Raw genomic sequence first — 57,671 nt, 5'->3', positions numbered from 1 at the left:
ATAATAAAGAGACCTCATCCCCCAGATGCTCACGCAGCTGCCTGACAAGCTCTGTTCCAATCCCGCTCTTCTGATACTCCTGACTTACTGCCAGATCGGACAAATAGCAGCAGTAAGAGAAATCGGTAATCGCTCTGGCCAATCCGATGAGCTTGTCCCCGTCCCAGGCCGATACATTAATGTCGGCGTTGTCAATCATCCGCTGGATACGGTCAAGGTCATCTGCCGGACGTTTGATGCCCGAGCTTTTGAATACATCGGAAACGTCCCCTGAGAGAAGCGGAGCATTAATCTTGTACGCTATCGCCATTTGCCCACCTCTTATTCTAGTTTAGTTTCCAGCTAGTATAGCATATATTTGTCCTGGCTAAAGAAGCTGTTCCACTATTTTTTCCTCCAAATCGCGCCTATGCACCGATCCAGACATGGAAAATCCCCACCTTGTAATAAGGTGAGGACACCATAGATTTGCCGCTCTATCTCCATCTATGCAACTTGCGTAATAATAAGATGTGCTGATACAGGCCTTGTTCCTCCTGCCAGAGGAGTAAGGGTTAGTGCCGTGGAATTGCCCGCTGGATTTCGTACAGTGAGTACCGAATTGATGACCGTCGTCTGCACAAGAGCCATTCCTGCTATTTCAGAAGTACCTGTAGCCCGCCCAACTGCCGTATAAGCCAAATCAGCGCCGTTGAGCGTTAACATCAATTGTCCCGCTTCGGTCACGCTCACCTGAAACAAGACCTGATATGTGCCAATTGCGGGCAAGTTGAACATACTGGGACCAGTACGGATAATAGTTCCGTTACTAGGTCCGTCTTGCGGAAAATTTACGTCTGTACCCGGAGCAACTGTTGCTGCATTATCAGGAGGCATCAAGGCAAAAAAGTCTGCAAAGCTTACCACACCTGCCGGTCCTGGTGGCCCTGCTGCTCCGTCGGCTCCATCTGCTCCTGCTGGCCCTGCTGCTCCATCTGCTCCGTCGGCTCCTGCTGCTCCATCTGCTCCTGCCGGCCCCACCGGTCCTACAGCTCCTGCCGGCCCCGTCGGTCCCGCCGGCCCTACTGCTCCTGCCGGTCCTGCCGGTCCTACTGCTCCATTTATCCCATCTGCCCCATTTACCCCATCAGTTCCTGCCGGTCCTGCTGGCCCTACTGCTCCTGCCGGCCCCACTGGTCCCGTTGCTCCTGCCGGCCCCGCTGGTCCCGTTGCTCCTGACGGCCCTGCTGGTCCTGCGGATCCGGTTGATCCTTCGGGTCCGGTTGATCCTGCGGGTCCTGCTGGTCCAGCCGGCCCAACTGATCCAGCTGATCCAGTTGGCGCTTTGTATGAAATAATGCGATCCAATGTTACGACCGCTTCTGCACGAGTAATTGGGCTGGTTGGCTTAAAGCTGCCGTCTTCTTTATATCCTACTAAAATATTACTGGCAGCAGCCCGGCCCACTGCATCTTTGGCCCATTCAGCGATCAGGCCTGCATCCTGAAATGACGCTCCTGCACTAACAGCAGGCAGGTTTAGCAATCTGCCAATAATAACAGCAACCTCCTGTCTGCTTATCGGCTTGCTGACCCCGAATGTTCCATCCTCATAACCTTTTATGTATCCTGCTTTGACAGCTTTTGCCGCTTCGGAGTAGGCCCAGTAGCTTGAGGCCACATCTCCAAATGAAATTGCTGCTGTTTCCGAAAATCCAAAAGAACGGTTAATCAGTGTACTAAATTCTGCTCTGGTTATTGTCTTATTGGGTTTGAAGCTCCCATCCTCGTAACCTTTAATATAGCCTTTATCGATCCAGCCGCTGATTTGGCTTTCCGCCCAATGCCCTTTAATATCCGATGCTGCTGATGCAGTGTCGCCGAATGCCACGCCAAACGATGAAAATAACAAACATACAGAAACCAAGGAAAGAGCAAACATCCTGATCGTCTTGTTCTTCATGTTTTTCCTCCAATTTATACCTTTTTTTATATCCCCCTCCTATTCTATCAGATTATTTTTTAGTCTAATATGAGGAATTAATATTTTTTCAATACCAAGAATAAACATCGTTCTGTTTTTTCTTTCGTCCGCTTCATTCGCTTCTTTATCACTCGGCGCGCATCGCCGCGTTCAGCAGGAACTGGCCTTCTTTCTGCATGACTTGAATGGCTGCATCCAGTGTTTTCTCTTTCTTGACTACAGCCGTGATTTCCCGGTTTTCCAGCTCCGCGAGCTGATTAAAAAATTTCATTTCCACATCGAGAGACATAGGAGGAACATCTGTCGGCAGTGGAACGGAATGGAGCTCATAGAGCTCGTCCACGACCGGCTCGCGATCATACTGCTGATAGGTTTTAAGGCTTGAGAAGCCATCATCCTTCAGATTGGCCCGGACTTTCGCCATATGGTCACTGTTCATAAACCGGATAACCTCCCAGGCCTCATCCGCGTTTGGTGATCCTGAGCGAATGCTCATAATATTGGGCACGTAGATATGATACGTACGGCTTCGATCGGAGGAGGTAACGGGCGGCGTCGCCTCTCCGGTCCTGAATCCGGTCTGCGCATACTGGCCATGATCCGCCAGCGTCATGGCCGACTTGGCCTGCTTGAACAAATCTGCTTCAGCCACCGCTTCCGGTCCATATACCTCCATCGCGCCTATCCTGTCGGTCTTAACATCCTGCATCATAAGCGTTCCGGCCCGATACATATCGACAACCGTTTGAAAGACTATTTTCCAGGACGGCGTATCGATTGTCATCTTGCCTTTGTCCAGATTGTAGGCCTGAATGCCTTCACTCAGGGCCAAATTATTCAGCTGATCTGCCGGCATACTGCTTAACGATTGATGAAATCCGACCACCCCGTCCCCAGCGCTGCCCGCCCGGGCGAATGAATTGGCCAGCTCGAAGATTTCCGGGAGCGTCATATCATTATGGGGAAGCTCGACGGCATATTTTGCAAACAAATCCTGATTATAAACAAGCACAGGAGCGTCAAACTCCCCTGCCAAGCCGTACAGCTCCCCATCCGCCGTCTGCTTAAGCCGTTCGATAACGCCAGGCTGAAAATCATCCGCTGATATTCCGCTGCCCTTCAGACGTACCGACAGATTCTCAAGCAATCCGCTGTTGGCCAGCGACACGTAATAACCAAATACGCCGATAATTAAATCCGGCTGCTCCCGCTGCATAAACTGCTTTAATTGCCCGGTCATCTCCTTGGCAGGCTCAATCTTCATCTCAAACAGCCGGAATTTCAAATCCGGAAAAGCTGCCTCCAGGTAATCCCGATAATCCGAATCGTAAGCAATCTCGGAGTTGACAGCAATCACTAGAGAGTTAGCCGTCTTTTCGTTTGAGGGCCCATCCATGCACCCTCCCATCAATGACAAGCCAATCATCAACAGGGCTATGATGGCGGCCCCGCTCTACTTCCGGCGGGGAATCCGCCAGTCACCCTGTTCTCCGGCATTGTCAGCAGCCTTCATGTCCTCAACGGCCGGAAAAGCCGCGGCACAGCGCATCCGATGATCTCTTTTCCCACTCCCGCTCACGGTTCCGTCTTCTCCTCATCCGCTTTGTTCTTCTTCACGAAGGCATCAACAAACGCCTGTCCCTGCTTCTGCATGCTTTGAATCGCGGCGTCCAGGCTTTGCTTACCCTGAAGCACAATCTGCAGCTCCTTCTGAACCATGGCATTCTCATTCAAATAGAAATCTCTTCGGTCAGTGAAGTCAATCGCATTAAGAGTCGGCTTCTGCTCGAAGGCAATAGCCGCAAGCGGATTGGCGTTGAATTGAAGTCCTGAGCGGCGGATCGACAATCCGCCATCGGTTTTGGAAATCACCTTGGCAGCACGCTCGCCGCCAATGAACTGGATTATTTTCCAGGCCTCCTCCTTGAACGCGGAGCTTGCGGATATGCTGAAAACCCCATCCATCCGCATGAAGCCGCCCGACTCCCGGGTAGCGCTGTTCACCGGAGGCAGGACCGCGCTCCAGGCAAACTTGGATTGATCAAATCGGCTCCTGTTGCCATACATATCGATGGTCATCGCAGCTTTTCCCTTGGCGAAGAGATCCTGCTTCTCTATCGCCCCCTCGTCGATCCAGCTGCCGCCGTCCTCCACGCGAACCTCCACACCCTTAATGACGATGGACCCGTTGCGAACCGCTTCAACGGCTGTCTGCAGCAGATCATGCCAGGCGGGCGTATCCATCAGATGCTGGCCGCGCTTCCAATCTACAAGCTGCAGGCCTTCGGTGCCATTCAGCGTATCGAATATAAGGGCATTCAGGTCCTGCATCCATGGATCATGATAGCCGACAATGCCGCCTCCCGCTTGCTTGAAGCGGTAAGACAGCTGAAGCAGCTCTTTCCAGGTCATCCCGCTTGTCGGGGGATCAATACCGTACTGCTTGAACAAATCGGCGTTATAATACAGCAGCGAAGAATCGTATGAGGGAGCCAGGCCATATATTTTGTTCTCTTCATTATCCTTCAGCATCGCTATAACTCCCGGCTGATAATCCGTCTCCGCCATGTCCGAGCGGCTCATCCAGCCGGTCAAATCCTCCAATAGGCCTTGATCTGCGAGCGGGCTGTAATAAGCCGACGGCAAAATAACAATGTCCGGCTTCTCCTTTTCAATCAGCTGCCTGTAGGCCTCTATGGGGTCTTTATCCTGATAAATATCTCCCATGGCAACCAATTCAACCGGAAGGTCAGGGTAAACCAGATCAAAATAATCCTGATAATAGAATTCAAATGTCGTTTCGTCTATCCCGGCCACCTTGAGCACACTTGCAGTCTTCTGCGTAGAGGAACTATCCGTACAGCCCGATATCAGCAGGAGAAGGATCAAGCCTGCAAAGACGGGCAGCCAGCTGCCCGTCATATTCATCAGGAATCGCTTGTTCCGGCGGGCTGCGAATATGGTAATCAAGCAGCTGCTAATCATGGAGAAGTCCCCTTTCGAAGATCGGGATTCGCGCTCTGCAGCTTCTCCTCCATGCTGGCCAGCGCTTTGTCTGCCTGCAGCTTGCCGTCCAGCACCGTCTTCATCGTCTCAGAGCCGATCTGATAGATTTGCCCCTGCGCCTTTGCCTGCTCCTCATTGCCGGAGCGCTTGATGGAAGCCGTAATTTGCTCCGGATCCAGCCCAGGCGGGTAAAAGGCTTTCCACTGCTCGGCGGGCATGGAGGCTAACTGCCTGGAATCCATATAAACAGGCAAAGAGCCTGTCTGAGTGAGCAGTTTTTTGGCGTACTCCGGCCCTCCTGCGAATTTCACCAGCTCCCATGCCGCTTTCTCTTGAGTCGTCTGCGCATTGACCGCATAGATCATATCCAGATAAAAACCAGCCGATGCGTCAACCACAGCCGGGGCAACCGCCATCCACTCGACGTCCGACGGCTTTACCTTATACTGGGCCAGCTGATTCCCGTAAGAATAGGTATTAATGGACATCGCCGCCTTGCCATTGGCGAAGGCATCAAGCTTTCTCAATTGCTCCATCGATAGTCCGCCCGGATGTTCTGCCCAATTAATCACATTGTCTAAGATCCAGCCAGCCTTCAGCCCCTCCGTCACTTTGCTCCAAAGGCTGTTCCATGCCGGAGTATCCAGCGTCAATTGGCTGCCGTCGGGACTTAGCGAACGCAGTCCCGAGATGCTCCCTAACTGGCTGAACAAACTGAATCCGTTTCTGCCTGTTGAGGTGGATAGTCCGGCAGCTCCGGTGCCATTGAATTTCATGGCAATCTGCAGCAGCTCATCGGTCGTTACTCCGTCTTTTGGCAGCTCAATTTTGTATTTCTCAAATAATTTCTTGTTGACATATACGGCTTCCGTGCTGAAGATTGGCGCAAAACCATACAGTTCCCCTCCGCCAAGCTGACGGATAGTCTTGACTACCGGATCGTACATAGAATCCAGCTTTACACCATCCTTGTCCGCCAGAATATCTAGAGACTTCAATTTCCCTTGTCCCGCAAGGTCCTGGAACTGAGTCGGCGTCAAACGGAGCACATCGGGCATTTCATGATCGACCCATTCCGCAAGATTCTTCAGTGAAGCGTCCGAAGGCAATGACAAACGGAACTCCACCGATGGATGACGCAGAACAAACGGCCGTCCGATATCATTCATAAAATTGCTGTATTTGGAGTCCTGGACTTTAAGGATAAGATCCCCTTCATCCTCCAGGGAGTCGTTCAAAAGCGCAGACATGTCGTCTTCGGCATGGCCTGGCTGTAGAATTTGCATCAAATCGTCGCGGAACCACCAGCCGCAGCCAAGCAGCACAACCACGCTCATCAGAGCCGCAGCAGCCCGAAACGGCGATTTTCGTTTCTTCTCTCTCATGCGGATGCGTTCCCTCACTTTGCGTTCAAGATCTGAGGTGAACCCATTTCGGATTGGAGGCTTCTCCGCCAGCCGGCGCTCCCATTGATTTACCGGATCCTTCATGTCCACTTTTCCTCCCCGGTCAGCATGGCATCATCGGACAGCTTGCGGTTAACCGCCGCCCTTGCCCGGTGAAGTCTTGATTTCACGGTGCCCGTCGATACTCCAAGCATGTCCGCCATTTCATTCATCGACAGTCCGTAATGACTGCTCAGCAGCATTACCTCACGCAGCTTGGCAGGCAGCTTCAATACGACACCCCAGACCTGCTCGGTCATGAGCTTGTCGATTGTCTCCTGTTCCGCTGAAGCATGAGTCTGCTGCTGCGCATGACGGCTGGGCATGAGCGTCACACGGCGAATCCAGGCCGACCGCAGCACGTCGCGCGCCGTATTGCGGGTAATGGCCAGCAGCCATGTTTTCACCGACGATTGACCCCGGAAATTATACAGATGCTCGAACACCTTGATGAATACATCCTGGGTAATATCGTCGGCCAGCTCTCTTCGATGCGTCATGAAGAAGGCGAAGTTCCAGACGTCTTTGCCGTAAGCCTGCATCAGTTCGTCGAGCACGGCATGACGGTCCAAGCCGCCTTTAACATGTTTCAAGTAATCGAACTGCAACTGTGTTCACCTCGCAAAAGTAGACGAATCGGAAAGGAGAATGGTTCCCTATCTATTTCCACGATTATACAATGAAAGAAATATCGGCGGGGATTAAAACAGAAAGAACCGGCAATCGGGACCGACTGCCGGCATGGTATTGCTCCTTGAAAAGTCATTCCACCTGAAAGACTACCTCAATACCTGTCGGTTTGTTCTTAAAAGGAGCACTATATTCACTGAACTTTAATTCAATTCCTGAAATATCGTCCGGTAAAGGCGGAGTTATTACGTAGCTATAGGAAGAATGCCCTGATGAATGTCCACCATTAGTCATTCGACTGTCGTATTCTTCTCCTAAATAGAGCTCAAAATAACTGTGTTTATATTGGTTTTCCGGAAGGTCAATGATAATGTCCTGATCTATACTAAACGTTATTACACTTGCATTGTTATATTGCCGTATGGAAGTTAACGAATAAAAAAGCTCTCCCTGTTCAATCGATTTCAGAATCGGGATATGCTTTCGGAATCCAGATGGATCTGCTATAGGTTTAAAATATTCTTCATTCCTCAAAACGCCAAATACCGCTTTCAAGAAATCTTCGTAAAGTTCAAAAGAATCGGCCCATCCAGAGATATGCTCAAATGGCGGAAAACCTGGATTATGGTCCGAAGATTCCTTTCGCTGCTTTAGCAGTGCGCAAATTTGCTCATCGATATTAAAAATTCGTTCATCATAATGCCCGGTTGGACGTTCAAGTGGCATCCGTTTCATCATGATCCTCCTTTAGGCGGTTTGTGATAGCCATGCGGATCGTAGGGCATAAGCTGATCCATCCATTTCTTCTCCAACTTCTTCAGTTCATCCCTGTAAGCCATGACGACATTCCGCTGTACGCCCCCGCCGGGAACTTTGATATCCTTATAATCGTTTCTGACCTCATCGCCCAGCTTGAGCGACTCCAGCACCTCGAACTCAAACTGTTTTTCGCCGTCTTGCTTCCAGTCCGCCTGCAGCAGGGAATTGATATGGGAGCCCATGTTCAGCATAAAGCGTTCACGATGCCAGGCCGAATCGAGCGTCGATGTCGAGGCGATATAGCGTTTTCCATTGCCGAGACTCCTGATTTGAAAAACACCCATCGTTCTCTTCTTCATAGCAAATTCATTTTGCAATTCTTTTCTTCGATCCATGTCTGAAATCCTCCTGAATGATTCCTATATTAAACCGTCAGCCAATATGCGCTGCCATCGCTCTCACGGCTCAGAAAACGATAATCGATGAGCTGTCTGCGGAGCGTGGCGTAGTCTTTGCTTAGAAAGCGCCGTAAAATGTCATTAACCGCCGCCTCCGAATACTTGCTGCCTTTCTGGAAGTTTGTGGAAATATGGCGCAGCAGTGCGGCTCTTTGCTTCTCTTTGCGCGGCATCCCCGTGAGCGGCCCATTCAGTCCATCCGGCAAATACTTGGCCAAAAGCTTCGTATACTCCTCCTGGGTCAAGGCATACCGCTCATCGACCTGCGGCGCAGCGCGGTGAACCGGCATGAACTTCGCCCCGCCGGGGAGCGCAGCTTCCATCAGCTCCATCGTGGCCAGAAATAATTTGGCCTGCCTGGCCTTCTCCTTAAGGGCGAATCGGTGATTCCGGATCGTCGAAGCGCTGCCTGCTCCTGTCAGCTTGACCGTCTCCGCGTCCGTCTGACCTGAAGCGAAGGCGCCGATCAGCTGCTTTTGCAAATCGGTCAGGCCCGTTGCTTTCTTATCCAGTCCGAGCAAATATTCCAGCATGGAACCATGCGCCTGCCCGATATGGTAAAGGACATATTTGCGCGCTTCCATGAAGCGGTTCCCGGCAGGGTATACATCGCCGTCTTCGAACCCCTCGCCGCAGATCAAGCAATAATAGCTTGCCGCAGCCGGATCGAACACATAACCGTTCTTCAAATCCTGCAGTGATGCGCTGTAAAAATACTCCGACACATTCATATTAAACATCTCCACATGTTGTTTGTCTTATTTATAGATATACTATCATTATGTTTGGTTTATATCAATATGCGTATCGATATGGCTCTCACGCACGCGTCTTCGGAACCAGGCAGCTGGGCCTTCCGGATGAAGCGGTGCAGAAGAAAGAGAGTTTGTTTGTATCCCCATCACACTTTATAATGGAAGCGTGGAAGTGAATATCGAGCAAGAGGAGGAATTTATCGGATGAGTCAATCATTGTACATATTTGCAGGTTCCTATGCGGAACCGGAGAACAGCGGGGTCTATGTTTACCGCTTTGCGGAAAATACGGGATCGCTGACGCTTGCCTATGAATACCAGGGACTTAAGAATCCGACTTTTCTGAATGTCGATGCTGCCAAACACAGATTGTACGCAATCTCGGAGGGTACCGATGCCTCGGGCAAAAAAATCGGGGAAGCGGCCGCTTTTGCCATCGATGCCGCGACCGGAGCTTTGAACTTATTGAACAAAGCGGCTACCGTTGAAGCGCCAACCTGCCATATCCAGAGGGATCCCAGCGGTAAATACCTGATCGTGGCGAGCTATCATGGAGGCATGATTGGTTTGGTCGAATTAACAGCTGAAGGCCATGTCGGAAAGCTTGCCGATGTCAAGCAGTATGAAGGCCATGGACTGCATCCGGAACGTCAGAATCAGCCCCATCCCCACTCCGCCATCTTCAGCCCGGACGGCAGGTTCCTGTTTGTGCAGGATCTGGGTCTTGACCGCATCAGCAGCTATGTCATTGAGGAAGACGCAGGCCGGCTGGTGCTCCATGAGGAGACTAGCCTCCATCCGGGCGCGGGTCCGAGGCATTTTACTTTCCGCCCTGACGGAAAATATGCCTATGTCATCAATGAAGTGGATTCAACGATAACTGGCTTTGCCTATGATGCGGAAAAAGGGCGGTTAACCTCCATTGAAACGGTCCCCACTTTGCCGGATGGCTTTCAAGGAGAAAATACATGCGCCGAAATCGCCGTTTCGGAGGATGGACGGTTTCTTTACGGCTCCAACCGCGGGCATGACAGCATCGTTGTTTATGCCATTGATGAAGAATCTGGCAGGCTGACGCTTGTGGAGCATGCCGATGTGCAGGGCGCCCACCCGCGGCATTTTGCCCTGATTCCTGGAGGGCGCTATCTCATTGCCGCCAACCGGGACACGAACAATATCGTAACCTTCCAGGTCGACCGTGAATCGGGCAAATTGCATTACACAGGCAACAGCATTGAGGTGTCCAAGCCTGTGTGCGTCCAGCCTTTTTATTTGTAGAATCAGTACGGCTGATGGCTGCAAAAAATAACCTTGCCAAGCGTCCAAAACGACGCAGCAAGGTTATTTCTTTGTTTCGACGTGAAATTGAATTTGCATGCCGATGAGGACAATCACTCCAATACAGGCGCACGCAGCGGCAGATCAAAGCTGCACATCCCGATATCCCGGTGCGCGTTGCCGATATTAGCCGAATTCACAGGTTCCTTGCAGGCGTCAAAGCCAATCCACAGCTTACTGCCCACGACCAAACATGCCGGAAGTCCAACCGCCTGTTTGACCCAGGGTATATTGGACGCATCCAGAACGATGGCTTTATCCTCAGGATCCCACTCCGTTACGCTGCGGCTCCAATAGACCCATACCGCCTCGGTAAATTCATTGCCGGCTTCATCGCGTCCCACATGATTGACAAACATGAACCAGAGGCTGCATACGGGCTCATAATACAAACTCGCATTCTCCAGCTGCTCCCCGGGAGGCAGCAAGGGCTCAGGAGACAGCTCCCATGGTCCGCCCGGCGAATCCGATACTGCCAGCCCGATTGTCCGGTAATAGTCAGGTCCTGTCGTGCTGGCGCTGTAAAAAGCAAAATATCTGCCGTCCAGTTGAAGGACATAAGGCGCACAGATACAGCCTTCGTTCCAGCTGCCCTTCTCACCGAGGGCAAGCAAACTGGTCGACACCTTGGTCCAGGGCCCATCCGGATGATCCGCTGTGGCCAGACCTGTACGATAAGGAAGGGCCGGTATGTAGAAAGGAGCGCCGGAAGTATTTTCGACCGATACATAATAGAGATGCCATTTGCCTTCAAAGAAGAACGTCGGTCCATAACATGCTCCTCCATGATCCAGTTCTCCGGCCAGTCCGGACTGCAGCTGCTCGCCGCGCTTGTCCCAATGGATCAAATCCCTGGAAACAGCCTGACAGCAGCTCCAGCCGTTCTCACCATTGCCGTCATAATGCAGATAGAAAAGACCCTCATGCTGAAAGAGAAAAGCCTCGCGCGCACCGTTCATATCCATTTGGTCCCCATGTTCAAGCACAGGTACGGGATGGATGTAGTCGGGCTCATACCTCCCCGCAGGAATCTGTTTCGCACGGACATTCTTTTTCAATTCCATTCATCCTCTCTATGGAAAATGGCCATTAAAGAAAAAAAGTGACGATGATCCATTCTTTAAGCAATCTTAAAGACTCGATCATCGTCACTTTTCGCATATGCATATTTCCGTTTGTCCGGTTTAACCTTCGTCACCGGCATGACTCCGTTCCAATTCCCCCGCAGCAATCTCGGATCCATCTCACCCTGCCGCAGCCGCTTCTCCCTTTTCTTTCGCGCAGCGCTTTTAGCCATAATTTTTCCCAACTCCTGTTATTTGATTGTATGTTGCTATGAGTAGTATACGATTATTCCTCGCTTTTGTTCAAGCGGATATGCCATGAAGAGATTATTTTCATAACAGAATTGATTGGAGGATTTCTATTTACGCAAACTGATTGATAAACAATTGACGCATTATCTTCACGTAACTTTTCTTCCGATAGTTGTTGCAGATAAGTGACGTATCATCTATCATGTAATTAGATGATATGTCATCCATAAAGCGTAATGGAGTGAGAGGAATGAAGGCTGTTAATCTTCATGTTTGGCATACCGGCGAGGTCTTCATCGATCAGGCGCTTGCTTTTAAAGAAAAAACTTGGCATCCCGCACCCTTCACCGGCTGGCTGCGCCCGCGCTCCAGGAAGATGTGGGTCCTGTTTTTCCGCCTATCTGATCGAGCACCCGAAAGGCCGGATACTGGTGGACATCGGCTGGCTTGAGGATATATGCGTCTGGATCAAAAGAAGCAATTGGGGCGTCTTGCCCACAGTATTTATCAAGGCAGACTGCCTGAAGCTCAGTCCGTGCGCGTGGCTCGCAAGTCTGCGGCTGGAAGATAAGGATCTGGATTATGTGATTCTGGCCCATCTTCATTCCGACCATGTGAGCGGCCTGAAGCAGCCTTAGCGGTGCCAGGCGCATTATGACCAGTGAAATTGAGCTGCGTGCAGCCGTAAAGGATGCGGGATATATCCGCTCTATATGGGAGGGCGTTAATCTTCAGACATTTGCGTTGAAGGACATTCCTTATGGGCCCTTCAAGCTTGGACTTGATCTATTCCATGACGGTTCCTTATACTTAGTCCATACACCCGAGCATTCCAAAGGCCATATTTCCTTTCTTGTCCTAACCGGGGAAGGCTGGGTTCTCTTGGCAAGCGATGCCGACTATGCCGAGAAGTCCTGGAAGCAGCACATCCTGCCAGGCCTGACAACGAGCAAGAATGAAGCGGCACAATCCCTGCACTGGATAGCCGAATTCGTGCAAAGAGCGGACTGCTGCGCGGTTCTCGCCAATCATGAAGGAAATGTCATACCCTGTATTATCGGTTAGAATAGGCATCTGCTTGGCCTATCTTAGCTGCAGTCCGCCGTTAGGGAGCGTAAGCTTCAGCCTACAAATTCAGGAGGAGTCTATGTCCAATCTTTATTATGAAGCGGAACGGTTTCGTTATTTGATTCTTGCTGCACAGCGTCAAGGCGTCCGCATGCTGAATGATCAGCTCAAAGCGCATGATCTGACGGCTTCACAGGCGGAGGTCATACGTGTTCTCGAAGAGCGGCAGCCCATCTCGCTCAAGGAGTTGGGAAGCTTGTTAGTTTGTGAAACGGGCAGCCCCTCGAGACTAATCGACCGGATGGTCACAGACGGACTGATCGATAAAATGAGCGATCCCAATGATTCGAGATACGTATTATTGAGACTGACAGCCAAAGGCACGACCCTTGCCGGGTCTGTCCGGCATATTGAAATCGGAATGTATGAGCAGTTCCGGCAGCTTTATACGGAAGAGGAGCTGACCGCGACCGGGGATGCCATGGAGAAGCTCATACGCCATATGCCGATTGAGCAGGCACTGGTCAAGCGCGGCCTTATTTCGGATTAACTATCCGCGAAGCCGCGCCCTGTTTTGGGAACGCTTTGTTGGAATTACGACAGCTAATACAGCTTCCAGTAAGGAAAAACCTTACTGCGGCCTCTCGCCGCACCATTTGCGCGCATGCAGCAAGGATAAAACGGCTTACAGCCTCTCGTGTTGGTGTTTCAACGGTTAAAACAGCTTCTTATAAGGAAAAACCTTACTGCAGCTTCTCGCCGCACCATTTGCGCGCATGCAGTGAGGAAACAGCGTCTTACAACTGGCGTCTTACAGCCTTCTTATAAGTGTCTCGCCAGCGGATGTCCACAAATAAAAGCAACTATTCAGCAGGCTTTGTGGGGTTACAGATATAAACCAGAAAGCCCCTTCGGATTGCGGAAGGGGCTTTCTGGTTATCGTAATCGTCCGCAGGATGCCTGTTAACCATGGCATCCCGCGTTATATGCCGCGCTAGCCGCGCGATCGGGCGCCGGCCAGGAAGATCCGCGCCGCATTCTCGGCGGCCCGCGCCAGCAGCGGCCGGGCGCCGGCTATTGCATCGTCCAGGCCCATCGGGCCATCGACGATGCTCATCAGGGCTGTGACGCCTTGCGCATACAAGGCGTCAACCCCGGGGCCAAGCCCGCCGGAGATGCAGACGGCGGGCACGCCATGCTTGCGGGCAAGGCCCGCAACGCCGGCGGGCGCTTTGCCGCCGGCGGTTTGCCCGTCGGTCCGGCCCTCGCCTGTCAGGACGAGGGCCGCTCCCGCAATCACATCCTCCAGCCGGGTAATCCCGGCAATGAGGGTGAAACCCGGGCGCAGCGCAGCGCGCAGCAAGGCCGCGCTGCCAGCACCCATGCCGCCTGCCGCGCCGGCTCCCGGCAGGCTGTCCACCTGCACGCCGAGCGAGCTGTGCAGCACGGCGGCATAACGCCGCAGGCCGCGGTCGAGCCGAAGAACCGCGGCCTCGTCGGCACCTTTCTGCGGCGCGAATATAAAGGCCGCGCCCTGCTTGCCATAAAGAGGATTGGTAACGTCGCAGCATACCGTTACCTCCGTTTCCGCCAGCCGGGGATCCGCTGCAGATGCGTCAATGGCGGCCAGCCGCTCCAGCTCTCCCCCGCCGAAGCCGAGCTCGCGGCCTTCGTCATCCAGAAAGCGGAAACCAAGCGCTTGTCCCATCCCCATGCCGCCATCGGTCGTGGCGCTGCCGCCAAGCGTGATCATCATCTTCCGGCTGCCCTGATCAAGAGCGTGGCGGACCAACTCACCTGTTCCGTAGGTCGTAGCCCCAAGCGAGTCCCGCTCATCAGAGGTGATGAGCGGCAGTCCCGATGCCGCTGCCATCTCGATGACGGCCATACCGTTTGCCAGCAGCGCATACGCGGCATCCACAGGTTTGCCCAGCGGACCGGTAACGGTTACGTTATACCGTTCTCCTTCTATGGAAGCCAGCAGAGCGTCAATGGTTCCTTCCCCTCCATCAGCTACAGGAATAGAGACTATCTCGGCATGAGGAGCGGCGCGTTTAACCCCCTCGCCCATTGCTGCGGCAACCTCGGCGCTGCTCAGGCTTCCCTTGAATGAATCAGGAGCAATGACAACCTTGAATGGACGACTCCCGCCCAGTTGTTCCGAATCGCTCATCGTACTTCCCCCTTATTGAACTGCTTGGTTATTTGCTGTTTCTCCCAACCCGCCCCGTCCACGAATCCTCAACAATGGCCGGCCGCCGTCTGGCAGCCCGGATTCGACACTGCGCAGTACCGATTATTAAGGGTGCCTATTTCGTCCATCACTCCCGCCGGTGCGCCGTCTGGCAGCACCGGTCTCTTCTCTGCACAGCACCAGTCATTACGGACGCCTATTTCGTCCATCACTCCCGCCGGTGCGCCGTCTGACAGCACCGGTCTCTTCTCTGCACAGCACCAGTCACTACGGACGCCCTATTTCGTCCATCACTCCCGCCGGTCCGGCGGCAGCAGAATGGACAGAAGGCCGATCAAGGGCAGGATGCTGGAGTATGTCATAACATCCGCCAGTCCCCATACTTCAGCCAGTTTTCCGAGCACCACCGCTCCAAGAGCGCCCATGCCAAAAGCAAAGCCGGTAATCAGGCCCGACGCCATGCCGACCTTCCCCGGCAGCAGCTCCTGCGCATAGACGACGCTCACCGAGAAGCCGGACATAATAATAAAACCCAATATAAATATAATGGGATACACCCAGCCTAGCGGCATATGCGGGAGCAATAGAGCAAACGGGGCAGAGCCGCCTATGGAAAATAAAATCATTTTCTTGCGGCCGATTTTGTCTGCCATTACGCCACCAAAGAAGGTTCCGATAACGCCTGCAGCCATGAACAGAAAAATCGGCACCTGCGCGGCTTTAACGGAAAGCCCGTAACTTGTTTCTACATAAAACTGATAAAATGTCGAAATGCCGCTGACATACCAGGATCGTGCAAACACCAGCAGAACCAGAATCGAAAGCGCCATAACAATGACTGACCGCTCCCGTTTGGCATCCTCGTTCATAACTTTGCTTACCGCCCTCTTGACCGGTTTGCCGTACAGCGCAAGCTGCTGTTTGTACCATGGCACAACACGCAGCAGAACGAGAATTGCCGCTGCCGCAAGCAGCGTTCCCCATACAGCGCCCTTCTGGCCAAGCGGCACGAATATGAAGATCGTCATCAGCGGAGCCAGCGAGCTGCCTGTGTTCCCCCCAACCTGATAGATCGATTGCGCCAGAGCGCGGCGGCCGCCGGCAGCGAAGAACACTACCCTCGAACCCTCGGGATGAAAGACGGCTGAGCCTATCCCGACAAATACAACGGCAAGCAGCACGAGCCAGAAGCTCGGCGCATATGCCAGACCAGCCATCCCCAGCAGACTCATGCCCATTCCAACCGGGAGCATCCAGGGAGAAGGACGCTTATCCGAGAAGAAGCCGACGAGCGGCTGCATCACCGATGAGGTCATGTTAAGCGTGAAAGCAATCCAGCCGATTTGGCCATATGACAGCAGAAGCGATTTTTGCAAAATAGGAAACAGGGCGGACACGACGGCTTGCATCGTATCATTAAGCATGTGAACAGAGCTGATGGCAAATAAAATGGCGTACAGGGTTCCCGTTTGAACCGTGGTCGAGCGCATTTGCGTTGCTGTGGACAATTCATTACCGCCTTTCACAGTTGCACAGAAATTCCCATTTCCGCTGGCAACTTAAGAAGAAACAGCTGCCGCCGTTCCCGGATCTTTTTATTGTTATATTTCCAAACGATTATCTTTCTTCTACACCTGCTGCTGCCCATTCCTGGAACAGTCTCGACATATTTCCCGGGCAATCGCAGAACAATCCCGCTAATTTCTGGAAATGAAAACGTTGACACTATTCTCCATCGTCGTTACACTTTGATTAGGATAAGCCCATATCAAAGGGGGAAATATGATGCCGGGTATTCGACTTCATAAATATAAGATTTTTGGCGGGCTTCGCCTCGCTGCAGCTGCATGTCTCATCGCCGCACTGCTCTCCGGCTGCTCTTTGCTGCCTGAGGAAGAAGAGGCGCTGCAGCCTCCGATTCAGCAGAAAAGACAGACCGATCAGGAAACTGCCCTGGTGAAAAAAGGGAGTATCGAGCGGTATCTGGATTCTACCGCAACGGCATTGTCCAGCAGCAATACTTCCGTTTCCTTCCCCGAATCCGGCGGACGAATCAAACAGATGTTTGTTCAGTCTGGCGACCTCATCTCGGCCGGCTCACCGATCGCGGAGCTGGACACAGGAGATTTGCAGACGCGCATCAAGCTGCAGAAGCTGAGCGTGGAGCAGAAGCAGATCGTATTCTCCACAACGGTAAAGTCTGAAGCTGACAAGAAGGATTCCCGCCTCACCCAGATTGATCTTGACCGGGAGAAGCTGATTCTGGAATCGCTTGAGAGCGAATATCAAAAATCTTTGCTGCTTGCTCCCGTAAGCGGTAAAATCACGTATCTGTCGGTTCCCGATCCAGGCGAGGGAGTGACGGCCTTCCAGACCGTCGCCACCATTTCCAATCCGGATTCCATCGATCTGATTTATGAAGCCACCGACATCAAAAGCATTACCGGAATCAAAAAGGATACGCCGGTTGCGATTACCTACAGCGGGAAGACCTATCAGGGAAAAGTCGCACAAATCCCATCCACTGCGCCCAAGTCCAGTGACCCCAATATTCAGAAACGCAATGCCAAGGCTCTGATCATCGCCTTCAACGCGCCCAAGCCCGTAATAAAAATTGGCGAATATGTCGGTATCAAGCTGTTTATTGAGAAGAAGGATAATGTCCTTATCATTCCGCGTTCAGGTCTGCGGACCTTCCTGGGCCGTTCGACTGTGCAGGTGATCGATGGCGAGCGCGTCAAGGAGCTGGACGTCCAGACCGGACTTATGACCTCTGCCGAGGTGGAAATCGTCAAGGGTCTTGAAGAAGGACAGAAAGTCATTATCAATTAATTAACCGGACGCCTGCCGGGTTCGTTATGGCGCTATCGTATCGGATAATCGATTACAACCACATTGTCCAATATACCGTCAAGCAGCTTTACAAACTGTTGATGAAGCGGGTGGGGACCATACTGCTGCAGCGCCTCGCGGCTGTCAAAGGTCACGCGGAGACCCAGCGTATATCCGTGAATATTCCCCGTCTCCTCCGTCACATTCAAGCCGGCCGTCAGTTCAATAAGTCCCGGTATTTGCCCCTTGAAGGCGTATAGGGTGTCCAGCAGCAGCTTCTCCTGTTCTCCGGAGATGGAGTCCTTGAATTTAAATGAAACCAGATGCTCATACATGCTTGGTAAACCTCCATTATATGTATTGGATGAAGACTTCTGTCCCTATTATATATCAATCTTCCTGAAAATGAGCAGCCCCCGCACATGAAACTTTGTCCGGGGGCTGTTCATTTATATGATGAATCTTATCCACCGGCTGCTGGACAGGCCCGATCCGTGTGTTTAAATTCCTTTTAAGGTAAAGGAGAAAGCATAGGTTTTATTGGCATGCAGCACATATTCGGGATGTGCCTGAGCACCCCAGCTGTCATCTCCGCCGACACCCATCTGCTTGTGATTGATGCGTACAACCGTCTTGTTGCTGCGCGGCAGCTTATAGACATGATCGTGATTCTCCAGTTCCGATGGCGTATGCGGCAGCACGTTCAGCTCGATTGCCGGCGATCCAATGACTGCAAGCCCCGATCCTTGACCATTCGTGACGGAAGCATGCCTCACGCCCATTTTATTCCCGCATTCCTGCGGACGGAGATAAGGCACGAATTGATCAGCCACTTTACCCCTGTATAGGCCAAGCTTCGCTCCCGATTGGCGGTCCCAATACGATTCATGCGGTCCCTTGCCGTACCATTCGAGATTTTCGTATGAGCCATCCATGACGAGCATAACGCCAATCTCCGGAATTTCCGGAAGATTTTCTCCTGGAGTGAGCTGTTCATACACTTCAATCTCACCTGCTGCCTTCACGGTATAGACCAGCTCGCATTCCGATGCTGTTGTGGTCGGCAGGAAGTAGCTTCCGCGCACGATAACCCGGTCCTGCAGCACCTCCCAGGTCAGCTCGCGCAAAATCCGCTCTTCTCCCGCAGAACGCCAGGTAGCGCTGCGTTCATGCTGCTTGTTGCCGCGGTCATTGTCTGTGTGAGCACGCCAGAAATTCGGTATCAAGGCGCTGCTCAGCAGCTCATTGCCCTTCACAATGAAGGAAGAGAGACTTCCTGTCGCTTTATCGAAACTGGCAGAGAAGCCTTGACCGGCAACGGTCAGGGAAGCTGCACTTTCCTCAGTCGAGAGTGCAGCCGATAAGCCCGGATTCTTGGCGCCAGTCACAGAAGCTATGCGCGGTGCAGGAAGAATGAACTGCTGGAAGGCAACTTCATGTCTGGCCTCAGCCCATTTCGAAACCTGCTTCGTCAGGAAGCTTACGGTCAATACCGCTTCGCCATTCTTGAAGGCAATCCCCTCCAGAGGGATTGTTATTTCCTGAGTCTCGCCCGGCGCTATGGCAGCATGTCCGGTACCTTGGTTCTCAGTATGTCCGTCCACCGTCACAACCCATTGCAGCGTGTAGTCGCCCAGATTGGTGAAGAGAAATTTATTCTCGACCTTGAGAACGCCTTTTTCCATATCAACCGCGGTTATGCGGATGTTCTCATAGCACTTCTTGACCTCATAGAGCTTGGGAGAGACCGTACGGTCCGCGAAAATAATTCCGTTGCCGCAGAAGTTGCCGTCATGCGGATTCTCGCCGAAGTCCCCGCCGTACGCCATAAATTCGACGCCATCCGCATTTCTGGTCCATATCGCCTGATCGACCCAATCCCAGATAAATCCGCCCTGCAGCACAGGATAGCGGTCGAACAGCTCCGCATAGTGATGCAGGCCTCCGCATGAATTGCCCATCGCATGGCTGTACTCGCAGAGAATAAAAGGCTTCTTGGGCTTGTTCAGCGCATATTCCTCGATTTTGGCTGGTCTAGTATACATCTGGCTCTCCATGTCGGAGGCCGCCTCCGACGCGCGCCACTGAAAGACGCCTTCATAATGAACCAGTCGTGTAGGATCCGCCTCACGCAGGAAATCATGCATTTTCACAAAATTATCGCCGCCATGCGATTCATTTCCCAGGGACCAGATGATGATCGAAGGGTGATTCTTGTCGCGCTGCAGCATGGAATTGGCACGGTCAAGCACATTGGCTGTCCATTCCGGACGGCTCGCAGGAACGGTTGAAGCGCTGAATTCATCCTGCAGGTAGGTCCAGCTGCCATGCGTCTCCAGATTGGTTTCGTCTATGACGTACAAGCCGTATTCATCGCACAGATCATACCACTTTGGATGATTCGGATAATGAGAAGTCCGGACGGCATTAATATTATAAGCCTTCATCAGCTTCACATCCGTGACCATTTCTTCATAGCTGATCGCTCTGCCCGTAAGACAGGAGAATTCATGGCGGTTGACGCCTTTGAACACGATCCTTTTGCCGTTAATGAGCATCAAACCATCCTTCAGCTCGAACGTGCGGAAGCCGATACGGAAGCTTACAGCCTCCAGCAGATGGCCCGCCTCGTCCTTCAAGCTGAGCACAAGCGAATACAGATTAGGATGCTCAGCGCTCCATTTGAGCGGATCCATAATATCCTGAGCCGCCTCAATATCGATGGACGGCGCTGCGTTCAGCGCGGCGGATAGGGTCAGCGGCTCGGCCAGAACCGTTTGTCCCTTGGAATCATACAGCTGCGCTTCGACAGTCAGCACACCCAGATTCTCCTCAAAAGCATTCCCTATGGTCGCCCTGATGTTAAGCTTGGCGTCCTTGTAGTTTCCGTCCAGCTCTGTCGTAACATAGCAATCATACAGATGCGCTTTAGGCGTGGTATACAAATATACATCGCGGAAGATGCCGCTCATCCGCCAGAAATCCTGATCCTCCAGCCAGCTTGCATCGCACCAGCGGTACACTTCAACCGCCAGCTTGTTCTCTCCTTCAATCAGATAAGGCGTCAGATCAAATTCGGCCGGAGTAAACGTATCCTCGCTGTAACCGACAAGATCGCCGTTCACCCATACATAAAAAGCCGATTCCACCCCTTGAAAGATGATGTAAACGGGCTGGCCCTGCCAGTTACTTGGAACCGTAAAGGTTCGCACATACGAGCCTACCGGATTATATTTTGTCGGGGCAAAGGGAGGCATCAGCTCCTCTGTTTCCTCCCACGGATAGCGGATATTCGTATACTGCGGATAATCATAGCCCTGCAGCTGCCAATGGGCGGGAACCGTAATTTCATCCCATGCGCTGCTGTCGAAGCCTTGTTCGTAGAAATTTGCGATCCGTTTATCAGGCGTTGGCGCCCAGGCAAACTTCCATTGTCCGCTTAGAAGCTTCACATTTGGCGATGACAGGCTGTCGCCTTTAAGCGCATCTTCTACCGTTTCGAAAGGAATAAGCGCCGTGTGCGCCTTCATCCGGTTTAATTGAAAGATTTCGGGATTGTTGTTCCACTCCGGGTATCCGTTGGCAGGAGGGCTGTATACGTATTTCTTTTTCACCTTTACACCTCTTTTGTGCAGATTAAACGCTTAACCTCACTTTAGCGAATCTTGACGGTACAAGTAAATGCAATAATCAGGCAGGGAATATCGAAAAAAGGAATAGAAAAAAGAGAGCATACCGGATATGGGTATGCTCCCCTGGAAGAATCCGCCTTATTCAAAGCGCAGCGCCTCGATCGGACGCAGACCGGAAGCCTTATTCGCCGGAAACAGCCCGAACAGGACTCCGATGAAGACCGAGAAGCCGAACGCCAGTCCGATCACAGGCATGGAGATCACCACCGTCATGCTCATCGTCCTGGACAAAATCTGGGCTACGCCGACACCGATTCCCACCCCGAGCAGTCCACCCAAGCCGCTGAGCGCAATGGCTTCGATCAGAAACTGGATCAGAATATCCTTCTTCTTGGCGCCGATCGCCTTGCGGATGCCGATTTCCCGGGTCCTCTCCGTCACCGATACGAGCATAATATTCATGATTCCGATCCCGCCGACCAAGAGTGAGATGGCCGCCACCCCGCCCAGCGCGAGCGAGAGTGTACCCGAGATGCTGCTGAACGAGTCCAGCAGATCCTGCTGATTGAAGACGCGGAAGCTGTTCGTATCGCCGCGGAATTTCTTCGTCAGCGCCGCCTCAAGCTCAGCCGTAACGGCATCCATCTGGTCCGAGGCTGCGACCTGGACGTTAATGGTTTTCACGCCCTTGGATTTGAACAGGCGCTCGGAGGTTGTAATCGGAATGATGATCACCTCGTCATTGGAGCCGGTGAGCGAGCTTCCCTTGGCAGCCAGCACGCCGACGACTTTATAGCGCACGCCATTGAGGAGAAAGGACTGCCCGACCGCATTGTCCGAACCAAACAGGTCCCTTGCCGTCGTTGCCCCGAGAATCGCGATCTTCTGGTAGTAATCGAGATCGATTTGGGATACGAACCTTCCCGCCGCCAGTCCGTAATCCTTCAAATCCAGATAATCCGCCGTCGTCCCCACCACGCTGACAGAGACGGACTCCGACCCGTTCTTGCCGTTCCCCGTGGACTGATTAAGGGGTGCGGCAAATTCGATGTTATCCTGATCGGTTATTTCTTCCGCTTCTTTATAATCTATTGTGGTTTGTGAGCCGCGGCCCGTTATATTAACAGTCAGAAGGTTGGTTCCCAGGCTCTCCACCTGGTCGGTAACCGATTTGGTCGTACCCTGGCCGACTCCGACAAGCGCAATAACGGCTGCAACCCCAATAATAATGCCGAGCATGGTAAGCAGCGATCGCATTTTGTTGGATAGTATACTTTTAATTGCCATTTTGAAGGCTTGGCTGACGTTCACTTCTCGAATCACCGCCTTCCTCGCTGATTTGGCCGTCCTGTATGCGGACCACCCGTCTTGCCTGTTCGGAGATTTTCAGGTCATGCGTGATCAGGACAATCGTATGACCTTCCTTATTAAGCTCCTTCATCAGCGACATGACCTCAACGCCCGTGCGCGTATCCAGCGCGCCGGTCGGCTCATCGGCAAGCAGGATAGGAGGGTTGCCTGCAAGCGCCCTGGCGATCGCCACCCTTTGCTGCTGACCGCCCGACAGCTCGCTTGGCCGGTGCCCGACGCGCCCCTCGAGACCCACCTTGCGCAGCGCTTCGATCGCCTGCTCCTTGCGCTGCTTGCCGGGAACTCCCCTATAGATCAGCGGAAGCTCGACATTCTCGAGCGCGGACAGCTTGTTAAGCAGGTTGAAGCCCTGAAAAATAAAACCGATTTTTTTATTGCGGATTTCCGCAAGCCGGCTTTCGCGAAGCCGGCTCACTTCCTCCCCGTCCAGCCAATAGGCTCCGGAGGTGGGGGCATCCAGACAGCCGATCACATTCATCAGCGTCGATTTGCCGGAGCCGGACGGACCGATAATGGCAATAAAATCACCATAATCGACGCGAAGCGAAATATCGCTGAGTGCATGAACGGTTTCTCCGCCCATTTTATACTGTTTGGATAAGGTCTCGATGCGAATGAGCGGTTCACGTTTCGCTTCCATTATCCAGCCCCTCCGCCGCGGGCGGCCGAAGCGCCGGCACTACGCTGTCCTCCGCCCTGGAATCCACCGCCTCCGCCTGCTCCGAATCGGGTAGCGCCTCCTCCCCCTCCGAGTCCGCCTAAACCGCCCAAGGCGCCTATTGCCGCCTGCTGCTGGTTAGCTCCAGTCGATGGGGTAATGACTGTCGGTAACACGACCCGCTCCCCTTCCGTCAATCCGGAAAGAACTTCAATATAATCTTCATTATGAATGCCCACCTCGATCATCTGCGGGGTTCCTCCCAATCGGCTGGCTGCGCCGTTCTGACCGTTTCTTCCGGCAGCAGCCTGCCCTCTGCCGGCTTGAGCGCCTCCCGCGCCCCTGTACTGACCGCCATATCCTCCGGCTTGGCCTCCTGCCGCTCCATTCGCTCCGGCGCCAGCTTGGCCTCCTGCCGCTCCATTCGCCCCGGCGCCAGCTTGGCCTCCTGCCTCTCCACTCGCTCTAGCACCGCCTTGGCCTCCTGCCTCTCCACTTGCTCCAGTACCGCCTTGACCTCCTACAGCTCCACTCCCTCCGGTACCAGCCTGGCCTCCTGCCTCTCCACTTGTTCCGGTACCAGCCTGGCCGCCAGCCGTTCCACCTGTTCCGGCTCCTGCTTTGCCGCCTGAGTATCCTCCGCCTTCAGCATTTCTTCCTCTGCCGCCTGCTGCTCCTTGAGCACCCGCAGCTTGCGCCGAGGCAGGAAGAATAACCATATACCTTCCGCCAAGCGATTGGACGGCATCGATAGGCAGCATCAACGTATTTTCCTTCTTCTCTACCTGGATGCTCGCTTCCGCGGACATGCCGGATTTCAGACCTGCAGCCGTATCCAGCGCCACTGTTACGTCGAACGAGGCCACGCCATTGTTTGCCGTTCCCTCATTAGCTATTTCTGAAACCTTGCCTGTGAACGTTTGGTCAGCCAGCGCTTCTACCGTTACTTTCGCGCTTTGACCGACCTTCACCTTGGAAATATCAAGCTCATCGATGCCTACGATAATTTCATAATGATCATAATCTGCAATCTCCATCAGTTCTGTAGAGCCGTTAAGCGTATCCCCGTCAGCCACGGACAATGTCGTGACCGTCCCGCTCACCGGCGCAACAATCGTCTCTTCCGCCACTGCATCCTTCAGATCGGCTATCGTCTCTCTGGATTGATCGATATCCAGCTGCTGCTGCTTCATGCTGAGCTTCAGGCTGCTGATGTTTTTATCATCCGTCTCCATCTTGTACTGGTCCTGCGTACTTTCCAGCTGAAGCAGCTTCTTCTCCAGATTGACCTCCTCGGTCTTGATTTTATCCGTGTTGTCTTCGCCTTCCAGCGTTGCCAGCACGCCGCCTTTCTTCACCTTGTCGCCCTGCTTCACCTTCACTTCGCCAATGACGCCCTGCTTGCCGGACTTCACGGTCTCCTTCTCGGCAGGAGCAATGCTTCCTGTCCCGCTGACATTCACTTCGATTGTGCCTTTAACAACCTGTGCAGTCGCAACTGGAGCAGCTACGACCACTTCTTTCTTGTCCCACTTGAAATAAGCGACACCCGCCGCTGCAACTAACAGCACTCCGATACCTAATATCCACCACTTTCTCATTGATCGCTACCCGCCTTTCCCCTATTCCCCTGACCAAACTGCTGCTTTCGGATTGTCAGCGCCGTCTTGCCGTCGTCTGCGAGCCAAATCATGACGATATCGCCTTCCTTCAAATCGGAAGCCTGCAGCTGACTTTCACTTGGGCCGCCCTCTCCCCTTGTCATTTCATTTATTGTCGTGTCGGCATTTAACGGTATCGTTGTTTGGTCTGCGGCAAATTCCATCTGAAAGCCGCCGGCAGGCCTGACTCCCTTGCCGCCGCCAAGCCTGTCCCCTTGGGCTCCTGTGGTGTCACCTCGCTGAGCACCGCCAGATGCAGCTTGACCATTTCCAGGCGTTGCTCCCTCAGAAGGAGTTTGCTCGCTTCCGGACGTTCCACCACCGGGAGCAGATGGACCATCACCTGCGGGAGCTCGTCCACCCGCTCCCTGTCTGCCGCGCACGCCGCCTCCCGGCATTTGCGAAGGCTGTGCAGTCGATTTCAAGACAACAATGGAATCGGCACTGGCCGCAGCCACCTTCGCAATCATATCCGGCATGTTCGCCGCATCCTCTCCTTGCTGGCCGTTCGGAGCGGATGCCGTACCGGTTGACTGCACACCTGCCGTATTGCCGGTCAACGCATTTTCTCCGGCAGCCGTATTGTTTGCCTCGCCGCAGCCTGTCAGTAGCAAAGTTAGCAGCAGCGTTCCAACAGCAAGCTTTATTTTCCAATTTTCCATAAGGCGTTGCTCCCATCTCTCCATGAACATTCTCTCAATCTTCCACGGGTAGAATAGCATTCCTAGATGAATTTAAAATGAAGCAGGAACATTTTGCTATCCGGCAAATTTCGTCTGGTCCAGACACAGGCAAAACCGCTCCCCCGTCCTCTTGCGGCCAAGTTCATTTCTTCCCTCCAGACCTTGCAGACATTTGTAAGAGTGACACCTACAAATGTTTATACGGTCACAAAAAAGAAGAGAGCAGACATCGCCCTCTTCTTTGAACAAACCATATTGTGCTTATTTCTGAACCAACCGCTTATTCTTCGACCTTGAATTTCGGGCTCACCCGGTCGAAGTTCGGGTTTTCTCCGCAGACCATCAAGCCTTGGCCCCAATTGATGTGCGTATTCTCTACTGGGAAATCCGTCGCGCTGCGGTATTGGAACAGCACGTTCCGGCGTGTCCGTTCGCTAAGATTCGCTGGAGATCCATGAATGGTCAGATAATTGAAGAACAATACATCCCCTGCCTCCGCCGGGCATGGCGTTCCCATGGAAATCGGATATTCCTTGGCATTCAGATAATGCTTGCCCACATGCGGCAGAGTGCCTTCTTTATGCGAGCCCGGTATAACATGCAGACAGCCGTTCTCAACATTGGCATCGTCCAGATGGACGCTCGCCGCCAGCATCGTATGCTGCTCATGCGGAAAATATGGATGATCCTGATGCATCGGGAATGCGGCGCCGTTCTCGGGCGGCTTGACCAGCATTTTGGAATGATGAAGCTGGACATTGGGGCCGATAATCTGGGACAGAACCGATGTCATGTTGGGATGTACAATAGCGCGCATGAACGAAGCATCGTGATACTGCACGTCATGGAAGCCCTTAAGCACAAGCTTCTTCAGCTCGTCCGGGGGCAAATAGTCCCCCTGCCAGGCATGGTTCACGTCTTTGCGGGCATGAGCCGCGCGATCGATGATTTTACCGACGGCCGCACGCATCTCTTCTACCTCGGTTTTATTGAATACGCCTTTGACCAGCAAGTAGCCCTGTTCGTTGTAAAAATCGACATCCTGTGCTTTAATCATGTTAGATCCTCCTGTTTGCTATGAACTCGTTTTCATACCCTCATTATGCCTTACAAGCAGGTTAGCATCTTTAGCCGATGGGGTCATATTTTTGTCTTTTTACGCCAACTTGGATTAGGAGGAAGCTCCTTGTATCATTGGATTGAGAGCGAAACCAGACTGAACCGGCAGGCAGTCCGCATCAAGTCGCCCGACGCCTCCTTTACCGTCCACTACTGGGGGCTTGAGCCCCGGCATTTCAGCAACTCTCTTCACAAACATTCCTATTTTGAAATCTGCTATGTCCTGGGCGGCGAAGGCGCTTATTTGGATGATGGCACTCTTTATCCGCTGAGCAAGGGAAGCTTGTTCTGTTCCCGGCCGGAAATTAATCACCAAATTATGTCTTCTGCAGGCATGCAGCTGATCTTTATTGCCTTCGAGCTGAATGAAAGTGAATGCTCGGAGGAAGTTCGTGCAGCGTTTCAGACACTTGCCGAAACCACCGACGTCTGCAAACATAACGGGGACAATCTGCCCTCCGCGCTGCTTTGGCGGTCACTTCTGACAAGAGAGGACCAACAGCCCGCCATTCCGGAATCCTCCCTGCCGGATCTGGCCCGCGCGCTGCTGTTTTCCTTTGTTCCGCTGTTCGTGTTAAAAGCTTCGGGAGAGCGGACCCCGCTCCATCGAAGCTCCGCGCTGCTTCTGAAGCAGGCCAAGCTGTACATCCGCGACAACCTGTCCGATGATGACCTTTCCCTGGGGAAGGTCGCTGCGCATCTGAATGTGTCACCGCGCCATTTGTCCCGTATATTCTCTTCCAATATTCGTGAATCCTATTCACAATACGTCCGTCTGCAGCGCGTCCGGCAATCGGCTGATTTATTGCTTCATTCCGATCTGTCCATCAAAGTGATAGCAGAAATGACCGGCTTCGGTTCTGTCCATTACTATACACGAACCTTCCGTGCGCTAATGAACACAACACCGGCCAAATATCGCGAGGATTACTACGCAGGACAGCAAAATTCCCTTCATTCATAACCGGATGCAGCGTGCGATCGTTCATAAAAAAGCCAATTACAAAAAAGACCCTATATTATAATGGTGAACAAGATAATCAAACCCCTGTGACTCTTCGAATGAAATAACTTTGCACCTGCGCCGGCAGATAGTGAAGGAGGAGGAGTTCCATCCCGATTCGCCGAAGGGTCAGCTCTTCATGCTGCTTAGTCATTAGTCGTCGTGTCCGACGCTCCTGTTCATCTTCTTTAATCTGTTCGTCCTCTTCGGCATTATTTGTCGATTCCGGCGATCGCCGAATATTATGATAATCTGAATATCGTGCGGCTCGGCGAGGCGTTCATTCCGGGAGACCGCTAGCCGAATGAAAAGCCTGCATTTTTGCAAGCCCAGCCTGGTGAAAGGGCGGCTAGCCGCGTCGTTCACCAGGCCAAAAAGGCAGAATGGACGGCGGGAATCTTTAATTTTCTGAGATAGAGGCGGAATATAAGGTTCTACCGATCGACGAACTAGCCGATTCCCTTTAGTCGCGGGAACGGCCTTGCGAATCCGCCCGCAAGGAGGCGAGCCAATCCTGCGCCGCCCGTGTCAATCGTTCCGTCAGCTCTGGAAGCCTGCCGGCCTCATTGACCCGCTCCCCAGGATCCTTCGACAGGTCCGACAGATGCACACGATCCGGCTGAGGAAGGCTGCCGTCCAGCTTTCCGTCCAGTACGAGCTTCCAGCCGCCTTCCCTCACGGCCAGTTGCCCCTGATATTCCCAGAATAACTGCCGGTGCGGTGACGGCTCGCCTTCCAGCAGCATCGGCTTCAGGCTGCGGCCGTCGATGCGGACATCCTTCAGCGGTCCGGCCGCGGCGTCGACTCCGGACAGGTCGAGGAACGTCGGCAAAATGTCGATCATCGCCGTCATCTCGTCGCTCACCTGTCCGCCCGTCAGTCCTGCCGGCCAACTGAGTATGGCGGGTTCGCGAATGCCGCCGTCGAACAGGCTGAACTTGTGCCCGCGGAAGATGCCTGCGCTGCCGCCGTAGTATGCGTCCTCCGTGCCGTCCAGCCAATTCCGGCTCTCGGGAGACGGTCCGTTATCGCTGGAGAAGAAGATGATCGTGTTTTCGTAGCTGCCCGTTCGTTTCAATTCCTTTACTATAGCTCCCACTCCGTCGTCCACGGCGGCGATCATCGCGTTCATGACCTGACGGTCCCATGGGAGGTATGCGAACCGATCCATATATTCCTTCGGCGCATGCATCGGATAATGGGGGGCATTGTAGGCGGCATACAGGAAAAAAGACTCCTCCCGTTCCGCTTGACGCCGGATGAACTCGATGGAACGCTCCGTGATGAGCTCGGTCATGTAGCGCCCGTTCTCCCAGACCTCCGTCTCGTCCTCCCACAGGTCGTGAAGCGGATTCAATCCCGCTCCTTGACCCCAGTAGAAAATATGCGAGTAGAAATCGATGCAGCCGGCCTTGAAGCCGAAAAATTCGTCGAACCCGTGCGCGTTGGGTCCGGTCTCCTCGGATACGCCCAAGTGCCACTTCCCGTGCACGGCGGTGCGGTAGCCTTCGGTCTGAAGCGCCTTCGCCAGCGTCACCTCTGTCGCCGGCAGCCCGTGCAGCCCTCGTTTTGCCCCCAGAATCTCATCCACCCCGGCCCGCGCCGGATGACGGCCCGTCAACAAGGCGGCACGGGACGGCGAGCAGACCGGTGAATTGGAATACCAATTCGTAAATCGGATTCCTTCAGATGCCAAACGATCCAGATGGGGCGTCTTGGCTGTCTCCGAACCGTAGCAGCCCAGATCCCCGTAGCCCAAATCGTCGCAGTAAATGATCAGGATGTTCGGCTTTTGCCGATTGTTCTCTTGCATCTTCCATTCCCCTCTCGGTTTCGGTTCACCCGTTCTTAGGTTACCTTGCGCAGGAGCGATCGGGAATGTCCTCATCTTGCAATTTTTATACAATTTGTTGCGCGAATGACGTATAATCGGAGGATATTACGAAGTGAAAGGGGCGAATCCGCGGCCATGAACCGACATCAGTACAGAGAGGAATATTATAACTATCCGGCACCGTTCGAGAAGAAGATGGGCTTGTGGATGCTCAAAGCCGGTTATCAATGCGATTTTGCCCAGCAGGTCGGACCCCGTTCCGTCGAATTCTACAGTATTCATTTCGTTGCGTGCGGCAAAGTGAGATTCGGTTGGGACGGCAACTCCGCCATCCTATCGGAAGGCGATCTCTTCTGCCTCTTTCCCGGATCCGTCTATACGTATGTCGAAGAGGGTGATAGCCCGCCCGTCAAGCTCATGTGGATGGCCTTCAAGGGCGATCAGATGCCGGACGTCTTGGCGCGCGTCAGCCTCGCCCCTTATCGCCCCTATCGCTGCGGAGCGTTCAGCCATTCTTCACTCGATATTGTACAGGAGGCGCTGGACAAGCTGAGGCCGTCTCGAATCGATCGCAGCTTCCCGCTGATGTCTCTCGCCTATCGGCTGCTGCAGAGCATTGATCCTCAGGATCAGGATACGCTCGCTCCATCCCCTCATTGGCTGGACTCTGTACAGGAGTACATTCGTCTTCACTGCACGGAGAATCTGACAGTGGACGATTTATCCGCTTGGGCGGGCGTTCACCGCAGCCACTTCACGCGCATGTTCACCCGCCGATACGGCGTGTCCCCCTCCGAATACAAACGTCGATGGGTCATGGAAAAAGCGGCTCGCCTTTTGTCCGAAGACGGAATCAACATCACACAAGCCGCTTTGACGCTGGGTTATTCAGATCTGTTTACGTTCTCGCGCTCGTTTACCCGACATTACGGAATCACGCCGAGCGCCTTCCGGCAGCGCAGCCGTTTGCAGCGCGGTGGTCATGATAATTCGCTAAAGCTGTAATGCCTTCGGCTGCAACGCAGCGAGTTCGCCGTGTCTTGGAGACGTCACAATCTCCAACCGGCGCGTGAAGCTGTTCGCACAGCCCTTCCAGCTTCTGGAACTCCTCCAATTACCAACACCCCAGATTCAAAACCAGCAATTCTCCTAACTGGAACATTTAATATTGCGACCGCTTGATGACCAATAAGCTCGTAGGTTTTCTATTATGGACTGCAGAGTTCGGCCCTCATGGGGTTCGAGTCAATACAGTCAGTCCGGGACCAGCGCGTACCGAGGGTGCATCTCGAATGGGTGATTTTCTTGAGCAATTGGCAGCTCAGGCCCCCGCTGGACGTGTCGCTTCATCTGAAGAGATCACGGCTGCAATTATTTTTCTTGCAACGGATAGTTCCAGCTTTATTCATGGAGCCATTCTTCCTGTCGATGGAGGTCGTACAGCCGTTTAATCGGCCTAATGGAATTTTTTAATAGTGTGACGTACTCACCCACAAGTGCAAGCTCGAATACATCCTACTTGGTGTTCAGCTTGAGTTAATGCATGTTAAACTTTTTGCAACGTATTGGGCATTCGGCTGTTATTTATTAATCCCGCATGTCAGCGCGACTTTGGGAGCTGAGAGTTGATTTGGCTAAGTACAAATGACAACACCACAAGAAGTGTTGATCCTATAAACAAAGTAATCTTGGTCCTTTAAACAAAGTGAAATATAGAAATGCCATGATACAATTTCAATAACAAAAATGAATGGAGTGTGAAAAAGTGAAGCAGAATAATATGGGGATGTTACAAAAGTCGGTAGGATCAGGATTTGACGCGGCCTCTACAACGGGAGACGTTATGAAGGGGATTGACCTCCTAAGCCGCCACATGTTTTGAGTATCTAGCCGTCCCCCTGACTATATCCATAGCTGACAAAAAGGAGTCTACTTTGGCAGACTCCTCCGATTATTGCTATCTTGACTATTTAATACTGACCTTAAAAAGGCTTGATGCTTACGGACTCTAATAAATCGGTGATGTACTTATCCACCCTGTCAGAGTCACACTCTTTGATGTCATGATGAGGGACTATATTAAGCTCACGCCGTTTAGCTATTGAATGGAAGCGTTCTGAGAAGAGGTGTATCGGATTATCGGTCCACGTCCGGCAATATTGTACATATCTCCAAGTGAGTGCCAGACTGTTCTCAAAGATAACAACAAGACTTACTTGAAAAGCGGGAGCGGCCCATGTTTCCGGATTGAGCGTATTTAGCAAAAGGATGGGATTATCCTTGAATCGGTGCAGCCTCTCAAGCTCTTTGTTATTATTTGTCATCAGAGCGACGGCTATTTGACGTTTGAGTAACTGTTTGGCAAAGAATCTGCCTTCGCGATTTGGAGCTGATATAAGGATACGAGGCTCTTGTTCATACCTCATAATGTCGCCTCAGTCATATTGTTTGTCGATTCTTTCGCACTTACCGTGTCTTTGACGAGAACCGTTTCACAGACCTTTTTCCAGGGGTTTGCACCCATATGTAATTCTTCACCTTTGCGCCCCGAGTTCATTGCAATCTTCCAAATATCGGTTAGGTATTTTGCGTTTGCCATTTACCTGTCTCCTTTTCGTTTTCTACTGGGGATAATGTAAATCGGCAATGTGATTGCACCTCCTCTCTTCTTATTGAACCAGTCGGACAGCATGGGCAGTTGGGTCTCAGAAACACAAATAGACCCTCTCAAAGGGTCTTAGCTTCGTAAGAAAACAAAAGCAAAAATAAAGACCCATCCACTGCTGACGAGGTTAGCTGACGGACTCGGGTAAGATGGTACCCTACATTCCGGATCGGAATGATTCGCCCCAAAAGACTGGTTCCCCCGTTTTCCGGACATTGCAACCGGAAATAAAGCGTATAACCATGGTAATTAGAATAATGAGAATTGTCAAATATATAAGAGTTGATATGGTTCAACAACATCAAGAATTTTATATAAGCGACAACGAGCACTTTATGTAATGGGGACCCCTTGAAAACTGAGCGGACGTTTAACCTACTGGCTGCAGCGTGTGAACCTGTGCATTTCCCTGAGAATCCCGGGATAGGACATAATGAATCAGGACCGCATCGTAAACGGTAGTAAGGCCGGTTTCAATTACAGGAAAGGCTGACCATCCTTTAAAAATGAAGCACACGGTCCAAGCCGCATAGCTTCGCTTAGTTGATGGAAATTACCCACTCCCCGCTATTTTGCAGCCTAGGTTGTCCGATTGGTCAGGCAATTATTTATTTGGACAATTGTATTGAATATAGTTGGCAAATCTATGAAAAGACAAAAAACCCCGCCAGCCATAAGCTAGGCGAGATGTGGGGAACATTATTCGGTACTCATCTTTTCTTTGCATATCCCAATTTTAATTACCGTTCCATTTTCTAATGTCACGTGTCCAGTTTTATAAATCTCGCCAGTAGATTCCATAATATGGATATCATCACAGGCAAGACAATAAAAATTCAACACGGCACACCTTCTCTCCATTAAGTCCTTACACTTAATGATGATGGAAATATCAAACCATGTCATCATTCATGTCATGTTCATAAAAAAGTTAATCTATATTTAATAATCCCGCCAGCCACAAGGCCAGCGGGGTTTCGTTTTACCTTGTTTTAAATTTTTCTTTTTTGATGAATATCGACTGACTTTTGCATGTGTAAAAAGAAAGCTGTGATCCATATCGAAATTAAAATCACTATCAGATTTCCAATGAATAAATAACCAAAGTTCATCCATTCTTCCATTTTAAATAAATCGAGCCATGACAAGATTGGCTTGAAAATGAAAGAGATAACTGCATCCAATAGAATTAAATATAGATATCGGTTTCGTTGACTGTTGACTGTCCATTGATAGACCAACATATATGAAACAGGGAGTAAAGAAACATCTAAAAGAAGTCCCACAGGTGAGAATGGTATTATCTTGTATGGAAATTCCCATAATCCATGGAGGACTGCAAACTGGTCGAGGTATGAGGTCCATACATGGATATTAAATCCAAAGAATCCGATTAGAAGGGCTTTTCTTTTATCTATACAGAAAAATAATACAACCAAGGGAATTACGAGCATGGCAAGGCAAACCCAGAATTGCCATGTACTTGCGCTTGAGAAATTTCTCCAATATTCCAAACCCTCGCTCGTAATTGCCTTATAAGATTGTCTCATATGTTCAAGAATGTCTTGTTGCTCTTTGGTCATTATTTGAAAGCTCCCTTCTCTTCGATAAGAAAAGGATACCCTATAATCTGGAAAATAATCATCCGCTTATTGATTGACTGCCACGAAACCACATCCCGCCTCATCATACAGGTAAACTTTTTTGGTCTGACCGTCGAACGAGACCACGCCTCCCATCAGCTCGGCAGCGACGCGAATGCCCACGAATGTCTCGCCATTGATCGGGCTAAACACCTCAACTGCCTTATAATTCGCCAAAAAATCCCTGGTGACCAGAAAGCAGTATAAGTAAAAGCGGGTCCTACAAGGGATGAAAAACGGCTATCAGCTGGCAGCAGCTAATCCGCTCCTCTGCATCGCCAACGTTATCCCATCCGGGTGTCCAGAGGGCCGGAAACCTCTGGGGTCCCCCTCCGGGGGATTTAGGGGGCAATCCAGATAAAGTAAAAGTGGGTCCCACAAGGGACGAAAAACGAGGTCAGCTGGCAGCAGCTAATCCGCTCCTCTGCATCGCCAACGTTACCCCATCCGGGTGTCCAGAGGGCCGGAAACCTCGGGGGTCCCCCTCCGGGGGATTTAGGGGGCAATCCGGATAAAGTAAAAGTGGGTCCCACAAGGGACGAAAAACGGCTATCAGCTGGCAGCAGCTAATCCGCTCCTCTGCATCGCCAACGTTATCCCATCCGGGTGTCCAGAGGGCCGGAAACCTCGGGGGTCCCCCTCCGGGGGATTTAGGGGGCAATCCAGATAAAGTAAAAGTGGGTCCCACAAGGGACGAAAAACGAGGTCAGCTGGCAGCAGCTAATCCGCTTCTTGCAGCGCCAACGTTATCCCATCCGGGTGTCCGGAGGGCCGGAAACCTCGGGGGTCCCCCTCCGGGGGATTTAGGGGGCAATAAGTTTTCTCGCTTCAGCCCATTTCTCGTTGTAGCTCCGAAAAGCCTGCTTCAAATCGGCTGCCGCGATAAACTCCTGAATGTAATCGCCTGACCAGAAAGCGATCTGTGCTTTATCGCCAAGCTTCAGGAAATTGTCGCTCGGCGACTGCCGCTCGAGATAGATGGGATTGAAGGTCTGAAACTGCTTGAGCTGAGGAAGCTCCGAGGTCTTGGTCTGCTCGACCGGCAGAAATCCGGAATCATTCACGTAGCCGGATTCCTTGACGAAGAATTCAATCCATTCCTTGGCCAGCTCCTTGTTCTCGCTGAACTTGCTGACTCCGACAAACCAGTCCGGACTGAGCGCCACATATCGTTTATCCGCTTTATTGTCGTAAGGAAACGGAAAGAAACCGATCTCGGATGAATCCGCTCCTGCATCGATGACCTGCTTGATGACCCAGTTCCCTAGAAAATACATCGCTGCCTGACCGCCCGCAATTTGGCTTTTGGACATTTCCCAGTTGTTCGAGATCAGGTCCTTCTCGGTATAGCCGCGTCCAATCAGCGTCTTGACGATCCCGACCGCTTTGCCCCACTCATTATCAAGCTGCCACGGAGCATCGGTATAAACCATATTATTCAAATAGCCCGCATCGCCGGCCATACTGCCAACCAGATTCTCACCCCACTCCAGCATTGGCCACTGGGCGCCGTAATTCAAATAAATCGGTAGGATTCCCGCCTGCTTCAGCTGTTGACAAGCCATATAGAACTCGTCCAGCGTCGTGGGAATATCCGTTATGCCCGCCTTCTCAAATGCCTTCTTGTTATAGACGATGCCTTCTGTGGAAATCCCTGTCGTCAAACCGTAACGAACGCCATTATAGGCCTTGTAATCGGCGAACCGCATTCCCTCGAACATCTCCGCTTCAAGCGGCTCGAAGTAATTGGCGAGCTCTTCATTGGTTATATTATTGGGCAGCAGCAGCACATCTCCCATCGTCCGGGTGGACAGGCGAACGAGAACATCGCTTGTATAATTGGCAGGAGCATCAAATTCCACAACCGCTTCCGGATGGGACTTCTGAAACTGATCGGCGTATTTCTGAAAGACGCCATTCTCCACCAGATCGACCCGATTCGTCAGAACGACAAGCGTCTGCTTGCCCTCAGCCTGCGGTTGATCCGGATTTGAGGGAGAGGGTTCAGATACCGCGCCTTCCTCCGGCTTGCACCCCGCAGCCAGACCGGTACACAGAATCAGAATCGTCATGGCCGTGATTACGAGTTTCCATCTGAGCCTGCTCATCCTATTCCCCTCCCCCTTCACCGGCAAACGGCAGCAGCAGCTCCACCACTGTGCCTCTTCCGGATTCACTGAACACTTTCACGCCAAACCCGCTTCCATAGTGAAGCCTGATTCTTTCATTCACATTCGCAAGCCCTATCCCGCTTCCGCTTGAGCCCGCCGGATTCCCGCCAGCCCGCGCGAGCGTCACGGCTTGTCCCGACAAATTACGGTTCAACCGCTCCAGCGTCTCCCCGGTCATCCCCAGCCCGTCATCGCTTATCCGCAGAATAACATGCTCCTTGGCTATCTCCGCTGCTACATTAATATGCATGAGCGGCTTATCGTCGTCCATGCCGTGATAGATCGCATTCTCCACTATCGGCTGAAGCACAAGCTTGATGATGGAATAGCCGGTGAGCTGCTGCGGAGCGTCAATCCTCAGCTCAAACCGGCCGGGATAGCGGTAATTCAGCAGCTCCACATAGTGGCGTACATGATCCAGCTCGCTCGCCAACGTCACTTCCTCATGCAAATCGCTGATGCTGTAGCGCAGCAGCCTGCCGAGGATTGCCAGCATATTGGCCGCATCGCGGTCGTCATTGAGCTCGGCCGCCATGCGGATCGATTCCAGCGTATTATACATGAAATGCGGATTAATCTGGCTTTGCAGCGCATGCAGCTCCGCTTCCTTCTTCTTCGTCTCCATCACATAAATATCTGCAATCAGCTGATCGATCTGCAGAATCATCTGGTTGAACTGACTGCCGAGCTGCCCGATTTCATCGCGGCGCCTGACCTGGAACTGGACATTGAAGTCCCCGCCCTGCACACGCCGCATCAGGCGAATCATCGTGCGCAGCGGCCTGGTCAATGCGAAGGAGAAGAAGATCGAGATGAGCAGCGCGATGCCGATGGTCAGAAAAGTCGCAATCCACGTCACGTTGCGGATCACCACCGAATCCCGGGTCAGCTCCTTGGCGGGAATGGAAATAATCATTTTCCAGGCATTATGGGAAGAGGTGGCATAGATGTACAGATGGCGTTCTCCGCCCTCGTTCAGATAAAAGCTTCCATTCTGCCCGGTCGCCTGCTTCAGCATCGGCTGATCCGCAATATTGGCGGTCAGCAGCTTCCTCCCGGAATCGTAAACGACATTGCCATCCGCATCGACAATAAGCGATTTACCGTGAGTCACCCGATCCAGCTTGACCACCTGATCCTCAATAACGCTGATATTGGCGTCAACGGCAATCATCCCGACATCCTTCAAGGACTTATCAATGATTTTCCGGACGACGGTAAATGCATATTTCACGCTTTTGAGATTGCTGGTATATTTTTGCGTGCTGAACAGGACAGCCTCGCCTGCCGTATCCCGCATCCTTTGCTCCCAGAGCTCATAGCTTTCCTTTATATTGGTGCGGATGCCGGATTTGGCCGAATAGTAACCGTTTCCATATTGATCGAAAATATAGACCGAATTCGCGCCCCGCTTGATGTTATTGATATATGAAATATTGCCCTCAATTCCCCGCTGGATCGACAGGAGCAGATCAAAATCGGTCGGCACCGAATTGCCTTCGCCGCCCCCGGAGGATTGTGCGCGCTGCTCATAATAACGGTTGGAGCGGATCAGGTTCTGCCTGATATCATCCTGATAAGCCGGAATGGAAGAGATCCGGACCATATCTTCAATATAATCGTCAACCCGGTCCATCATGTTGCTGAGCATGTTCGTGGAGTATACGATCGTATTATGCTCGATGGAATGGGAATAGTTCCGGTAGGAAACAAAGCCAATAAACGTAAGCGGCAGTATGACGAGCAGCAGAAACACCAGCAGCAGCTTGCGCTCCATCCGCATATCGCTTACTTTCGACCAAGCCTGACGCAATCGGTTGCCGGAATTCATGCTGGATGTCTCCTTAGCTGTGATCATTAGCGCATTCTTATGTAGCTTCAACAAAACAGCCCGAAACCCTTGCTTGCAGGTGCCGGACTGCTTTGTTCAAGCTTTTACTGCTGAGTCAGAATAATCGGACCGTCCTCTGTTATCGCGATCGTGTGCTCGTATTGGGCAGACAGGCTGCCGTCAAATGTCCTTGCCGTCCATCCGTCTTCATCGATCTTGCAGTTCGGCCCGCCCACATTCAGCATCGGCTCAATGGTGAATACCATGCCTTCCTTGATGCGCGTGCCGCGGCCTGCAGGCCCGTAATGGGGAACCTGAGGCTCCTCATGCATAATTTGCCCAATTCCGTGGCCGATAAACTGCCGCACGACCGAGAAATTTTGCGCTTCCGCGAATACCTGGATCGCATGGGACACATCGCCGATCCGATTGCCCGGAACCGCCATTTCGATCCCCTTGTAGAGCGATTGCTCCGTTACATCCAGCAGACGGGCGGCTTCTTCCGAAATACTGCCGACCGCATAGGACCAGGCCGAATCCGCAAGCCATCCCTCCAGATTGACAACCATATCGATGGTCACAATATCTCCGTCCTTCAGACGGTACTGGCCCGGGAAGCCATGGCAAATCACGTCATTGACGGAAGCGCAGGTGGCGAATGGATAACCTTTATACCCTTTTTGCTCCGGCGTTGCCCCATGATCTCTCATAAACTTCTCGGCAAATCCGTCAATTTCGATCGTTGTGATGCCGGGGCTGATCAGCTTTCTGATTTCTCTATGACAAGCGGCCAGCACCTCTCCGGCCTGTTTCATTTTATGAATTTGATCTTTTGTTTTTATAGTGAGCATGTCAATCTCCTTTATGATCGTGATTATGTTCATTGTAAAGCTCTGCACCCGCTTTTTCAAACGATGGCATTAATATAGTATGAAGGAAGAGCCGGCATCGTCCTTTACCTTTGCTGCAAAATTAGTTCTACTGCCGCCATCACAAAAAAACCACTCCCGCCCCTGAGCGATATCCGCTTATGGGAGTGAGAGTGGATGCAGGTTTCATGCCGTTGTCCGTACAAGCTTAAGGACTTAAAATCAGCATGAGCAGAGAATATATCAAGAGCGCCTTGCCCCATCTTTTTTTCATAAAATCCTTGCCGCGGTGAATCCGTGACTTCACGGTATTAACCGGTATATTATTGGCCTGACTGATCGCCTCCAGCGACATTTCCAATACATAGCGCTGATAAACGACGCTTTTGTACTTGACCGGAAGCTTGTCGATGAGCTCTGCCATCTTGTCGGACAGCTCGCGCTCGATAACCTCGCCTTCAGGTGTCGGTTCTGTATTTGCAATGACATCATGAAGCGAGAGAGGCTGATCGGAATGGGCCATAACCGGTTGATCCAGAGGAAGTGACGGTGCCTTGCGACGACGAAGCAAATCCAGGCAAATGTTCTTGCCGATGTGAAAGATCCAGGTGGAAAATCGTTTGTTCTCATCAAAGCGGTTCAAATTGAGGTATACCTTGAGAAAGGTTTCCTGAACCACATCCTCGCACTCTGTCTTGCTGCGGAGGATCCGATGCGCCATGTTGTAAATCTTGTCTGTGTACAATTCCACAAGCTTGTTGAAGGCAAGCTGATCGCCCTGTCTGGAAGCCATTACCAGCTGAGACTCATTCATCGCAATTCTCCTTTGCCATCCGTCGTGAACACCTTTACCTACCATTATAACAGGAAAAAAAAGAAACGCATCTGTTAATGGCGCCGTTTAATAAATTCCGGTCATATTCTTTTTGGTTTATGGCAAAATGTTGACGTTCCCCTCCTCCTTCCCAGAATCATCCATGCCCTGAAGCATGAATTCGGCATCCATGCGTCATGGAGTTTCCTGTTTGCGGCACTATACTTTGCATCACTAGATATACCGTTTAGCATTACATAACGCACAATTCACTACTTTCTTTATCGATAGCTTGACCTATATAATAGGTATTGTACCGTGTGACAATCATGATGATGGAGGTAAATGAATGAAACCCATTCCCTTAAAGCAGCGCGGAATAGAAGCAAGCCAGCTCGTCCTCGGATGTATGAGGCTTGGAGGCGGCTGGAACGATAATCCGATCACAAGCGAGCATTACAATCAGGGCATGGAAGCTGTCAATGCCGCTCTGGAAATCGGCATCAACATGTTTGACCATGCCGATGTCTATGCCTTCGGCAAGGCGGAGCGGGTATTTGCCCATGTATTGAAGGAAATGCCGGGCCTCCGCAAGGAAATTATTATCCAATCCAAATGCGGCATCCGCTTTCCTGACGGGGTTGGTCCACAGCGCTTTGACTTCACCGAGGCTCATATTCTCAAAAGCGTAGACGGGATTCTTGAACGGCTTGGAACCGAATACCTCGATATCTTGCTGCTTCATCGTCCGGACCCGCTCATTGATCCGGAAGAGGTGGCAAGCGCATTCCGCAAGCTCACCGCCTCCGGCAAGGTCCGCCATTTCGGCGTTTCCAACATGAGTCAGGGACAAATCAAAATGCTTCAGGCGTATTGCGATGAACCTTTCGTCGCCAACCAGCTGGAGATGAGCCTTCTGCGGACAGGCTTCGTAGAAACCGGCATCCACATTAACCAGGATGCGGCGAAGGACAGCATTTTCCCGGAAGGAACGATGGAATTTTGCCGTATGGAGAACATCCAGCTGCAATCCTGGGGACCGCTGGCGCAGGGGCTATACTCCGGCGCATCGCTCGACGGCAAGCCGGATTCGGTAGTTCAAACCGCCAAGCTTGTCAGCCGGCTGGCAGAAGAGAAGAACACGACGCCGGAAGCGATTGTTCTGGCGTGGCTGATGACGCACCCTGCTGCCATTCAGCCTGTAATCGGCACCGTGAATCCGAAGCGCATCCTGGCTTGCAAGGATGCCGCCACACTTCGCCTGACCCGCGAGGAATGGTATACGCTTTATGAAAGCACGCGCGGCAAGAAAATGCCCTAAATATCGGAAGCGCCCCCGCCAAGAATGACGGGAGCGCTTCTTTTTTATATGGAATTCGGTTAGATGACCTCCAGGCCATCCTTGTCCGGCAGCTGCGGGTACGCGGCATGCGGCTCTGTCTGATACCAGAATGCGACAGAGGAGATATCGTCCTGCAAGGGCAGGTATCTGCCTTTCGACCGCCACCCCAGCGCCTGCACCGTCACATGAAGATCCTCCTCGAAGCGGATAGGGTCCATGATATGCCAGCGGTACATTCCGAAGCGCTGGTTGGCCTTGTACAGGCCGTCCGGCTTGATCGCCTGGTGCATGCCCAGATAAGGCGTGCTGTAAGGTACATACTTGCCTTCCATATCCCAGTTCCAGGCTCCGCCAAAATAATCCTCCAGCCCTGTCGAGCAGATTGTCGGGAACTCGCGGTCCCCGTCCATATAAAATTTCACTTCGCCTTCGCCCCACCAGTTGTTGCTGTTCACCTGCCACGCCAGATAGGTTCCGACAAAGTGCCCTTTGCCCTTGATGCCATCGACAATCGTATGCACATCCTTGTAGGCAAGGGGATTGCTGCGGCGCCACTGGGCATGAAAATAAGCCATATCGGCCGGTACGTCGGTTAGCGTATAATTAATTTGGTAATACAGCACCGTGTCCTTGTCTTCCAGATTCTCCATGACGAAGCGGGCTTTGCCCCGGAACGGCATTTCCCAATAGCTGTTGAAGCCGTTTGCAGGGTTAACGGCAATTGGAAGCGAATTCACAAGACTGCGCTCGCACCAGCCGTTGCAGAAAAAATCGCCGACCGGAACGCGCACCGAGGGCTCCGCTTCGTCATCCCAATATATGTTCAGGATCAAATGCCGCCATGATTCTACCGGACAGGTGAGCCAGAAATTCTGAATCACGCCCGGCCCCTGAATGTCGGCCATGGTGAACGAGGAATTCGCCGGCACCATGACAGAGGGCGATATTTTCCAGCCTTGTCCCAAATCGCGGGCGCAAGCCGCCCCGGTGCCTTCCGTGGCCATGGCTCCCTTGCCTTTCCCGCCGGTAAAGTTCTCCGGACTGACCGATCGGGTAACCGCGTTTGACAAACGTGACAAATTGCCGAGCCCCATGCCGATTCCATTGAATGCTGCTGTCATTATATAAGCCTCCTGTGCGTTTGAATAATGGCGTTCAAGGACATTATAAGCCGGGCATTACGCAGGTGGATTTAGCAATTGGTTAGTTCTTTTTATCAATCATTCAGAACATTCATACTCTACTGAAAATGAGGGTTTCTCGTGCTGGAGCAATTATCGCCTTATATACGGGTGGCTATGGATTCCTGGTTAGACTCCGATGCTTTCATCGAGGAGCGGGTGATCTGGGATTATGAGCTGCTGCTTCTCAAAGAAGGACGCCTGGAGATAACGGTGGAAGATACCGTTTACGCCGGGGAAGCCGGAGACGTGTTTCTCTTCAAGCCAAAGCAGCCCCACTCCATTCGGGTCATAGGCGGACAGGCGGCGAGGCAGCCTCATGTCCATTTTGATTTATCCGAAACCGCCGATAGCCCCGATGTATGGGTGTCCTTCAAGCCCCTGCGGCAAATGAGCCGTATGGAGAATAGCTGGTTCCGTCCGGATCTGCTCTCCGGACCGGACTGGAAGCTGCCCAGCCGCATCCGTATGCCGGATTTGCTGAAATTCGAAGAGCTGCTGTTCGCAATTATCCGGGAGTTTGAAATGAAGATGCCATTCCACCAATTCCGCCTGAAGGGGCTTATGCTTGAGCTGCTCGCGTGCCTGCTTCGCGAGACGCAGCTCGAGGAGAAGCTGCGAGAGCCCGGCCATCTCCCGCTCCTGCTGGAGATCCAGCATTACCTGAACCTTCACTCCGGCCGTGAGCTGACGCTGATGGAGCTCTCCGGGCAGTTTCATATGAACAAGCATTATTTGATCGGGTTGTTTAAGCAGGCTTTCCAGATCACACCGATGCAATACCATCAGCAGATGCGTCTGGACCGGGCCAAAAACCTGCTGCGCCACACCAGGATGACGATGCAGCAGATTGCGGATTCGCTTGGCTACCCGAGTATTCATGGCTTCAGCAGAGCCTTCAAGAACAAGGAAGGCGTAAGCCCCAGCGCCTACCGGGCCATTCTTGCGGAAGGGAGAAAATAAAGGACAGCAGTCAGAGCCCGAACCTTACTGATATCAGTTAGAAATCCGGTAAATAAGTTAGGCTGCCATGGCTGCCATGCAGAAACGTCTCTTTGGCCGCTGATGCCGTTTCTCCAGACTTTTCCCACTCGCTTCACCATTTAATCTCATGAATCAAGAAGAAACGGCTGTCGCCGTCCTTTTGGTGGCACAGCAAGTTTCTTCCCTTAGACCTTGTAGAAATTTACAGGAGTGAAACTTATAAATTCTATAAGGTTTAAAAAAACCGCTGAACGCTTGGTTACCAAACGTTCAGCGGTTTTTATGAGAACAATGGCCATTCTGTTGTGAACAAACGGATAGCGGCGGTTAATCGAACAGAAAATCCTCATCCTTTAATGTCTCTACATGGACTGTCCGTACATAGCCGTTGCCTTTTTTCGAGAAGAAATCATGCTGCTTCGTCCGGGTGCTGATCCCATTGAACACGATCGGATTCACCTCTTCTTCGGGAAAAACCGGCTCCAGCGCCAAATTCATCAGCGCCTTATTCGCATTGTACCGCACGAATCGCCTCACTTCCTCCTGCAGGCCAAGCACGCTGTACAGCTCGTCGGTATAAGCCTCCTCATTGGCGTGCAGACGGTTTAAGAGATCATAGAGCTCTGCCGTGACTTCGGACTGCTCAGCCGCATCCAGCTCGCGGAACACCTCCTGCGCCAGCACCCCGACATAGAGGCCGTGAATGCTCTCATCGCGCAGAATGAGGTCGATAACCTCGCCGCTGCTGGTCATTTTCCCTTGTCCGGCAAGGTATAAGGGGTAGAAAAAGCCGCTGTAGAACAGATAACTTTCCAGCAGCACGGAGGCTGCCATCGCCAGATACAAGCTTTTCGCCGAATCAATATTCTGGTAGCATTCCGAGATCCACTCCGCTTTCGACTGCAGCAGCGGATTTTGCTCTACCCATTTGAACAGCTTGTCTATTTCCTCGGTAGTCGCCAGCGTTGTAAAAATACTGCTGTACGATTTGGCGTGAATCTGCTCCATCATCCCCATGAAGCCAAGCACCGCCTTGCGCTGCAGGCCGTCGATATGCTCCAGCAGCTTCGGCATGCCGACTCCGCCCTGAATTGTATCCAGCAAAGTCAAACCGCCAAGCACCTTCATATATAAATCCCGTTCCGGGCTGCTTAATCTCATCCAGGACATTTTGTCATCGGAAAGCGGAATCTCTTCATCCGTCCAGAACTGCATGATGTTCTGGTTCCAGAACGTGCTTGTATAATCGTCATCAGGCCGGTTCCAGTTCACAGCCTTAAAGGTCACCGCCGGCTTCTTGACCGGCTGCTCCGCTAATTTTACATTCATAACTTCATTTCCCTTCCATGATGATTTCAGGCGGTACCGGAAGTGAGGCAAAAAAACTGGCGTGCATGAGGAAAGCCTCCTCTGATATTCGTAGGTGCTACAAATGAGTTTGCCGCTTGCCGCTAATCGAGGAAGCAGTTGTTCAACCTGATTTCCCCGTTTAAACGGCGCAGCTAATGCATTCCTCCACGGAAAGATGGTTCGTCCGGGTGTAATACAGCGACTTCAAGCCCTTCTTGGCCGCGTACAAATAATACCTGGCGAGTTCTCTTGTGCTCACATCGCTGTTGACATGAAGAATGGTTGAAATGCCTTGATCCACATGCTCGCTGATTTCGGCAATAAGGTCCATCACCTTGAACTGATCCATTTGATAGGCTGATTTATAGTAAAAGTAATTATCCGCCGCCATGTATGGCATCGGGTAGTAGGTCGTTGAGTTCGCATAGGTGCGCGTTTCAATTTGCTCCACGATCGGCATAACGCTTGAAGTGGCGTTCTGGATGTAGGAAATGCTCTGCGTAGGCGCGATGGCCAGCCGGTAGGCATGATATAAACCGTGCTGCTTCACCAGCTGCTTGAGGCTGCTCCAATCTGCAGGCGTTGGAATCGCAACTCCCTCGAACAGCCCTTTCACCTTGTCCGTCAGCGGACTGTAATCGGTATCTTCATATTTGGCGAAATAAGTGCCTTTGGCATACTCCGAGCGTTCAAAGTCCTGGAAGACCGTCCCCGTGTCTCGGGCTATCTGCATGCTCTTCTCGATGGAATAATAGTTCAGCATCATAAAGAAGGTCCGGGCAAAATCCTTCGCTTCGCCGCTGTCGTAAGCGATCCGGTTCTTGGCCAGATAGCCGTGAAGATTCATCGCTCCGAGCCCGACGGCATGAAGCTCGTTATTGGCTTTGGCAACGCCGGGCGCATTGGGTACACGCGACATATCGCTGACTGCTGTCAGGGCGGTCATGCCTTCATACACGGATTCCTTGATTTTCTTCTGCTCCATCACATTGACGATGTTAAGGGAAGCCAGATTGCAGCAGATATCGCGGCGGATCAGATCCGGCTGGCCGTAGTCGCCGATCTCCGATACCTCCTGGAGCTGAAAAATCTCCGTGCACAGGTTGGACATTTTCACAGTGCCGATATCCTTCAGCGCATGATTCTTGTTGGCATTGGATTTGTTCATTATATACGGATAGCCGGATTCCAGCTGGATTGTCGCAATTTTGACAAGCATGTCGCGCGCGCTCATGACCACTTTTTTCTTCACACGGTCGTCCGCAAGCAGCTGATCGTACATCTCATCCAGATCGATATCGTCCAGATGCTGGCCATAGGCCTGATAGACGGTGTGGGGCGCGAACACATGAAGAGGCTGGTTCTGCTCAGCCAGCGTGTAGAAGCGGTTCGGTACAATCAGCCCAATGGAAAGGGTCTTGATCCGGTTCTTCTCATCGGCGTTGATTTTCTTGCAATCCAGAAACTCCAGCACGTCCCAGCCGAAAATATTATAATAGGCCGCTCCCGAGCCCTTGCGCTGACCCATCTGATCCGCATAGGAGAATGCATCCTCCATCAGCTTCAGAATCGGCATAATCCCTTTGGCGGCGCCTTCAACCCCTTTGATTGACTCCCCGCGTCCCCGAAGCTTGGACAAGTTGACCGCAACGCCGCCGCCGATTTTGGACAGCTGCATGCAGGTTCCAAGGCCGTAGTTGATCGAATTAAGAGAATCGTCAACCTCCATTAGGAAGCAGGACACCAGCTCGCCCCGGCGGCTTTTGCCCGCATTAAGGAAAGTTGGCGTAGCCGGTTGAAGGCGCTGCTCCATCATGGAGCGGGTGAGCATTCTGGCGACTTCCGCGTTTCCCTGCGCAAGATGGAGCGCCGTAATACTGACCCGGTCCGGGTAATGCTCCAGATATTTGGATTGATCATTGGTCTTGAGCGCATAATCCGTATAGAATTTGGACGCCGCCATATAGGATTGAAATTCAAAGCCGTACTGCTGCGCTGTCTCATAGACAGATTCGATTTCTTCCAAGGTGTAGCGGTCATAGACATTCTCGTAATAATCGTTGGCGATCATATAATCGATTTTTTGCTTCGTGCCGGAGAACGTCTCGCTCCTGCTGTGAACATCGTCCATAAACTCGGCAACAGCCTCATGATCCTTCTCCAGCTTGAAAAAGCCGTCTTCATTTCTTTGCATCAATTGATTATTCAGTTCAATGTACCGCAAACATGCTCACCGCTCTCCGAAAATATTCAACATCCGTTGACGTACCTGACAGCTCAAATTTGCTGATGACCGGGACAGCGAATAACTGGGCGATCCGGTCTGCGCTTTTGGCGAATCCTTCTCCCCAATTCCGGTTGCCGCTCGCAGAAACACCTTTCAGATAACTGTAATTATTTTGCAAAAATTCCAGTACCCTATCCGGTACCTGACCAAATCCTGTTGTATAGGTTACGAGCACGAACGGCTCCCGTATCGCTGAGCTTCCTTCGATTCGTACCGCCCTCATCGCTAACTTGTCTATGAATCTGCCGACATTGCCCGTGCGTGAATCATAAGCAATCAACAAATGCGCCAACTCCTGACCTGAGGAATTTCCAATTTTTCTTTTCAGCAACTTCATCTATATATAGTTGGTAAGATTGAATATATATCAATATATTGTGTATGTCAATGAGTCTCCAGGTAATATTCAACTGATTCATCCAGGCTTTCATACGACAAAAAACCCCTGAACCGTTACGTTCAGGGGGCTGCAGGGGATTTTCCGTTTCTACTAAATAAAATTATTTCATGACAGGCAGCTTCTTCATGATGAGCATTGCCGCCTCTGCCAGGCCTGCGTAATCGGCAGCTTCAGAATTGTGTCGGCGGTTTGCCGTTCATGAGTCTTTTTTCCAGCTCTGTTCCAGTTAAAAACCTCCAAACCCACATGAGAAATGGATCTGGAGGCTGTGTATGGCGTTTATTGCGCTTTGATTTTATCGAAATATTTGGTCTGCGCATCCTTGGCGGCGGCATCGAGCTGCGCCTTCAAGTCTGTACCCTTCTTGGAGAATACCTCTTGAATGACATTGGTCATCGTTCCGTAATATTCCTGCGTATTGTACTGCGCTTCCGGCAGACCATCAAGCAATTTATTTGACTCCTCATTATATTTATACACATTGTCGTGTTTGTCGAAAATTGCTTGCACCTTCTTACCATAGTCCGAGTCGGCGCCAAAATAGTTCATTTGCGGCGGTATGAAGAACTTGCCTTCTGTTTTACGCGCTTGAATGTCGGTTTCAAGCGATTTGAGCCAGTCATCGGAGAAATAATCAAAGGTAATGTAGCGGAACGCCATCTCCTGCTCGTCTTTGGTCGCATTCGGGTTGATGACCAGATAGTCGCCGCCCAGAATCCCGTAATGCTTGCCGCCCGCTTCTGCTGCCGGCATCGGATAAGTGAGCACATCCTCCTGCTTCATGTTCCCTTGATTCAAGGCCTGCTCAATCGGTCCTTCTGCTCCTGCAATAACCATTGCCGTGCGCCCTTGTGCAAAAGCCCCTACAGCATCGCCCCAGCCCAGTGCCCAGTCCTGCGGAATGGCATTGGCTTCCCAGCGGAGCTTGTTATAGAACTCCAGCGCTTTTAAGCCCGCTTCGGAGTTAAACGCCGCTGTTACTTTGCCGTCTGCAATCGTTTGGATCTCGCCGCCCGCCTCGAACAGGAAATTCGTCCAGTTCCAGCCGGCCTCATTGCCTTTGCCCATCGGCGCGATGCCGGAGATGCCTTTCTTCGTATCGGATGCCGCCTTGGCCGTGCTGAGCATATCGTCCCATGTCCAGTCATAGGAAGGAACGGCCACGCCCTTGTCATCCAGCAGCTTTTTGTTAATAACGGTGCTGGTCACATACCCTTTTTGAGTAACGCCGTACACTTTGCCGTCAATCAGGAATTGATTTTGCAGGATCGGATTGATTTGATCCTTGAATTCATAATTATTCCACAGCTCCGTAATATCAGCAGCCCAGCCGCGCTCGACGAGGAATTTTGCTTCCGTCGCGAAGGTATTGAAGAAGGTAGGCGCTTCGTTGGCCGCCATTTTGATGCCGATCTCATCGGTGCTGTAATGCCAGTCGCTTTTCTCAACGGTTACATTCGGATATTTCTCGGTGAAACGCTTGATCTTGTCGTCTTCAAGCTTCCGGTTCTCCACCTGGTCAGGCAGCGGGTAGTAGACGCTGATCGTGATTTTCTTCGTCGAGATGTCCTCTTCTGCCGGCGGCGTATTATTGGCTGCTGCGCCGTTGTCATTGGCAGCTGCCGGCGGGTCCTCAGCCGGTGTGTTAGCCGGCGCATTGGCGGCCGTGTCGTTGTTCTTGCTGTTGTCCGTGCCGCCGCAGGCAGCCAGCAGCGCACTGAAAACCATCATACATACAAGGATAAGACTTAACTTGCGCATTGAAGCTCCCCTTCTTCCGCATAAATTTTATTTGAAATAGAAGAAAGTATACCGTGGCCTATACTCTGCTTCTATTTCACCGGAATGAAACGAGCCCCGCCTTCATAAGGACGGCGTCATCCGTTTCACCTTGACCTTATAGAATTTATAAGCTTCACGCCTATAATTTCCTATAAGGCTTGAGGGAAGAAACTAACTTTGCCGCCAAAGGATGGCGAAGTTAGTTTCTTCTTACCTCTTAATCTTAATGGAGGCGGCTTCATACTGACGATGTGTATTCCTATTCTCATCGTGTGCAGCTTTACGCTCTCGCCATACTATCCCTTGATGCCGCCCAGCTGCAGGCCGCGCATTATAAAACGCTGGAAAGTGAGAAATACAACCATCGGCGGCAGCATAATCATCGCCAGTATCGCGAATTTGATATTCAAATCCAGTCTCTTCGCATTAATGACATATTTGTATATGGCCGTCGCCAGCGGGCGCGTCTGATCGCTGTGCATGACAAGCGAAGGCCAGAACCAGTCGTTCCAGGCATTGGAGAACACGAAGATCGCCAGCGTCGAGAAGATCGGAACCGACAGCGGCAGCGCGATCCGCAGGAAGCATTTGACCTCCGATGCGCCGTCTATCCTTGCCGCTTCGAACATTTCCATCGAGATGCTGTCGAAGAAGCTCTTGAGCAGCAGCAGATAGAAGGCATTGGCCCCCGCTGGCAGCCAGAAAGCGAAGAAGGTATTAATCAGCCCCAAATCCTTCAGATTCAGAAAATTCGGGATGATATAAGTCGTCGGGGGAATGAACAAGGTAATCAGGAAGAAAAATGTAATCCCGCGCTGATAGGGCACGTTCAGCCTCGACAGGCTGAATGACGCCAAGCCGAGAATCAGCACGGTAACAATCATATTTCCGGCGAAAATCGCCATTGTATTCCGCAGGAATATCGGCAGATCGATAAAATCCCAGGCTTTCTGGAAATTGCCCCAGCTGTACTTCTCAGGCAGGAAATGCGGGGGAAAGGCATAGACCTCTTCATTGCTCTTGAGCGCATTAAAGAAAGTCACGGCGATCGGGTACAGCATACTGAACACCATTATGAGAATGACGAGAATCATAAGACCGTAGTAGATTTTGTTCGATGTTTTCTTCAAGTCATAGACGGATAGAATGCCGCGGTCATAGCTCTTCATGGCTAGTTGCCCTCCCTGCGCTGAAATCGGTATTGAACGACCGCAAGGCTGCTAAGAGCAAGGAACATGAGCACGCCCAATGCGGCAGCCACCCCGTAATCCAGCCTGGTTGTGGCATACTTTACAATAAGCAGCGCATAGGTGAGCGTTGCGTTGTTAGGTCCGCCGTCCAGCATGGCAAGCTGGGATTGCAGCCCCTGCGAGGTCGCGATCAGCTGCAGAATCAGCATCAGGACGATCAGATTGCGGATAGAGGGCAGCGTAATATAGCGAATCCGGTTCCATACCCCGGCTCCGTCAATTTCAGCCGCTTCGTACCAGTCGCGCGGAATGCTGAGCACCGCCGCCAGATAAATCAGCATGGCTGAGCCGAACTGCTGCCACGACTCCATAATAACGAGAGAGATCATCGACCATCTGGTATCGGTCAGGAAGGCGATCTGGTCCGCCCCCGCCTGGGAAAGCGTCGCATTGATCGGCCCAACCGGATCATAGAACCAGCGCCATAATCCATAGAGCACGACAACAGGAAGAACGTTGGGCAGATAGGCCGCAACGCGCGCAAACCCCTGAAACTTCTTCAGCTCCGATATCGCGATGGCAAACAGGATCGGAATCCAGTAGCCGATCAGAAGCCCCAGGAGCATATAGTAAAGCGTATTTTTGACGGCCTTCCCTACATCCGGATTTTGAAAGACGGTCTTATAGTTTGCAAGTCCGATAAACTCCGTGCCATTCACAAAATCAACATGCTGAAAGCTGTAAACGAACCCTTTTATAATCGGCATCCACAGAAAAGCGATGAATATAAGCGCCGCCGGTAAAATAAAAAGGTAGCCCCACATATTTTTGCGCAGCAATTTGTAGATTCCGGATTTATGGACACCCTGTGGGCCGTCCGCCTGTATGGGCACCGTTGTTTGATTCATCCTAGTCTCCCTCATTCCTTCTCTATGCGTGATAATTTAAATTGTAATGAAGGAGAGCAGGACTGAACATGTGCAGTTCTATCTGAATGATAGGCGATTTTACTTCTTCAGCTCACTTGGGCTCATGCCGAAATATTTCTTGAATATTTTGCTGAAATGCTCCGGCGATTCGTAGCCCACCTGCTCGGATATTTCATAGCGGCGCAAATCCGTTGTGGTCAGCAGCCTGCGGCTTTCTTCCATCCGGAGCTTGATTACATATTCCCAGAGATTGAATCCGGTTTTCTTCTTGAACAAATAGCTCAAATAATTGGGGCTGACGTGATTCCTCTGGGCCACCTCATGCAGCGTGAGCCCCTTCTGTGCATAGTTATGGTCAATATAGCTCTTGGCCCGGTCCACGATGACATTATTCTGGGCATTAAGCTCATCCGCTGTCGGTTCCTGCGCGGCATACCGGCTCCAATCGAAATCCCCATAATAAAACACATAATGATCCGGATGATCCGCATGCCGCAGCAGCGCCCTGCGGGCCTGCTCCTTAAGCGTAGTCAAAAATTCCGTTCCCTTGAGAATCTGACTGATTCCGACCACACAGGAAAGACGCAAATACTTGTGAAGATTGAAATGCAGGCTTCGTCCGATCATATCGAGCTGATTGATTTTATCGACATTAATTTCTTCTGCTTTCTTCCCGTCCCATTGAATCATCACCGTAACTTCCTGATCGTCCGAAGAGAAGATCACATGATTCCATTCCTCTCCCATCAGTTCATTGATGATGTTAAGAGCGGCATACTGAAGCAGCTCGCTGTCCTTGGGCAATAATTGCTGCTTTCTAATCCCGGAGGGCAGATTCAGGCTAACGATAATGATTGAATAATGAGGCCCGTACAGGGAGATGCCGTAACGCTGCGCAAGCGCATCAAGGATCGCCTGCTGATCGCCGGCTCCCCCCAGCAGCTGCCCCAGCAGTCCATCTTTCTCCGGTGCCGGCTCCTCCATACGGAACTGCTCGCGAAGCTCGGACATGACGGCTTCCGAGGCTGCAGCGGGCTTGTTCATCTTCAGCAGCACATTGCGGACGGAGTCCAGAAACTGCTCGCTGTTCAGCGGCTTGATCAGATAGTCCTTTGCCCCCAGCTTTATAGCCATTTGGGCATATTGGAACGTTTCATGGGCGGATACAATAATCGTCTGCACCCATGGCTTGATCAGCTTGGCCTCGTGCATCAGCTCGATTCCGTTCATCGCGCCCATCTGGATATCCGTAACCAGCAGATCAATTTCTTCCATCCGCAAATAGTCTAGCGCTTCATATGCGTTGTAAGCATTATAGATGTGGTCGATGCTAAGGCCTGATGCGGCTAATAAGCTGGTCAATCCCTTGCAGATCAATGGTTCATCATCGACGATTAATATGTTGTACATCATTTGCCCCCTTATTTGTTACACTGCCGCTTAGTTCTGTTGTCCTTCTTCGTAAGTTTTGGGAAACACGATGGTTACCGCTGTTCCCTCAATCTCCCTTCGCTGATAGTGCAGTCCATAAGGTCTCCCAAAATGAAGCTGAATGCGCTGGTGAATATTGCGTATGCCGTATCCCAAGGACGGCTGTGCCTCTTCCTCATTGAGCAGCCGGTCAATCACCTCATAGTTCACTTCCTTGTAGCCATTATCTTCAATCCGGATCATGACTGTGTTTCCCCGGTCGAATGTTGAAATCATAATTTCCCCGTCCTCTCCCATATTCTTGATGCCGTGAATAATGGCGTTCTCAATCAAAGGCTGAAGCGTAATCTTGGGAATGAGTACATCATGAATCCGCTCATCCAGGTTCCAGATGACCTGGAATTCATATTCATATCTCGGCTGCTGCAGTTTAATATAGGCGGCCGCATGCTCCAACTCCTCTTCCAGCCGGATAAGCTCCCTGCCGCGGCTGAGCCCGATTTTCATCAGCTTGGCGAGCTCCTTGACCATCTCCGCCGACTCGGTGCTGCCCTCGAGCGATATCTTCCAGTAAATGCTCTCCAGCGTATTGTAAAGCAGATGCGGATCGATCTGCTGATAGAGAATTTGCAGCTGTGTCTCCTTTTGCTTCAGCTCCATCTTGTATTTGTAATGGATGAACGTATTCAAGCGGCGCGCCATGTCGTACATGGAGGAAATAAGCACGCCCACCTCATCGTTTCTGCCCTTGCCAGGCGTCATCGGCACCAGCTTCCCCGGTTCGTAGGAACGGACGAATGTAGCGAGTTTCTGAAGCGGTGTCATGAAGGAACGCCAAAAATAAACCATGCCCATCAATACGAAAACGGTGTAAACAACCGTTATATACAAGATGACATGCTTGAGCTCGCTTTGCTGCTGCAGCAGGGAGCGGACCGGAATTTTATAAATCAGCTTCTGCTTAAGCGATTCATTCGTATTGACCACATAGATCAGATCGGAATCGATGAAGTTGGTGACTCCGCTCGTATCCGTTAATTTCGCATATTCGGGGGGCAGCAGGATTTCCTCGTTGATCAGGCCTTTTTCCGTTGAGGTCAGCACCTGATTATGGTCATCGGTAAAATAAATCTTCCCGTCCGGCAGGGATACCGAGTTCAGCGATTCGCCGATCTTCTTATCCATCTTGGTTACCACCAATACGCCGAGCAGATCATTTCTCTGATAAATACTGTTGACCGCCCTCACATAAGCCAGCGTCTTCTGCTTGTTGATTCCCACATAGGCGTCGATGACCTGCAGGGAGCCGCTTCCTTTGTTCAGCACGGCCTCTTCATACCAGTTGGGCTTGTTTGATGCGGACAGGAAATACACACCGCTTTGCGCCAGGGGCAGCTGCGCTGCGAAAGAGAAATCATTATTGGGGTCATACACATAAAAGTTGTAATAGATCGCTTCCCCGCCGTTCACACCCGTTGAATATCCGGCGAGCAGCTTTTCCATTTCGGTATATTTATTGAGCCGGTCATAACTGGACTCGTTCTGCTTTTGCGCAAACTTTTGGGTAATGGAGTTTTGAATGATCGAATAGGTCGTATTTTTCACCGAGTCGATGTCCCGGTTAATGAGGGCAAAATTTTGCTTATTCAGTTCAGTGTAAGCGTTTGTAACGTGACGCTTCAAAATTTGCTCCGCCCGCACATTCCCGTACCAGTGCAGCAGCAGGACGGGACTGACCATAACCAGCAATAACAGGAGCAGCTGCTGTTTGACACTTATTTTCGTGAGCGGATTTGTCATGCTGTTCCGGATGAGCTGCACACCTCCCAAGAAACCCTGTTACTTGTAACTATATCAGAATTGCCCAGCTGCAGTATGGCTATTTTTATCCATATTAAGGAGCAGATCTATGGACTTTACGGGCCCTTGGAATCAAAGCGGCTGACGTCTTCTATTTGTGCGGCAAGGCAGATTCAGCTCTCTGTTGCAAAAAAAAGTGAATTTTGACGAATCTAACCTTCTTTCAAGAATTCAGAAAGTTTGAATTTCATCAAACGCGCAAAAAATGCTAAAATGTTTATGAATGAAAAGAAAGGCGGAGAATAAATGGTACATGCATTCACCATCAGACCCGATATGTATAACGCCTTCGAAGACGAGGCCGAGCAAATTGAGAAGTGTAAAGAATGGGGCTTGTTATCCGAGAAAGCCACCAAATCAAAAGTGTTTTTCTATAAAAGCAATGGCATGAATCTGGCCTGCAGCATTGTCGGCTATGTCGATAAAATGACCGCGGTTATAGCATTCGAGAATGATCAGCAGCATTGCATCCATCCCGCGTACCTGAAGGAGATGCAGGCGTCGAACTACGGTCAGAAGCCTTCCGGCGCAGTGGAGGAATCGCCGGATTCTTTGATTGCGGAGATCGAAGTCCCGCAGGATGAGGCTGGACCTGTTCCGGACCCGCTGCCGGTGGAAAACATACAGGCGGAGCCGGAGGTCAGGAAAGCTCCTAAAGAGAAGACCAAAAAAGAAAAAGCCCCTAAACTTCAGCTCCCGGAAGAAAAGATCAAAATGATTGCGACCGTACAGGAATTTACTACAGTACCGAACCATTTCTCCGATACCGAGGATGAGGTTGTCATCTATGAGGCTGTATCCTTTGCCGAATCCGGGGAAGAAGTCGGCATGGCTTGGTCAAGCCACAGCGCTACGTTGAAAAAAAACGATTTGAAGGTCGGAGAAACAATCAACTTTGAAGGAAAAATAGTTGCGAAGAAGCTTACGAAACACCCCGTACCCTATAAAATCAACAATCCGGCTAAAATACAGAAAGCATAAAACTGACTGGCGGGCAGCTTCGGATTGGTACCCTTTGCAGCCTGGAGCATGTTTCTTTACCCGGAACTTTAGCAGTAAACCTTTATACATCCTTTAAGGTTCAAAAAGGCTGCCCGACTTCCCGGCAGCCTTCTAATGCACCCTTTTATTTAATCCACATCAAATGCCTGTCCACTTTTGAAGCGGACAGGCATTAATATCATTCAAAAGAATAGGTCCAGAAGCGTTCTATGCCAAAACGCTCTTCTATTTCTTTTTTCCCCAGTTTCTTGCTGCCCACTAATTCCGCGGCTTGAAACTGTGAGCGATGAGCCTCAATGGATGCCATCTTTTGCTTCAAAAACGCTTTAACGTTATGGACAACATCCGGCTGCCCCAGTACTTCTATGGTATTTTTGGAAAAGGCCATGGCATGGACAACGGGACGCTCATTTGGGGGCAGCTTAGCAATCGTACGAACCACAGCCGCTCCGCATGCATCATGATCCGGATGAACGCTGTAGCCCGGATAAAAGGTAATAACCAGCGAGGGGTGGAGCTCCTTCAGGAGACTGCCGATACTTCCGTCCAAATCCTCCTGATCCTCGAACTCAATCATTTTATCATGAAAGCCCAGCATTCTCAGATCCTGTATCCCGATTGCCGCACAAGATGCCGCAAGCTCCTTCTTACGGATAACCGGCAGTGTCACCCGGTTAGCAAATGGCGGTATCCCCATATTTCTGCCCATTTCTCCCAGGGTCAAACAAGCGTAAGTAACTTCGTCTCCGCCTTGCAAATACTTGGCAGCGGTTCCTGCAACCCCGAAAGCCTCATCATCCGGATGCGGCAATATAATCAAAATATGCTGTCCCATTCAAATCCCCTCCTTTTCTCTCCTTAGAAAGGCGTTCTGCTGAGCTGCAGAGCCACAATCAGCTTGCCTTGACCATCATGCCCGGCAAGAATCAACCTCTCTGTATCTGTCTCGTCCCAATGCGTGAGCCCTTCTGAATAGATCCAACCGTTCTCCGTTTTCAAACCAACCCGGTAATAGGGCCCTTCTCCGGCGATTGAGCCTTGTGAATATTGAATGCTGGCGTTCGAAATAAAGGTGGCTGCCGGATGCTTGTTGCTGTCCAAATGAGCAGCATACGCTCCCGATGTCATTTCAAGATGAACATAAAGCGCCTGATCTTTCAAAATATCTATCCTCTGTTGGACGTTGATCTGATTAATGAGCTGCATCTTACCCTCCATCTGCCACCATAGTTGTTGTGTTGTTCCACTATCATACGCCTTCTACATATAAAAATAAAATGGACAATCCTCCGGGCATCAATAAGTTAGAAAAACTTTGAAGCCGTATTCCACAGTTCCCCGAGCTATTCCCATGAAACATATACTGAAATCATGCGTATATATGAACCAGGGGTTGATACGATGATCTTTTTTGCGTTTATCATTATTGCGGTTGCCATCGTGAATATTATTTATCCCAGCTTTAGTTGGCATTTAAGATATGGCTGGATGGTCAAGGGTGATTCCGAGCCGAGCGATGCCTATCTAATAATGAGCAGAATCAGCAGCGTTATCGTTCTGATTGTATTTCTTATTGTCGGAATCCCTTTTTTGTTCTAAAACAAGTATTCCTAATTCAGGCAGTGAGGAGATACATATGATTAAACAGTTCATGTTTCCAATGATTGCAATGGCGTTAGTTATCGCCGGAATCCTGTTCATGCTTCAGAATTATAAATCAATAGGCGCAGTCTTAATGATTGTAGGCATTTGTTTTAATGTTGTCGGAATGATTATACGAAATCGAAGAGCAAAAGGCGGATAACCAACCTTTTTATACAGCCTAACAGCTGGTTATATATCCAAGTCCGCGAATATCTTCAGACCCTCTTCACCAAGAGGTGATGATGCTGCAACAACGAAACCATTTTCCGCTATCTATTAAGGTATCAAGATTCCCACCTCGGATAAAACTCATTCATCCGAGGTATCTTTTTATTTGTTATCAATGAAAACAAAAAAACCCACAAAAGTGAGTTCAGTTAACTCCGTATAAGCATTACACCCTGAAAACTGGATAGGAAATGGACAAGTATATTCTTTAGCTGTTGTTGGATAAATCATGATAGGATAAGCCCTCGACCGATTAGTATTCGTCAGCTGCACATCTTGCGATGCTTCCACCTCGAACCTATCAACCTGGTCGTCTACCAGGGGTCTTACGAATTGGGAAATCT

General features: G+C 51.3%; 54 protein-coding genes, 1 rRNA gene and 1 riboswitch (1 of these 56 running past the window's edge). Of the genes, 13 read left to right on the top strand and 42 right to left on the bottom strand.

Annotated features, from left to right (window positions below):
* The 9 genes from AC0YNV_RS32765 to AC0YNV_RS32725 all read right to left on the bottom strand — a co-directional run.
* Window positions 1-310 carry the 5' portion of a GNAT family N-acetyltransferase gene (locus AC0YNV_RS32765; protein WP_475771793.1) on the bottom strand. 89 nt of this gene lie to the left of the window's left edge, so 310 of the gene's 399 nt are visible here — the first part of the coding sequence; it begins with the start codon at window positions 308-310; its stop codon lies beyond the left edge, outside the window.
* Between the two features lie 176 nt (window positions 311-486).
* On the bottom strand, window positions 487-1,941 hold the full coding sequence (locus AC0YNV_RS32760) for an S-layer homology domain-containing protein (RefSeq protein WP_475771792.1): 1,455 nt from the start codon (window positions 1,939-1,941) through the stop codon (window positions 487-489).
* 148 nt (window positions 1,942-2,089) lie between these two features.
* Window positions 2,090-3,358 (bottom strand): ABC transporter substrate-binding protein, encoded by a 1,269-nt coding sequence (locus tag AC0YNV_RS32755; RefSeq protein ID WP_475771791.1) that lies wholly within the window; start codon window positions 3,356-3,358, stop codon window positions 2,090-2,092.
* 179 nt (window positions 3,359-3,537) lie between these two features.
* Complete coding sequence (locus AC0YNV_RS32750) at window positions 3,538-4,947, bottom strand: extracellular solute-binding protein (RefSeq protein ID WP_475771790.1); 1,410 nt, start codon at window positions 4,945-4,947, stop codon at window positions 3,538-3,540.
* On the bottom strand, window positions 4,944-6,458 hold the full coding sequence (locus AC0YNV_RS32745) for an extracellular solute-binding protein (RefSeq protein ID WP_475771789.1): 1,515 nt from the start codon (window positions 6,456-6,458) through the stop codon (window positions 4,944-4,946). The genes AC0YNV_RS32750 and AC0YNV_RS32745 overlap by 4 nt, the downstream gene beginning before the upstream one ends.
* Window positions 6,455-7,006: an RNA polymerase sigma factor gene (locus AC0YNV_RS32740; RefSeq protein WP_475771788.1), complete on the bottom strand. Its 552-nt coding sequence runs from the start codon at window positions 7,004-7,006 to the stop codon at window positions 6,455-6,457. Before AC0YNV_RS32740 ends, AC0YNV_RS32745 begins: the two co-directional genes overlap by 4 nt.
* A gap of 169 nt (window positions 7,007-7,175) precedes the next feature.
* Window positions 7,176-7,781 (bottom strand): hypothetical protein, encoded by a 606-nt coding sequence (locus AC0YNV_RS32735; protein ID WP_475771787.1) that lies wholly within the window; start codon window positions 7,779-7,781, stop codon window positions 7,176-7,178.
* Entirely contained in the window at window positions 7,778-8,197 is a 420-nt protein-coding gene (locus AC0YNV_RS32730; protein ID WP_475771786.1) for a GIY-YIG nuclease family protein, read from the bottom strand. The genes AC0YNV_RS32735 and AC0YNV_RS32730 overlap by 4 nt, the downstream gene beginning before the upstream one ends.
* Window positions 8,198-8,226: 29 nt before the next feature.
* Window positions 8,227-8,991 carry a DUF2087 domain-containing protein gene (locus tag AC0YNV_RS32725; RefSeq protein ID WP_475771785.1) on the bottom strand — a complete coding sequence of 255 codons (765 nt, stop codon included), beginning with the start codon at window positions 8,989-8,991 and terminating at the stop codon, window positions 8,227-8,229.
* Window positions 8,992-9,219: 228 nt separating this feature from the next.
* On the opposite strand from AC0YNV_RS32725, the gene AC0YNV_RS32720 reads away from it, so the two are divergent.
* Window positions 9,220-10,293 carry a lactonase family protein gene (locus AC0YNV_RS32720; protein WP_475771784.1) on the top strand — a complete coding sequence of 358 codons (1,074 nt, stop codon included), beginning with the start codon at window positions 9,220-9,222 and terminating at the stop codon, window positions 10,291-10,293.
* A 113-nt stretch (window positions 10,294-10,406) separates the two neighbouring features.
* Here the strand turns inward: AC0YNV_RS32720 and AC0YNV_RS32715 are convergent, their stop codons facing one another.
* Both AC0YNV_RS32715 and AC0YNV_RS32710 read right to left on the bottom strand, forming a co-directional pair.
* Window positions 10,407-11,411 (bottom strand): glycoside hydrolase family protein, encoded by a 1,005-nt coding sequence (locus AC0YNV_RS32715; protein ID WP_475771783.1) that lies wholly within the window; start codon window positions 11,409-11,411, stop codon window positions 10,407-10,409.
* Between the two features lie 62 nt (window positions 11,412-11,473).
* Entirely contained in the window at window positions 11,474-11,650 is a 177-nt protein-coding gene (locus tag AC0YNV_RS32710; RefSeq protein WP_210046803.1) for a hypothetical protein, read from the bottom strand.
* A 269-nt stretch (window positions 11,651-11,919) separates the two neighbouring features.
* Between AC0YNV_RS32710 and AC0YNV_RS32705 the strand changes: the two genes are divergently transcribed.
* The 4 genes from AC0YNV_RS32705 (at window position 11,920) to AC0YNV_RS32690 (ending at window position 13,287) form a co-directional block, all read left to right on the top strand.
* On the top strand, window positions 11,920-12,120 hold the full coding sequence (locus AC0YNV_RS32705; protein WP_475771782.1) for a hypothetical protein: 201 nt from the start codon (window positions 11,920-11,922) through the stop codon (window positions 12,118-12,120).
* On the top strand, window positions 12,101-12,307 hold the full coding sequence (locus AC0YNV_RS32700) for an MBL fold metallo-hydrolase (RefSeq protein WP_475771781.1): 207 nt from the start codon (window positions 12,101-12,103) through the stop codon (window positions 12,305-12,307). The genes AC0YNV_RS32705 and AC0YNV_RS32700 overlap by 20 nt, the downstream gene beginning before the upstream one ends.
* A 16-nt stretch (window positions 12,308-12,323) precedes the next feature.
* Complete coding sequence (locus AC0YNV_RS32695; RefSeq protein ID WP_475771780.1) at window positions 12,324-12,734, top strand: MBL fold metallo-hydrolase; 411 nt, start codon at window positions 12,324-12,326, stop codon at window positions 12,732-12,734.
* Between the two features lie 82 nt (window positions 12,735-12,816).
* Complete coding sequence (locus AC0YNV_RS32690) at window positions 12,817-13,287, top strand: MarR family winged helix-turn-helix transcriptional regulator (protein ID WP_475771779.1); 471 nt, start codon at window positions 12,817-12,819, stop codon at window positions 13,285-13,287.
* Window positions 13,288-13,731: 444 nt separating this feature from the next.
* Here the strand turns inward: AC0YNV_RS32690 and AC0YNV_RS32685 are convergent, their stop codons facing one another.
* The 3 genes from AC0YNV_RS32685 to AC0YNV_RS32675 form a co-directional block, all read right to left on the bottom strand.
* Window positions 13,732-14,910, bottom strand: coding sequence for a glycerate kinase (locus tag AC0YNV_RS32685; protein WP_475771778.1), 1,179 nt, complete (start codon window positions 14,908-14,910; stop codon window positions 13,732-13,734).
* Between the two features lie 68 nt (window positions 14,911-14,978).
* On the bottom strand, window positions 14,979-15,170 hold the full coding sequence (locus tag AC0YNV_RS32680; protein WP_475771777.1) for a hypothetical protein: 192 nt from the start codon (window positions 15,168-15,170) through the stop codon (window positions 14,979-14,981).
* Window positions 15,171-15,221: 51 nt separating this feature from the next.
* Window positions 15,222-16,421: an MFS transporter gene (locus AC0YNV_RS32675; protein WP_210046832.1), complete on the bottom strand. Its 1,200-nt coding sequence runs from the start codon at window positions 16,419-16,421 to the stop codon at window positions 15,222-15,224.
* Window positions 16,422-16,716: 295 nt separating this feature from the next.
* On the opposite strand from AC0YNV_RS32675, the gene AC0YNV_RS32670 reads away from it, so the two are divergent.
* Window positions 16,717-17,763: an efflux RND transporter periplasmic adaptor subunit gene (locus AC0YNV_RS32670; protein WP_475771776.1), complete on the top strand. Its 1,047-nt coding sequence runs from the start codon at window positions 16,717-16,719 to the stop codon at window positions 17,761-17,763.
* Window positions 17,764-17,795: 32 nt separating this feature from the next.
* Here the strand turns inward: AC0YNV_RS32670 and AC0YNV_RS32665 are convergent, their stop codons facing one another.
* The 7 genes from AC0YNV_RS32665 to AC0YNV_RS32635 all read right to left on the bottom strand — a co-directional run bounded on the left by AC0YNV_RS32665 (window position 17,796) and on the right by AC0YNV_RS32635 (window position 26,825).
* Window positions 17,796-18,098, bottom strand: coding sequence for a Dabb family protein (locus AC0YNV_RS32665; RefSeq protein WP_210046799.1), 303 nt, complete (start codon window positions 18,096-18,098; stop codon window positions 17,796-17,798).
* Between the two features lie 165 nt (window positions 18,099-18,263).
* Window positions 18,264-21,377 (bottom strand): beta-galactosidase, LacZ type, encoded by a 3,114-nt coding sequence (gene lacZ, locus AC0YNV_RS32660; protein WP_475771775.1) that lies wholly within the window; start codon window positions 21,375-21,377, stop codon window positions 18,264-18,266.
* Between the two features lie 156 nt (window positions 21,378-21,533).
* Window positions 21,534-22,706 carry an ABC transporter permease gene (locus AC0YNV_RS32655; RefSeq protein ID WP_475771774.1) on the bottom strand — a complete coding sequence of 391 codons (1,173 nt, stop codon included), beginning with the start codon at window positions 22,704-22,706 and terminating at the stop codon, window positions 21,534-21,536.
* Entirely contained in the window at window positions 22,672-23,406 is a 735-nt protein-coding gene (locus AC0YNV_RS32650; RefSeq protein ID WP_210046796.1) for an ABC transporter ATP-binding protein, read from the bottom strand. The genes AC0YNV_RS32655 and AC0YNV_RS32650 overlap by 35 nt, the downstream gene beginning before the upstream one ends.
* On the bottom strand, window positions 23,406-25,025 hold the full coding sequence (locus AC0YNV_RS32645) for an efflux RND transporter periplasmic adaptor subunit (protein ID WP_475771773.1): 1,620 nt from the start codon (window positions 25,023-25,025) through the stop codon (window positions 23,406-23,408). Before AC0YNV_RS32645 ends, AC0YNV_RS32650 begins: the two co-directional genes overlap by 1 nt.
* Window positions 25,022-25,747, bottom strand: a complete 726-nt coding sequence (locus tag AC0YNV_RS32640) for a hypothetical protein (RefSeq protein ID WP_475771772.1) — start codon at window positions 25,745-25,747, stop codon at window positions 25,022-25,024. Before AC0YNV_RS32640 ends, AC0YNV_RS32645 begins: the two co-directional genes overlap by 4 nt.
* Before the next feature lie 301 nt (window positions 25,748-26,048).
* Complete coding sequence (locus tag AC0YNV_RS32635) at window positions 26,049-26,825, bottom strand: phytanoyl-CoA dioxygenase family protein (protein ID WP_210046793.1); 777 nt, start codon at window positions 26,823-26,825, stop codon at window positions 26,049-26,051.
* Between the two features lie 129 nt (window positions 26,826-26,954).
* Here AC0YNV_RS32635 and AC0YNV_RS32630 point away from each other — a divergent pair, with 129 nt between their 5' ends.
* The gene (locus AC0YNV_RS32630) at window positions 26,955-27,851 is read left to right on the top strand and encodes an AraC family transcriptional regulator (RefSeq protein WP_475771771.1); all 897 of its coding nucleotides are present in this window, start codon (window positions 26,955-26,957) and stop codon (window positions 27,849-27,851) included.
* 502 nt (window positions 27,852-28,353) lie between these two features.
* Here AC0YNV_RS32630 and AC0YNV_RS32625 read toward each other — a convergent pair.
* Window positions 28,354-29,703, bottom strand: coding sequence for a sulfatase-like hydrolase/transferase (locus tag AC0YNV_RS32625; RefSeq protein WP_475771770.1), 1,350 nt, complete (start codon window positions 29,701-29,703; stop codon window positions 28,354-28,356).
* Window positions 29,704-29,859: 156 nt separating this feature from the next.
* Here AC0YNV_RS32625 and AC0YNV_RS32620 point away from each other — a divergent pair, with 156 nt between their 5' ends.
* The gene (locus AC0YNV_RS32620) at window positions 29,860-30,729 is read left to right on the top strand and encodes a helix-turn-helix domain-containing protein (protein ID WP_475771769.1); all 870 of its coding nucleotides are present in this window, start codon (window positions 29,860-29,862) and stop codon (window positions 30,727-30,729) included.
* A 176-nt stretch (window positions 30,730-30,905) separates the two neighbouring features.
* Window positions 30,906-31,175: an SDR family oxidoreductase gene (locus tag AC0YNV_RS32615; RefSeq protein WP_475771768.1), complete on the top strand. Its 270-nt coding sequence runs from the start codon at window positions 30,906-30,908 to the stop codon at window positions 31,173-31,175.
* Window positions 31,176-31,706: 531 nt separating this feature from the next.
* Here the strand turns inward: AC0YNV_RS32615 and AC0YNV_RS32610 are convergent.
* From AC0YNV_RS32610 to AC0YNV_RS32575, 8 genes are all read right to left on the bottom strand, one after another.
* Entirely contained in the window at window positions 31,707-32,150 is a 444-nt protein-coding gene (locus AC0YNV_RS32610) for a hypothetical protein (protein WP_475771767.1), read from the bottom strand.
* On the bottom strand, window positions 32,147-32,323 hold the full coding sequence (locus AC0YNV_RS32605; protein WP_475771766.1) for a hypothetical protein: 177 nt from the start codon (window positions 32,321-32,323) through the stop codon (window positions 32,147-32,149). Before AC0YNV_RS32605 ends, AC0YNV_RS32610 begins: the two co-directional genes overlap by 4 nt.
* A 167-nt stretch (window positions 32,324-32,490) precedes the next feature.
* Window positions 32,491-32,634, bottom strand: a riboswitch (cyclic di-AMP (ydaO/yuaA leader).
* Between the two features lie 747 nt (window positions 32,635-33,381).
* Window positions 33,382-33,972: a CBO0543 family protein gene (locus AC0YNV_RS32600; protein ID WP_475771765.1), complete on the bottom strand. Its 591-nt coding sequence runs from the start codon at window positions 33,970-33,972 to the stop codon at window positions 33,382-33,384.
* Window positions 33,973-34,038: 66 nt separating this feature from the next.
* Window positions 34,039-34,209, bottom strand: coding sequence for a hypothetical protein (locus AC0YNV_RS32595; RefSeq protein WP_475771764.1), 171 nt, complete (start codon window positions 34,207-34,209; stop codon window positions 34,039-34,041).
* Between the two features lie 626 nt (window positions 34,210-34,835).
* Window positions 34,836-36,140, bottom strand: a complete 1,305-nt coding sequence (locus tag AC0YNV_RS32590) for an ABC transporter substrate-binding protein (protein ID WP_475771763.1) — start codon at window positions 36,138-36,140, stop codon at window positions 34,836-34,838.
* A 1-nt stretch (window position 36,141) separates the two neighbouring features.
* Window positions 36,142-38,034, bottom strand: coding sequence for a sensor histidine kinase (locus AC0YNV_RS32585; protein ID WP_475771762.1), 1,893 nt, complete (start codon window positions 38,032-38,034; stop codon window positions 36,142-36,144).
* 104 nt (window positions 38,035-38,138) lie between these two features.
* A complete protein-coding gene (map, locus tag AC0YNV_RS32580; RefSeq protein ID WP_210047131.1) occupies window positions 38,139-38,885 on the bottom strand; it encodes a type I methionyl aminopeptidase in 747 nt (248 codons plus the stop codon).
* Window positions 38,886-39,111: 226 nt separating this feature from the next.
* On the bottom strand, window positions 39,112-39,717 hold the full coding sequence (locus AC0YNV_RS32575) for a sigma-70 family RNA polymerase sigma factor (protein WP_210047130.1): 606 nt from the start codon (window positions 39,715-39,717) through the stop codon (window positions 39,112-39,114).
* A gap of 349 nt (window positions 39,718-40,066) precedes the next feature.
* Between AC0YNV_RS32575 and AC0YNV_RS32570 the strand changes: the two genes are divergently transcribed.
* On the top strand, window positions 40,067-41,038 hold the full coding sequence (locus AC0YNV_RS32570; protein WP_475771761.1) for an aldo/keto reductase: 972 nt from the start codon (window positions 40,067-40,069) through the stop codon (window positions 41,036-41,038).
* A gap of 59 nt (window positions 41,039-41,097) precedes the next feature.
* Here AC0YNV_RS32570 and AC0YNV_RS32565 read toward each other — a convergent pair whose 3' ends face one another.
* Complete coding sequence (locus AC0YNV_RS32565) at window positions 41,098-42,180, bottom strand: glycoside hydrolase family 172 protein (protein WP_475771760.1); 1,083 nt, start codon at window positions 42,178-42,180, stop codon at window positions 41,098-41,100.
* A gap of 141 nt (window positions 42,181-42,321) precedes the next feature.
* Here AC0YNV_RS32565 and AC0YNV_RS32560 point away from each other — a divergent pair, with 141 nt between their 5' ends.
* Window positions 42,322-43,203, top strand: a complete 882-nt coding sequence (locus AC0YNV_RS32560) for an AraC family transcriptional regulator (protein ID WP_475771759.1) — start codon at window positions 42,322-42,324, stop codon at window positions 43,201-43,203.
* A 348-nt stretch (window positions 43,204-43,551) separates the two neighbouring features.
* On the opposite strand, the gene nrdF is transcribed toward AC0YNV_RS32560, so the two are convergent.
* The 8 genes from nrdF to AC0YNV_RS32520 form a co-directional block, all read right to left on the bottom strand.
* Complete coding sequence (nrdF, locus tag AC0YNV_RS32555) at window positions 43,552-44,553, bottom strand: class 1b ribonucleoside-diphosphate reductase subunit beta (RefSeq protein WP_475771758.1); 1,002 nt, start codon at window positions 44,551-44,553, stop codon at window positions 43,552-43,554.
* Between the two features lie 160 nt (window positions 44,554-44,713).
* Complete coding sequence (gene nrdE, locus AC0YNV_RS32550) at window positions 44,714-46,798, bottom strand: class 1b ribonucleoside-diphosphate reductase subunit alpha (RefSeq protein ID WP_475771757.1); 2,085 nt, start codon at window positions 46,796-46,798, stop codon at window positions 44,714-44,716.
* On the bottom strand, window positions 46,785-47,144 hold the full coding sequence (nrdI, locus tag AC0YNV_RS32545; protein ID WP_210047124.1) for a class Ib ribonucleoside-diphosphate reductase assembly flavoprotein NrdI: 360 nt from the start codon (window positions 47,142-47,144) through the stop codon (window positions 46,785-46,787). The genes nrdE and nrdI overlap by 14 nt, the downstream gene beginning before the upstream one ends.
* A gap of 396 nt (window positions 47,145-47,540) precedes the next feature.
* Window positions 47,541-49,022 carry an ABC transporter substrate-binding protein gene (locus tag AC0YNV_RS32540; protein WP_475771756.1) on the bottom strand — a complete coding sequence of 494 codons (1,482 nt, stop codon included), beginning with the start codon at window positions 49,020-49,022 and terminating at the stop codon, window positions 47,541-47,543.
* Window positions 49,023-49,339: 317 nt separating this feature from the next.
* Window positions 49,340-50,212 carry a carbohydrate ABC transporter permease gene (locus AC0YNV_RS32535; protein WP_475771755.1) on the bottom strand — a complete coding sequence of 291 codons (873 nt, stop codon included), beginning with the start codon at window positions 50,210-50,212 and terminating at the stop codon, window positions 49,340-49,342.
* 2 nt (window positions 50,213-50,214) lie between these two features.
* The gene (locus AC0YNV_RS32530; protein ID WP_475771754.1) at window positions 50,215-51,141 is read right to left on the bottom strand and encodes a carbohydrate ABC transporter permease; all 927 of its coding nucleotides are present in this window, start codon (window positions 51,139-51,141) and stop codon (window positions 50,215-50,217) included.
* Window positions 51,142-51,240: 99 nt separating this feature from the next.
* On the bottom strand, window positions 51,241-52,572 hold the full coding sequence (locus AC0YNV_RS32525) for a response regulator transcription factor (RefSeq protein WP_210047134.1): 1,332 nt from the start codon (window positions 52,570-52,572) through the stop codon (window positions 51,241-51,243).
* Window positions 52,573-52,602: 30 nt separating this feature from the next.
* Window positions 52,603-54,414 (bottom strand): sensor histidine kinase, encoded by a 1,812-nt coding sequence (locus AC0YNV_RS32520; RefSeq protein ID WP_475771753.1) that lies wholly within the window; start codon window positions 54,412-54,414, stop codon window positions 52,603-52,605.
* A 285-nt stretch (window positions 54,415-54,699) separates the two neighbouring features.
* On the opposite strand from AC0YNV_RS32520, the gene AC0YNV_RS32515 reads away from it, so the two are divergent.
* The gene (locus AC0YNV_RS32515; RefSeq protein WP_475771752.1) at window positions 54,700-55,434 is read left to right on the top strand and encodes a hypothetical protein; all 735 of its coding nucleotides are present in this window, start codon (window positions 54,700-54,702) and stop codon (window positions 55,432-55,434) included.
* A gap of 199 nt (window positions 55,435-55,633) precedes the next feature.
* On the opposite strand, the gene bshB2 is transcribed toward AC0YNV_RS32515, so the two are convergent.
* Both bshB2 and AC0YNV_RS32505 read right to left on the bottom strand, forming a co-directional pair.
* Entirely contained in the window at window positions 55,634-56,290 is a 657-nt protein-coding gene (bshB2, locus tag AC0YNV_RS32510) for a bacillithiol biosynthesis deacetylase BshB2 (protein WP_475771751.1), read from the bottom strand.
* A 23-nt stretch (window positions 56,291-56,313) separates the two neighbouring features.
* Window positions 56,314-56,661: a YojF family protein gene (locus tag AC0YNV_RS32505; protein WP_475771750.1), complete on the bottom strand. Its 348-nt coding sequence runs from the start codon at window positions 56,659-56,661 to the stop codon at window positions 56,314-56,316.
* A gap of 195 nt (window positions 56,662-56,856) precedes the next feature.
* Between AC0YNV_RS32505 and AC0YNV_RS32500 the strand changes: the two genes are divergently transcribed.
* Window positions 56,857-57,054, top strand: a complete 198-nt coding sequence (locus AC0YNV_RS32500) for a DUF6199 family natural product biosynthesis protein (RefSeq protein ID WP_475771749.1) — start codon at window positions 56,857-56,859, stop codon at window positions 57,052-57,054.
* A gap of 506 nt (window positions 57,055-57,560) precedes the next feature.
* Here the strand turns inward: AC0YNV_RS32500 and AC0YNV_RS32495 are convergent.
* A 23S ribosomal RNA gene (locus tag AC0YNV_RS32495) occupies window positions 57,561-57,671 on the bottom strand; the annotation flags it as partial.

The sequence above is a fragment of the Paenibacillus sp. JT31N11 genome, from assembly GCF_056269285.1.
This window is presented reverse-complemented; position numbering and strand designations above follow the sequence as displayed.

What these genes read in the sequence shown, in the direction of transcription:
- AC0YNV_RS32760 (WP_475771792.1), bottom strand. Translation starts at nt 1,941, where the DNA reads ATGAAGAACAAGACGATCAGGATGTTTGCTCTTTCCTTGGTTTCTGTA.
- AC0YNV_RS32755 (WP_475771791.1), bottom strand. Translation starts at nt 3,358, where the DNA reads ATGGATGGGCCCTCAAACGAAAAGACGGCTAACTCTCTAGTGATTGCT.
- AC0YNV_RS32750 (WP_475771790.1), bottom strand. Translation starts at nt 4,947, where the DNA reads ATGATTAGCAGCTGCTTGATTACCATATTCGCAGCCCGCCGGAACAAG.
- AC0YNV_RS32745 (WP_475771789.1), bottom strand. Translation starts at nt 6,458, where the DNA reads ATGAAGGATCCGGTAAATCAATGGGAGCGCCGGCTGGCGGAGAAGCCT.
- AC0YNV_RS32735 (WP_475771787.1), bottom strand. Translation starts at nt 7,781, where the DNA reads ATGATGAAACGGATGCCACTTGAACGTCCAACCGGGCATTATGATGAA.
- AC0YNV_RS32730 (WP_475771786.1), bottom strand. Translation starts at nt 8,197, where the DNA reads ATGGATCGAAGAAAAGAATTGCAAAATGAATTTGCTATGAAGAAGAGA.
- AC0YNV_RS32725 (WP_475771785.1), bottom strand. Translation starts at nt 8,991, where the DNA reads ATGAATGTGTCGGAGTATTTTTACAGCGCATCACTGCAGGATTTGAAG.
- AC0YNV_RS32720 (WP_475771784.1), top strand. Translation starts at nt 9,220, where the DNA reads ATGAGTCAATCATTGTACATATTTGCAGGTTCCTATGCGGAACCGGAG.
- AC0YNV_RS32710 (WP_210046803.1), bottom strand. Translation starts at nt 11,650, where the DNA reads ATGGCTAAAAGCGCTGCGCGAAAGAAAAGGGAGAAGCGGCTGCGGCAG.
- AC0YNV_RS32705 (WP_475771782.1), top strand. Translation starts at nt 11,920, where the DNA reads ATGAAGGCTGTTAATCTTCATGTTTGGCATACCGGCGAGGTCTTCATC.
- AC0YNV_RS32695 (WP_475771780.1), top strand. Translation starts at nt 12,324, where the DNA reads ATGACCAGTGAAATTGAGCTGCGTGCAGCCGTAAAGGATGCGGGATAT.
- AC0YNV_RS32690 (WP_475771779.1), top strand. Translation starts at nt 12,817, where the DNA reads ATGTCCAATCTTTATTATGAAGCGGAACGGTTTCGTTATTTGATTCTT.
- AC0YNV_RS32685 (WP_475771778.1), bottom strand. Translation starts at nt 14,910, where the DNA reads ATGAGCGATTCGGAACAACTGGGCGGGAGTCGTCCATTCAAGGTTGTC.
- AC0YNV_RS32675 (WP_210046832.1), bottom strand. Translation starts at nt 16,421, where the DNA reads ATGCGCTCGACCACGGTTCAAACGGGAACCCTGTACGCCATTTTATTT.
- AC0YNV_RS32670 (WP_475771776.1), top strand. Translation starts at nt 16,717, where the DNA reads ATGCCGGGTATTCGACTTCATAAATATAAGATTTTTGGCGGGCTTCGC.
- AC0YNV_RS32665 (WP_210046799.1), bottom strand. Translation starts at nt 18,098, where the DNA reads ATGTATGAGCATCTGGTTTCATTTAAATTCAAGGACTCCATCTCCGGA.
- AC0YNV_RS32650 (WP_210046796.1), bottom strand. Translation starts at nt 23,406, where the DNA reads ATGGAAGCGAAACGTGAACCGCTCATTCGCATCGAGACCTTATCCAAA.
- AC0YNV_RS32645 (WP_475771773.1), bottom strand. Translation starts at nt 25,025, where the DNA reads ATGAGAAAGTGGTGGATATTAGGTATCGGAGTGCTGTTAGTTGCAGCG.
- AC0YNV_RS32640 (WP_475771772.1), bottom strand. Translation starts at nt 25,747, where the DNA reads ATGGAAAATTGGAAAATAAAGCTTGCTGTTGGAACGCTGCTGCTAACT.
- AC0YNV_RS32635 (WP_210046793.1), bottom strand. Translation starts at nt 26,825, where the DNA reads ATGATTAAAGCACAGGATGTCGATTTTTACAACGAACAGGGCTACTTG.
- AC0YNV_RS32625 (WP_475771770.1), bottom strand. Translation starts at nt 29,703, where the DNA reads ATGCAAGAGAACAATCGGCAAAAGCCGAACATCCTGATCATTTACTGC.
- AC0YNV_RS32620 (WP_475771769.1), top strand. Translation starts at nt 29,860, where the DNA reads ATGAACCGACATCAGTACAGAGAGGAATATTATAACTATCCGGCACCG.
- AC0YNV_RS32615 (WP_475771768.1), top strand. Translation starts at nt 30,906, where the DNA reads ATGACCAATAAGCTCGTAGGTTTTCTATTATGGACTGCAGAGTTCGGC.
- AC0YNV_RS32610 (WP_475771767.1), bottom strand. Translation starts at nt 32,150, where the DNA reads ATGAGGTATGAACAAGAGCCTCGTATCCTTATATCAGCTCCAAATCGC.
- AC0YNV_RS32605 (WP_475771766.1), bottom strand. Translation starts at nt 32,323, where the DNA reads ATGGCAAACGCAAAATACCTAACCGATATTTGGAAGATTGCAATGAAC.
- AC0YNV_RS32600 (WP_475771765.1), bottom strand. Translation starts at nt 33,972, where the DNA reads ATGACCAAAGAGCAACAAGACATTCTTGAACATATGAGACAATCTTAT.
- AC0YNV_RS32590 (WP_475771763.1), bottom strand. Translation starts at nt 36,140, where the DNA reads ATGAGCAGGCTCAGATGGAAACTCGTAATCACGGCCATGACGATTCTG.
- AC0YNV_RS32585 (WP_475771762.1), bottom strand. Translation starts at nt 38,034, where the DNA reads ATGAATTCCGGCAACCGATTGCGTCAGGCTTGGTCGAAAGTAAGCGAT.
- map (WP_210047131.1), bottom strand. Translation starts at nt 38,885, where the DNA reads ATGCTCACTATAAAAACAAAAGATCAAATTCATAAAATGAAACAGGCC.
- AC0YNV_RS32575 (WP_210047130.1), bottom strand. Translation starts at nt 39,717, where the DNA reads ATGAATGAGTCTCAGCTGGTAATGGCTTCCAGACAGGGCGATCAGCTT.
- AC0YNV_RS32570 (WP_475771761.1), top strand. Translation starts at nt 40,067, where the DNA reads ATGAAACCCATTCCCTTAAAGCAGCGCGGAATAGAAGCAAGCCAGCTC.
- AC0YNV_RS32565 (WP_475771760.1), bottom strand. Translation starts at nt 42,180, where the DNA reads ATGACAGCAGCATTCAATGGAATCGGCATGGGGCTCGGCAATTTGTCA.
- nrdF (WP_475771758.1), bottom strand. Translation starts at nt 44,553, where the DNA reads ATGAATGTAAAATTAGCGGAGCAGCCGGTCAAGAAGCCGGCGGTGACC.
- AC0YNV_RS32540 (WP_475771756.1), bottom strand. Translation starts at nt 49,022, where the DNA reads ATGCGCAAGTTAAGTCTTATCCTTGTATGTATGATGGTTTTCAGTGCG.
- AC0YNV_RS32535 (WP_475771755.1), bottom strand. Translation starts at nt 50,212, where the DNA reads ATGAAGAGCTATGACCGCGGCATTCTATCCGTCTATGACTTGAAGAAA.
- AC0YNV_RS32530 (WP_475771754.1), bottom strand. Translation starts at nt 51,141, where the DNA reads ATGAATCAAACAACGGTGCCCATACAGGCGGACGGCCCACAGGGTGTC.
- AC0YNV_RS32525 (WP_210047134.1), bottom strand. Translation starts at nt 52,572, where the DNA reads ATGTACAACATATTAATCGTCGATGATGAACCATTGATCTGCAAGGGA.
- AC0YNV_RS32515 (WP_475771752.1), top strand. Translation starts at nt 54,700, where the DNA reads ATGGTACATGCATTCACCATCAGACCCGATATGTATAACGCCTTCGAA.
- bshB2 (WP_475771751.1), bottom strand. Translation starts at nt 56,290, where the DNA reads ATGGGACAGCATATTTTGATTATATTGCCGCATCCGGATGATGAGGCT.
- AC0YNV_RS32505 (WP_475771750.1), bottom strand. Translation starts at nt 56,661, where the DNA reads ATGCAGCTCATTAATCAGATCAACGTCCAACAGAGGATAGATATTTTG.
- AC0YNV_RS32500 (WP_475771749.1), top strand. Translation starts at nt 56,857, where the DNA reads ATGATCTTTTTTGCGTTTATCATTATTGCGGTTGCCATCGTGAATATT.